Annotated in this window: 11 protein-coding genes and 1 pseudogene (1 of these 12 only partly in view); 8 read left to right on the top strand and 4 right to left on the bottom strand. The window is 74.7% G+C overall.

Going from position 1 to position 57671, the window contains the following annotated elements; translation table 11 throughout:
• The 6 genes and pseudogenes from ACIG36_RS06480 to ACIG36_RS06455 form a co-directional block, all read left to right on the top strand.
• Positions 1-1850: the 3' end of a type I polyketide synthase gene (locus ACIG36_RS06480; RefSeq protein ID WP_399922912.1), read on the top strand. It extends 21259 nt beyond the left edge of the window; the window shows 1850 of its 23109 coding nt (coding positions 21260-23109); its start codon lies off the left edge, out of view; the stop codon is at positions 1848-1850.
• A gap of 106 nt (positions 1851-1956) precedes the next feature.
• Positions 1957-12768 (top strand): SDR family NAD(P)-dependent oxidoreductase, encoded by a 10812-nt coding sequence (locus ACIG36_RS06475; RefSeq protein ID WP_399923976.1) that lies wholly within the window; start codon positions 1957-1959, stop codon positions 12766-12768.
• Positions 12769-12807: 39 nt separating this feature from the next.
• Positions 12808-27969 carry a type I polyketide synthase gene (locus ACIG36_RS06470; protein ID WP_399922910.1) on the top strand — a complete coding sequence of 5054 codons (15162 nt, stop codon included), beginning with the start codon at positions 12808-12810 and terminating at the stop codon, positions 27967-27969.
• Positions 27970-28007: 38 nt separating this feature from the next.
• Entirely contained in the window at positions 28008-39281 is an 11274-nt protein-coding gene (locus ACIG36_RS06465) for a type I polyketide synthase (RefSeq protein ID WP_399922907.1), read from the top strand.
• A gap of 102 nt (positions 39282-39383) precedes the next feature.
• Positions 39384-49385, top strand: a pseudogene (locus tag ACIG36_RS06460) (type I polyketide synthase); the annotation flags it as partial.
• An 81-nt stretch (positions 49386-49466) separates the two neighbouring features.
• Positions 49467-50219 carry a thioesterase II family protein gene (locus ACIG36_RS06455; RefSeq protein ID WP_399923973.1) on the top strand — a complete coding sequence of 251 codons (753 nt, stop codon included), beginning with the start codon at positions 49467-49469 and terminating at the stop codon, positions 50217-50219.
• Between the two features lie 73 nt (positions 50220-50292).
• On the opposite strand, the gene ACIG36_RS06450 is transcribed toward ACIG36_RS06455, so the two are convergent.
• Both ACIG36_RS06450 and ACIG36_RS06445 read right to left on the bottom strand, forming a co-directional pair.
• The gene (locus ACIG36_RS06450) at positions 50293-52464 is read right to left on the bottom strand and encodes a PIG-L family deacetylase (protein ID WP_399922904.1); all 2172 of its coding nucleotides are present in this window, start codon (positions 52462-52464) and stop codon (positions 50293-50295) included.
• 282 nt (positions 52465-52746) lie between these two features.
• The gene (locus tag ACIG36_RS06445) at positions 52747-53316 is read right to left on the bottom strand and encodes a GNAT family N-acetyltransferase (RefSeq protein ID WP_399922901.1); all 570 of its coding nucleotides are present in this window, start codon (positions 53314-53316) and stop codon (positions 52747-52749) included.
• Positions 53317-53418: 102 nt separating this feature from the next.
• Here ACIG36_RS06445 and ACIG36_RS06440 point away from each other — a divergent pair, with 102 nt between their 5' ends.
• Entirely contained in the window at positions 53419-54174 is a 756-nt protein-coding gene (locus ACIG36_RS06440; RefSeq protein WP_399922898.1) for an aspartate/glutamate racemase family protein, read from the top strand.
• Between the two features lie 133 nt (positions 54175-54307).
• Positions 54308-55462: an alpha/beta hydrolase gene (locus ACIG36_RS06435; RefSeq protein ID WP_399922895.1), complete on the top strand. Its 1155-nt coding sequence runs from the start codon at positions 54308-54310 to the stop codon at positions 55460-55462.
• 19 nt (positions 55463-55481) lie between these two features.
• Here the strand turns inward: ACIG36_RS06435 and ACIG36_RS06430 are convergent, their stop codons facing one another.
• Positions 55482-56537 (bottom strand): polyprenyl synthetase family protein, encoded by a 1056-nt coding sequence (locus ACIG36_RS06430; protein WP_399922892.1) that lies wholly within the window; start codon positions 56535-56537, stop codon positions 55482-55484.
• Positions 56534-57559 carry a tetratricopeptide repeat protein gene (locus ACIG36_RS06425; RefSeq protein ID WP_399922889.1) on the bottom strand — a complete coding sequence of 342 codons (1026 nt, stop codon included), beginning with the start codon at positions 57557-57559 and terminating at the stop codon, positions 56534-56536. The genes ACIG36_RS06430 and ACIG36_RS06425 overlap by 4 nt, the downstream gene beginning before the upstream one ends.
• Between the last annotated feature and the right edge of the window lie 112 nt (positions 57560-57671).

The following is a 57671-nucleotide window of genomic DNA, read 5'->3' as shown; positions in this document are numbered from 1 at the left end:
CGGGCGGCGTACCGCCCGTGGTCGTGCTCGCCACGGCGGGCATCCACCCGGACAGCGACCACCCCGTCCGGCATGTGCACGCGACCACGCACCGGATGCTGGAGCTGCTGCGGCAGTGGCTCGCCGACGATCGCGGTGCCGGCTCCCGGCTCGTGGTGCTGACCGGGAACGCCATGGTCACCGAGGCCGGGGACAAGGAGGTCGACCCCGCCCAGGCCGCGGTCTGGGGCCTGGCGCGCTCGGCGCAGTCCGAGAACCCGGGCAGGTTCGTCCTGGTCGACCTCGACCGTGACGCCGCGTCCGTCCGTGCGCTGCCCGCCGTGCTCGCCGCGGGGGAGGAGCAGTTCGCGGTGCGGGACGGCAAGGTGCTGGTACCCCGCCTCGTACGGGCGTCGGCCGCGGCCGGGCCCTCGGCGGACGGCGACGCCCCCGCCTTCCCGGCCGACGGCACGGTGCTGGTGACCGGAGCGTCGGGCACCCTGGGCCGACTGGTGGCCCGGCACCTGGTGGCCGAGCACGGCGTCCGGAGCCTGGTGCTGGTCAGCCGCGGTGGCGGCCGGAGCGCGGGCATGGCCGAGCTCGAGGCGGAACTCACGGCGCTCGGCGCCCGGGTGACCGTCGCGGCCTGCGACGTGGCCGACCGGGAGGCGCTGGCCGGCGTCCTGGCCGGGATACCGGACGGGCACCCCCTCGTCGCCGTGGTGCACGCGGCCGGCGTGGTGGACGACGGCGTGGTGGCGTCCCTGACGCCCGAGCGCGTCGACCGCGTCTTCGCTCCCAAGGTGGACGCGGCCGTGCACCTGGACGAGCTGACCCGTGACATGGAGCTGTCGGCGTTCGTGCTCTTCTCCTCCGCCGCCGGTGTGTTCGGCAGCGCGGGCCAGGGCAACTACGCGGCCGCGAACTCCTTCCTCGACGCCCTCGCCCACCAGCGGCGGACGGCCGGGCTGCCGGCACTGTCGCTGGCCTGGGGCCTGTGGGAGGAGAGCAGCGGGATCACCGGCGAGCTGAGCGGGGCCGACCGCCGCCGCATGGCCCGCAGCGGAGTCCTGCCGCTGCCCACGGAGGAGGGCCTCGCCCTCCTCGACACCGCGCTCGCCGGTGACGAGCCCGTCCTCGTGCCCGTCCGCCTGGACCGGCCCGGACTCCGCAACCAGGCGGCCTCCGACGGTTCGCTCCCCGCGCTCCTGCGGAGCCTGGTGCGCGTACCGGCCCGGCGCCCGGCACGGGCCGCCGCGAGCACCGAACCGGCGGTGGACGTCCCCTCGCCGGCGTCCCGGCTGTCCGGGCTCGGCGAGGCCGAGCAGCGCAAGGTGCTGCTGGACCTGGTGTGCGAGCACGTCGCGGCGGTCCTCGACCTCGCCTCGCCCAACGTGGTACGTCCCGGGCAGGCGCTCCGCGACCTCGGCTTCGACTCGCTGACGGCGGTGGAGCTGCGCAACCGGCTGGCCCAGGACACCGGGCTGCGGCTGCCTCCCACGCTGATCTTCGACTATCCGACGCCCGACGACCTGGTCGACTATCTGCGGGCCGAGACCGCCGTGGTCCCGGTCGGCGAGGACGTCACCGCGCTCCTGGCGGAACTCGACAGGATCGAGGCGGCCTTGCGCGCGGCCCACGCCGGCGCGGCGGCGGGCGACGGCCGGACGGCGATCGCGACGAGGCTGCGGGGGATGGCGGACCGGTGGACCGGACCGTCCGCCGGGGCGGAGCCGTCCGCCGCGTCACCCGAACCTCCCGCCTCGTCCGGCACGCAGTCGACGCCCGACACGCAGTCGGTGACCGACATGCAATCCGCGACCGACGACGAATTGTTCGACTTCATCGGCAAGGAATTCGGGATCTCCTGACCCGGGGAGTTGGCGGCCAACTCTCGTACCCCAAAACGAAACCGGCTTCGGCTCCGCTCCACGGGCGGCCTTCTGCAAGAGGTGACCTCAGGTGAACGACCCCCAGGTGAACAACGAGGAAAAGCTGCGCTATTTCCTCCGGCGAGTGACCGCGGACCTGCACGAGGCCCGCGAACAGCTCCAGGAGATCGACGCGCAGAAGCGGGAGCCCATCGCCATCGTCGCGATGAGCTGCCGCTACCCCGGCGGCGTGCGGTCCCCCGAGGACCTGTGGCAGCTGCTCGTGGACGGCCGGGACGCCATCACCGAATTCCCCACCGACCGCGGCTGGGACCTGGAGGGCCTCTACGACCCGGACCCCGACGCACGGGGCACCAGCCATGTGCGCGAGGGCGGATTCCTCGACGGCATCGACCGGTTCGACGCCGGGCTCTTCGAGATATCACCGCGCGAGGCACTGACCATGGACCCCCAGCAGCGGCTGCTGCTGGAGAGCGCCTGGGAGACGTTCGAGCGGGCGGGTATCGACCCCACGTCCCTGCGCGGCAGCCGGACCGGCGTGTTCGCCGGCGTCATGTACCACGACCACTCGTCCGTCCTCCAGCAGGCGGTGGAGGACGTCGAGGGCTACATCGGGACGGGCAGCGCGGCCAGCGTCGTCTCCGGACGAGTGGCCTACACCTTCGGGCTGGAGGGCCCGGCGGTGACGGTCGACACGGCGTGCTCGTCGTCGCTGGTGGCGCTGCACCTCGCCGTGCAGGCGCTGCGGCAGGGCGAATGCTCGCTGGCCCTCGCGGGCGGCGTCACCGCCATGTCGAACCCCACGGCGTTCGTGGACTTCAGCCGCCAGCGCGGCCTGGCCGCCGACGGCCGCTGCAAGCCGTTCGCGGCCGCCGCCGACGGCACCGGCTGGGCCGAGGGCGTGGGCATGCTGCTCGTCGAGCGGCTGTCCGACGCCCGGCGCAACGGCCACCCCGTCCTGGCCGTGATCCGCGGCTCCGCCGTCAACCAGGACGGTGCGTCGAACGGGCTGACGGCTCCCAACGGCCCGTCGCAGCAGCGGGTCATCCGGCAGGCGCTCGCGTCGGCCGGGCTGTCGGCCGCCGACGTGGACGTCGTCGAGGCGCACGGCACGGGCACGACGCTGGGCGACCCGATCGAGGCCCAGGCGCTGCTGGCCACGTACGGAAGGGGGCGCGCCGAGGACCGGCCGCTGTGGCTCGGCTCGCTGAAGTCGAACGTCGGGCACACGCAGGCCGCGGCCGGTGTCGGCGGCATCATCAAGATGGTGCAGGCCATGCGGCACGGCGTACTGCCCAAGACCCTGCACGTGGACGAGCCGACCCCGCACGTCGACTGGTCGGCGGGCGCCGTGCGGCTGCTGACCGAGCCGGTCCAGTGGGCGGCGGACGGCGGACCGCGCCGGGCCGGCGTCTCCTCCTTCGGCTTCAGTGGCACCAACGCCCACACGATCATCGAAGAGGCACCCGAGCAGGAACCCGCCGACGAGGAGCCCGCCACCGCACGGCCCCTGCCGACGCCCGTCCTGCTGTCGGCCAAGGACGCCGGCGGCCTGCCCGCCCAGGCCGAACGGCTGCTCGCCCATGTGACGGACCGGCCGCAGCACACCATCGCCGACCTCGGACTCTCCACGGCGACGTCACGGGCGGCGCTCGACCACCGCGCGGTGGTCGTGGCCTCCGACCGCGACGAACTGCTGCGCGGCCTCGAAGCACTGGCCCGCGGCGAGCAGCCGGCGCCCGGGGTGGTCGTGGGGGCGGCGGCGCCGCGGCAGACGGTGGCCATGCTGTTCTCGGGCCAGGGAAGCCAGCGGACGGGGATGGGACGCGAGCTGTACGCGTCGTTCCCGGCGTTCGCCAAGGCCCTCGACGCCGTGTGCGCCGAGCTGGACGTCCACCTCGACCGGTCGCTGCGCGACGTGATCCTGGGCGAGGACGACGACCGGCTGCTGGACCGGACGGAGTTCACTCAGCCCGCGTTGTTCGCCGTCGAGGTGGCGCTCTACCGGCTCGTCGAGTCGTGGGGTGTGCGGGCTGATTTCCTGGCCGGGCATTCGATTGGTGAGCTGGCTGCCGCGCATGTGGCGGGTGTGATGTCGCTGGCCGATGCGGCGGCGCTGGTCGCGGCCCGGGGGCGGTTGATGCAGGCGCTTCCCGCCGGTGGCGTGATGGTGGCGGTGCAGGCCTCGGAGGACGAGGTCCTTCCGCTGCTGGCCGGTTACGAGGACCGGGTCGGTGTCGCTGCGATCAACGGTCCGTCGTCCGTTGTCCTGTCGGGCGAGGAAGAGGCCGTCACGGCGATAGCCGGGCTGCTCGCCGAGCAGGGGCGTAAGACGAAGGCCCTGCCGGTCTCGCACGCGTTCCACTCGCCGCTGATGGAGCCCATGCTCACCGACTTCCGCGCGGTGGCGGAGCGCATGACGTTCACCCCGCCCGCGATCCCCGTCGTCTCGACCCTGACGGGCCGGCCGGCCGGCGCCGAGGAGCTGTGCGACCCGGAGTACTGGGTGCGCCACGTCCGCCGGGCCGTCCGCTTCGCGGACGCCGTCGGGACACTGGCCGCCGAAGGCGCGACCGCCTTCCTCGAGATCGGGCCCGGCGGGGTCCTCACCGCCCTCGCCCAGGACCTCCTCGGTGACGAGAGCGACATCGTGACCGTCCCGGCGCTGCGCGCCGACCGACGCGAGGACGTGGCGGTGACCACGGCAGTGGCCCGGCTCCACGTCCACGGCGTCGCCCTCGACTGGCCCGCCGTCTTCGCCGACCGCGGCGCCCACCGCGTCGACCTGCCCACCTACGCCTTCCAGCGCGAGCGCTACTGGCTCGAGACCCGGCCCGCGACCGGTGACCTCGACCACGTGGGCCTCGGGCCGGCCGACCACCCGCTGCTCGGCGCGGTCGTCACCCTCGCCGACGGGGAAGGCGTCCTGCTGACCGGACGACTGTCCACCGCGACGCACCCGTGGCTCGCCGACCACGTCGTCATGGACACCGTGCTGCTGCCCGGCACGGCACTCGTGGAACTGGCCATCAGAGCCGGCGACCAGGTCGGCTGCGACCACCTCGACGAACTGACGCTGGCAGCACCGCTCGTCCTGCCCGAACACGGCGGCGTCCGGATCCAGATCGTCGTGGACGCCGGCGACGCATCCGGCCGCCGCGCCCTGCGCCTCTACTCGCGCCCCGACGCCGCCACCGCCGACGACCCCTGGACGTGCCACGCGACGGGAACCGTCTCGGCGAGCCGGACCGCGCCGTTCGAGCCGTCCGGCGCATGGCCGCCGCCGGGCGGGGCCTCGGCCGACATCGATGCGCTGTACGAGGGCATGAGCGGTCTGGGGCTGGAGTACGGGCCGGTGTTCCGGGGCGTACGAGCCGGATGGCGGCTCGGCGACGAGGTCTTCGCGGAGATCGCGCTGCCGGAAGGCGTCACCGCCACGGGCTTCGGGGTGCACCCCGCGCTGCTGGACGCCGCGCTGCACGCCGTGGGCCTCGGCGACTTCACCGCGGACCACGACCGCGCCCGGATTCCCTTCGCGTGGAGCGGCGTGCGCCTGTACGCCACCGGCGCGACGGCCCTGCGGGTCCGCCTGGCACCGGCCGGCCAGGACGCGGTGTCCCTGCTCGCCACGGACGGCGCGGGTGCCCCCGTCCTCTCGGTCGAGTCGCTGATGCTGCGCCCGGTGAGCGCCGCGCAGCTCTCGGCGGCCCAGGGAGTCCAGCACGATTCGCTGTATCGGGTGGAGTGGGTGCCGGGTGCGGTGTCCGGTGCTTTTGACTCTGTTGACGCGGCTGGTGTGAGTGTTGTGGCGCCTGGTGGGGATGTGCGGCGGGCGTTGGGGCTGGTGCAGGAGTGGTTGGCTGACGATCGGTTTGCCGGGTCGCGTCTTGTGTTGGTGACGCGGGGTGCGGTGGGTGCGGTTGCCGGTGATGTTGTGGATGCGTGGCAGGCGGCTGTGTGGGGTCTGGTGCGGTCGGCGCAGTCGGAGAATCCGGGCCGGTTCGTGCTGGTGGACGTCGATGGTGATGACGACGAGAGTCGTGTGGTTGCCGCTGCCTTGAGTGCTGGTGAGTCGCAGGTTGCGGTGCGTGGGGGAGAGGTGCTTGTGCCTCGTCTCGTACGGGCCGACGTCCCCGAAGCGTCCGATGCCGCCGCTTTTGCCCCCGGCGGCACCGTCCTCGTGACCGGCGCCTCGGGCGTTCTCGGGCGGCTGGTCGCCCGCCACCTCGTCGTCGAGCACGGTGTCCGGCACCTGCTGCTCGTCAGCCGGAGCGGCCTCGGCACCGAGGGCATGCCCGACCTCGTCGACGAACTCTCCGAGCACGGTGCCCAGGTCACCGTCTTCGCGTGCGACGTCGCGGATCGCCCTGCGCTGGCCGAGGTGCTGGCCGCCGTCCCCGTCGAGCACCCGCTGACGGGTGTGGTGCACGCGGCGGGTGTGACGGACGACGGGATCGTGCCCGCCCTCACCCCCGACCGCATCGCCAAGGTCTTCGCGCCGAAGGCGACGGGCGCCCTCAATCTCCACGAGCTCACGCGCGAGATGGATCTGTCGGCGTTCGTGCTGTTCTCTTCCGCTGCCGGTGTGTTCGGCAGTGCGGGGCAGGGCAACTACGCGGCCGCGAACTCCTTCCTGGACGCTCTCGCCGTGCAGCGTCGTGCGGCCGGTCTTCCGGCCGTCTCGCTGGCCTGGGGACTGTGGTCCGAGACCAGCGCGCTGACCAGCGAACTCGGCGAAGCCGACCAGCGCCGCATCACCCGCTCGGGCATGCGGGCCCTGGACTCCGCCACCGGCCTCGCCCTGTTCGACCGCGCCCTCCGGCCGGCCGCCGACCCCGTTCTCGTACCCGTCCAGTGGGACATCCGCGCCCTGCGCGAGCAAGCGCGTTCCGGCTCGCTCCCGCCCCTGCTGTCGGCCCTGGCCCCCGCTTCCGTCCGCCGCGCCGAAGCCGCGGCCGGCACTCCTGGCGAGGGCGTACCTTCGATGCTGGCGCGGCAGCTGGACGAGCTGACGGCGGAGCGTCGGCACGAACTGCTGCTGGACCTGGTCCGCACTCACGCCGCCGCCGTCCTCGGCCACGGCCGCCCCGAGTCCGTCCAGCCCGCCCAGGCCTTCCGCGAGCTCGGCTTCGACTCGCTCACCGCCGTCGAGCTCCGCAACCGCCTCGGCTCCGCCACCGGCGTGCGGCTGTCGGCCGGCCTGGTCTTCGACTACCCCACCCCCGACGCCCTGGCCCGCCACCTGCTCGACGAACTCGCGGACAACCGGACCACCGACGCCGGCAGCGCCCCCGCACGCTCCGGCGCCCCGGCCCGCGCCGGCGACGAGCCCATTGCCATCGTCGCGATGAGCTGCCGCTACCCCGGCGGCGTACGCACCCCCGAGGACCTGTGGCAGCTGCTCGCCTCGGGGACCGACGCCATCTCCGACTTCCCCGCCGACCGCGGCTGGGACCTGGACCTGCTCGCCGACGGCACCCCCGACAAGGCCGGCACCAGCACCACCCGCAAGGGCGGCTTCCTCTACGACGCGGGCGACTTCGACCCCGCCTTCTTCGGCATCTCGCCACGCGAGGCCCTGGCCATGGACCCGCAGCAGCGGCTGCTGCTCGAGACCTCGTGGGAGGCCTTCGAACGCGCCGGAATCGACCCGGCGTCGCTGCGCGGCTCGCGGACCGGAGTGTTCGCGGGCGTGATGTACCACGACTACGCCTCCGCCCTGCAGACCGTCCCCGAGGGCGTCGAGGGCTTCCTCGGAACGGGCAACTCCGGCAGCGTCATCTCGGGCCGGCTGTCCTACACCTTCGGGCTCGAGGGCCCGGCGGTGACGGTCGACACGGCCTGCTCGTCGTCGCTGGTGGCGCTTCACCTCGCCGTGCAGGCCCTGCGGCAGGGCGAGTGCGAGCTGGCGCTGGCCGGCGGTGTGACGGTGATGGCCGGGCCCGGAGCCTTCGTGGAGTTCAGCCGCCAGCGCGGGCTCGCGGCGGACGGCCGCTGCAAGGCGTTCTCGGCCGACGCCGACGGCACGGGCTGGGCCGAGGGCGCCGGCATCCTCCTCGTGGAGCGGCTGTCGGACGCCGAGCGCAACGGTCACCCGGTACTGGCCGTGGTGCGTGGGAGCGCGGTCAACCAGGACGGCGCGTCCAACGGCCTGACCGCCCCCAACGGGCCGTCCCAGCAGCGCGTGATCCAGCAGGCGCTGGCCGGCGCGGGCCTGTCCCCTTCCGACATCGACGCGGTCGAGGCGCACGGCACGGGCACGACGCTCGGCGACCCGATCGAGGCCCAGGCCCTGCTGGCCACCTACGGGCACGAGCGGCCGGAGGGACGGCCGTTGTGGCTCGGCTCGCTGAAGTCCAACGTGGGGCACACGCAGGCCGCGGCCGGCGTCGGCGGCATCATCAAGATGGTCCAGGCGCTGCGCCACGGACTGCTGCCGAAGACCCTGCACGTGGACGAGCCCTCGCCGCACATCGACTGGTCGGCGGGCGGCGTGCGGCTGCTGGCCGAGCCCGTGGAGTGGGCGGAGAACGGACGTCCGCGCCGGGCCGGTGTCTCCTCCTTCGGCTTCAGCGGCACCAACGCGCACGTCATCATCGAGCAGGCACCGGCGGCGCGGCCGGACACCGGCGATCGCAACCGCACGGCCCCCTCGGGCACCGCCGCTGCCTGGGTGCTCTCCGCGAAGAGCCCCGAGGCCCTGCGCGACCAGGCCGCCCGGCTCCTCGCCCGAGCCCAGGCCGACGACGGCCTCGACGTGCGGGACGTCGCCTACTCGCTGGCCACGGGCCGCACCGCACTGGAACACCGGTCCGCCGCCGTGGCGGCCGACCGCGCCGGGATGCTCGAGGGCCTGCGCGCCCTGGCGAACGGCGAGCGCTCGACGGCAACCGTCACCCACGACGGGCCGGTTGCCGGGGGTGGCCGGACGGCGTTCCTGTTCTCGGGGCAGGGGAGTCAGCGGTTGGGGATGGGGCGGGAGTTGTATGCCGCGTTCCCGGTGTTTGCTGAGGTGTTTGACGCCGTGTGTGTGGAGTTGGATGCCCATCTCGAGCAGCCTTTGAGAGACGTGGTGTTCGGCGAGGACGCCGATCGGCTGAATCGGACCGGGTTCACTCAGCCTGCGTTGTTCGCGGTCGAGGTGGCGCTGTACCGGCTCGTCGAGTCGTGGGGTGTGCGGGCCGATTTCCTGGCCGGGCATTCGATCGGTGAGCTGGCTGCGGCGCATGTGGCGGGTGTGATGTCGCTGCCGGATGCCGCTGCGCTCGTTGTGGCTCGTGGCCGTTTGATGCAGGCGTTGCCGGTGGGTGGGTTGATGCTGGCGGTGGAGGCTTCGGAGGAGGAGGTGTTGCCGCTGCTGGTGGGTCGTGAGGAGTCCGTCGGTGTTGCCGCGGTCAATGGTCCTTCTGCTGTGGTGCTCTCGGGTGTTGAGGAGGCGGTGGTCGAGGTCGGTGGCCTGCTGGCTGCTGAGGGCCGTCGGACGAAGCGGTTGGCGGTCTCGCACGCTTTTCATTCGCCGTTGATGGATCCGATGCTGGCGGCGTTCCGCAAGGTCGCCGAGAGCATCACCTACTCCGTGCCGTCGACGCCGGTCGTTTCCACTCTCACCGGCCGTCTGGCTTCTGCCGAGGACCTGTGCGACCCGGAGTACTGGGTACGGCACGTGCGTCACACGGTCAGGTTCGCCGACGCCGTGCGGGCGCTCGTCTCGGAAGGCGCGGGCGTTCTCGTCGAGATCGGTCCCGGTGGGGTGCTGAGCGCCATGGCGCAGCAGACGCTGGACGACCTGGCGGACGCGGACGCCTCCGCTGTCGCCGTCCCCGCCCTGCGTGCCGACCGCTCCGAGGACCTGGCCGCCGTCACCGCCCTGGCCCGGCTCCACGTCCTGGGCGTCTCCCTCGACTGGCACGCCGTCTTCGCCGGCACCGACGCCCGGTTCGTCGACCTGCCCACCTATCCCTTCCAGCGCCGGCGCTACTGGCTGGAGAACGCACCTAGCGGCATCAGCAACGTGGCATCCGCCGGGCTGACGGCCGTCGGCCACCCGCTGCTGGGCGCGGCCGTCGCGCCGGCCGACGGCGAAGGCCTGCTCTTCACCGGACGACTGTCGACGGCCACGCACGCGTGGCTCGCCGACCACGTCGTCATGGGCAGCGCCCTGCTGCCCGGCACCGCCCTGGTGGACCTCGCGCTGCACGCGGGCGGCCAGGTCGGCTGTGACCGGCTGGACGAGCTGACGCTGGAGGCGCCGCTCGTGCTGCCCGAGGACACCGGCGTTCAGCTGCAGGTGCTCGTCGCTTCTCCCGACGACACCGGCCGTCGAACGGTGAGGCTGTTCTCCCGCGCCGAGGGCGCCGCGGCGGACGAACCGTGGACCGCGCACGCCACAGGCACGCTGTCCGCCGCATCCGGAGAAACGTTTGACCTCTCGCAGTGGCCCCCGGCCGGGGCGACGGAGCTGAACGCCGAAGCCGTGGACGAGCTCTACGAGCGCATGGCCGGGCTCGGCCTCGACTACGGGCCCCTCTTCCGGGGCGTCCGGGCGGCCTGGCGGCACGGTGACGAGCTCTTCGCCGAGGTGGCGTTGCCTGACGCCGACGTCACGGGCGCCACGGACGTGACCGGATTCGGCGTTCACCCCGCACTGCTCGACGCCGCACTGCACGCTGTTGCGCTCGGCGGTCTGCTGCCCGACACCGGTCAGGCCCGGGTGCCCTTCTCATGGAGCGGGGTGCGGGTCTACGCCACCGGCGCGTCGGCTCTGCGCGTGCGGCTGGCGGCCGGCGGGCAGGACGCGGTGTCGCTGCTGGTCGCGGATGTCGCAGGGCGGCCCGTCGCCTCGGTGGACTCGCTCGTCCTGCGCCCGGTCTCCGCCGAGCAGCTGGCTGCCGCGCGCGGCGACCGGCAGGACTCGCTCTACCGCGTCGACTGGACGCCCCTGCCTCTGCCTTCGGCTCCCGCCGGGCCCGTCACCGGCCAGTGGGCGTTCCTGGGCGACGGTGACGGCGGCGCCGACGTTGACGACATCGGCAACGACCAGGCCCTCGTCGACGCCCTGCGAGCCCGGGGCCTCGACCCGCGACCGCTGCCCGCCCCTGCCGTCCCCACCACCGGTCCCGCCGCGCGGCCGGTCGGCCGCGCTCTCGCGCTGCTGCAGGAGTGGCTGAAGGAGGCCGCCACCGCTACCGGCGACGACGCGTCACGCCTCGTCCTGGTGACCCGCAACGCCGTGGCGGCGGGCGTCACCGATGCCTCGGCCCTCGACCCCGAACAGGCCGCCGTGTGGGGCCTGGTGCGCTCGGCGCAGTCGGAGCACCCGGACCGGTTCGTACTGGTCGACCTCGGCACGGGCTCCGACGCTCCGGACTCCGACGCTCCGGACTCCGACGCTCCGGACTCCGGCCTCGCGACGGCCCTGCCCTCCGCCCTGGCCACAGGCGAGCCGCAGCTGGCCCTCCGCGGCGACCGCCTGTACGTTCCGCGGCTCGCCCGCGCGACCACCGGAACGACCACGACCACAGCCCCCCTCGCCCCGGAAGGCACCGTCCTGGTGACCGGCGCGACCGGTGCCCTGGGCCGGCTCGTCGCGCGGCACCTGGTCTCCGTCCACGGCGCCGGGCATCTGCTGCTCACCAGCAGGCGGGGGCCGGACGCCGAGGGCGCGGCCGAGTTCGCGGCGGAACTGGAGGCGCTGGGCGCGACGGTGACGACGGCGGCCTGCGACGCCGCCGACCGGGACGCGCTCGCCGCCCTCCTGGAAGCGGTGCCCGCCGAGCACCCGCTGACGGCGGTGGTGCACGCGGCCGGCGTGCTGGACGACGGGCTCCTCGACTCGCTGACGCCCGAACGGCTGGACCGGGTCTTCGCGCCCAAGGCCGACGCGGCCCGTCACCTGCACGAGCTCACCCGGGACGCGGACCTCTCCCTCTTCGTGCTGTTCTCCTCCCTCGCCGGCACCTTCGGCAACGCCGGCCAGGCCAACTACGCCTCCGCCAACGCCTACCTGGACGCCCTGGCGCAGCGCCGCCGGGCCGACGGACTGGCGGGCAGCTCGCTGGCCTGGGGCCCGTGGGCCGCCAGTGGCGGGGGGATGCTGGGCGAGGTGGACGCCGAGGCGCTGGCGCGGATGGCGCGCGGCGGGGTCTCCCCGCTGCCGGAGGACGAAGGGCTCGCGCTCTTCGACGCCGCGATCGCGGCGGACGGCGGCGTGTACGTCCCGGTCCGCCTCAACCTGCCCGCCCTGCGCGCCCGTGCCGCGACGGCACCCCTGCCCGCCCTGCTGCGGGGGCTGGTACGGGCCCCCGCCCGCCGGGCCGCCGAGGCCGCGTCCGCCGTGCCGCTGGCGCGGCAGCTGGCGGGCGCGTCCGGGGAGCAGCGCCGCAGGATCCTGCTGGCGACGGTACGGGGCGAGGTCGCGGCCGTGCTGGGGCACGCCTCGGCGGAGGCGGTCGGGGCCGGGCAGGCGTTCCGTGACCTCGGCTTCGACTCGCTCACCGCCGTCGAGCTGCGCAACCGCCTCGGTGCCGTCACCGGACTGCGGCTCCCGGCGGGCCTGTTGTTCGACTACCCCACGCCGACGGCCCTCGCCGACCACCTGAACGGCGAACTGCCGGCCGACGGCGACCAGGCGGGCGCCCCCTCCCTCCTCGCCGAGATCGACCGGCTCGAGGCCGCGCTCACCGAGGCGGCACACGGCAAGGGCGACAAGGGAACGCACGCCACGGTCACCATGCGCCTCGAAGTGCTGCTCGCGAAGTGGAACGACGCGCGCCACGACGACGGCGGCACCGGAACCGGCAGTGCGGCCGGGACGGCGGCGGACGCCGCCTCGGTCGAATCCGCCACCGACGACGAACTCTTCGAGCTCCTCGACAACGAGCTCGGCACCACCGACTGACCACCGATCGACAGCACGAATTCCCTTGGCATTGAGGCATTGAGGAACAGAATTCAGATGACCACTGACGCGAACAAGCTCCGGGACTACCTCAAGCGTGCCACTGTCGATCTGCGCCATGCGCGCCAGCGCCTGCGCGAGGTGGAGAGCAGGAACTACGAGCCCATCGCCGTCGTCGGCATGAGCTGCCGCTTCCCCGGCGGGGTGACCTCCCCCGAGGAGCTGTGGAACCTGCTCACGGAGGGCCGGGACGCGATCTCCGCGTTCCCCACCGACCGCGGCTGGGACCTCGAGGCGCTCTACGACCCCGACCCCGAGACCCCCGGCACCACCTACGCCCGGGAGGGCGGATTCCTGCACGACGCGGGAGACTTCGACGCCGGGTTCTTCGGCATCGGCCCGCGCGAGGCCCTGGCCATGGACCCCCAGCAGCGGCTGCTGCTGGAGACCTCGTGGGAAGCGGTCGAGCGCGCCGGGATCGACCCGGCGTCGCTGCGCGGCAGCCGCACCGGCGTGTTCGCGGGCGTGATGTACCACGACTACGTCTCCCGGCTCCCCGGGATACCCGAGGGCATCGAGGGATACGTCAGCACCGGCAATTCCGGCAGCGTCGTCTCCGGCCGCATCGCCTACACCCTGGGCCTGGAGGGCCCGGCGGTCACCATCGACACCGCCTGCTCGTCCTCCCTCGTCGCGCTGCACCTGGCGGTGCAGGCGCTGCGGCAGGGCGAGTGCGAGCTGGCGCTGGCCGGCGGCGTCACCGTGATGGCCGGGCCGACGACGTTCGTCGAGTTCAGCCGCCAGCGCGGCCTGTCGCCCGACGGCCGCTGCCGGGCGTTCTCCTCCTCGGCGGACGGCACCGGCTGGTCCGAGGGCGTGGGCGTGCTCCTCGTCGAGCGGCTGTCGGACGCCCGCCGGAACGGTCACCAGGTGCTGGCGGTCGTCCGCGGCTCCGCCGTCAACCAGGACGGCGCCTCCAACGGCCTCACCGCTCCCAACGGGCCGTCGCAGCAGCGCGTCATCCACCAGGCCCTGGCCAACGCCCGGCTGTCGCCGTCCGACATCGACGCCGTCGAGGCGCACGGCACCGGCACCAACCTCGGCGACCCGATCGAGGCCGACGCGCTGCTGGCCACCTACGGGCAGGACCGCCCCGCCGACCGCCCGCTGCGGCTCGGCTCCATCAAGTCGAACATCGGCCACACCCAGGCCGCCGCCGGTGTCGCCGGCGTCATCAAAATGGTCCAGGCGCTGCGCCACGGCGTGCTGCCCCGCACGCTCCACGTCGACGAGCCGACGCCCCATGTCGACTGGTCGGCCGGGGCGGTGTCCCTGCTGACGGAGCCGGCCGACTGGCCCGGGACCGGGCAGCCCCGGCGCGCGGGCGTGTCCGCCTTCGGCGTCAGCGGCACCAACGCGCACGTCCTCCTCGAGGAGGCCGTGGCGGAGGAGGCCGCAGTGGCGGAGGAGGCCGTCGGGCAGCCGACGGAGGGGCACAACGCCGGTGGCGAGACCGCCGCCACCGCGCCCGCCACCGGAACCGCCCTCCCCCTCGTCCCCTGGGTCCTGTCCGGCAAGGACGAGGCCGCCCTCACCGCCCAGGCCGCGCGCCTGAGCGCCCACCTCGCCGCACACCCGGAGCCCGGCGCCGCCGACATCGCCCTCTCGCTCGCCACCTCCCGCACCGCCTTCGAACACCGCGCCGTGCTCCTGGCCGCCGACCGGCCCGCCCTCGAGACGGCCCTGGCCTCGCTCGCCGCCGGCGAGCCCGACCCGGCCGGCCTCGTGCGCGGCACCGCGGAGCACGCCCGCCAGGTCGCCTTCGTCTTCCCCGGCCAGGGCTCCCAGTGGCCCGGCATGGCCCTCGAACTCCTCGACGCCTCGCCCGCCTTCCGCGACCGCATGCGCGAGTGCGCGCGGGCCCTCGCACCGCACGTCGACTGGTCGCTGGAGGACGTCCTGCGCGGCGCCCCCGGCGCCCCCGGCCTCGACCGGGTCGACGTCGTCCAGCCCGTGCTGTTCGCCGTGATGGTCTCCCTGGCCGAGCTGTGGCGCTCCTACGGCGTGCGGCCGGCCGCCGTCGTAGGCCACTCCCAGGGCGAGATCGCGGCCGCCTGCGTGGTGGGCGCCCTCTCGCTCGAGGACGCGGCGAAGGTCGTCGCGCTGCGCAGCCAGGCCCTGACCGCGCTGTCCGGCCGCGGCGGCATGATGTCCGTCGCCCTGCCGCTCGACCGGCTCGCCCCGCGCATGGAGCCCTGGGGCGAGCGGCTGTCCGTGGCCGCCGTCAACAGCCCGTCCTCCATCGTCCTGTCCGGCGACCCCGACGCCCTCGTCGAGCTGCGCGACGCCCTCGCCGCCGACGACATCCGGGCCCGCATCGTCGCCGTCGACTACGCCTCCCACTCCGCCCAGGTCGAGTCGGTCCGCGAGCGGGTGCTCGACGCCCTCGCCGGCATCGCCCCGCGCTCGTCCGACGTGCCGTTCTACTCCACCGTCACCGGACGGCTCCTCGACACCGCCGGGCTCGACGCCGACTACTGGTACCGCAGCCTGCGGCAGACCGTGGAGTTCGACCAGGCCACCCGCTCCCTCGTCGCCGACGGCCACAGCGCCCTCATCGAGGTCAGCGCCCATCCCGTGCTCACGATCGGCATGCAGGAGACCCTCGAGGACATGGGCAGCGCCGCCGTCGCCCTCGGCACCCTGCGCCGCGACGAGGGCGGCCTCGACCGCGCGCTGCGCGCCGCCGCCGAGGCCCACGCCCACGGCGTCGCCCTCGACTGGCGGGCCGTGTTCGACGGCACCGCCGCCCGTACCGTCGACCTGCCCACCTACGCCTTCCAGCACCGCCGTTACTGGCTGGACGCCCCCCACTCCACCGGCGACGCCACCGGCCTCGGCCTGGGCCCGGCCGATCACCCCCTGCTGGGCGCCGTCGTCACCCTCGCCGACTCCGACGGCCTGCTGCTCACCGGCCGGCTGTCCGCCCACACCCACCCCTGGCTCGCCGACCACGTCGTGATGGGCACCGTCCTGCTGCCCGGCTCGGCCTTCGTCGAGCTCGCCGTGCGCGCCGGTGACCACGTCGGCTGCGACCGGCTGGACGACCTCACCCTCCAGGCCCCCCTCCTCTTCCCCGAACACGGCGGCGGCGTGGTCGTACAGGTCTCCGTCGGCCGGCCCGACGACGCGGGCCGCCGCACCTTCGGCATCTACTCCCGGCCCGACGACGCCACAGCCGACGACAGCTGGACCTGCCACGGCACCGGTGCGCTGAGCAGCACGGGCAGCACGGGCAGCTCGGGCACCGAGAGTGGCGCGAGCGGCGCACCGGCGACGCCCGGCCCCGAGGAGCTCACCGCCTGGCCGCCCGCCGACGCGGCCACTACCGCCGTCGACCTCGACGGCTTCTACGACCGGCTCGCCGAACGGTCCTTCGGCTACGGGCCCGCCTTCCAGGGCCTGCGGGCCGCCTGGCGGCGCGGCGACGAGGTCTTCGCCGAGGTCGCCCTGCCGGCCGATGCCCAGGCCGACGCCGGCCGCTTCGGCCTCCACCCGGCGCTGCTGGACGCGGCGCTGCACGCCGTCGGGTTCGGCCCGCTGGAGAGCATGGGCGGCGGCCGCCTCGCCTTCGCCTGGGAGGACGTGCGCCTGCACGCCACCGGCGCCTCCCAGCTGCGCGTCCGCATCCGCCCGGCCGGCACCGATGCCGTGTCCGTCACCCTCGCCGACGGCACGGGCCGTCCGGTGGCCTCCGTGGGCACCCTGAGCTTCCGCGCCGTGGGCGAGGAACAGCTGCGCGCGACGGGCACCGGCCACCACGACGCGCTCTACCGCGTCGACTGGACGCCCCTGCCCGTCACCGCGGGGGCCACCGCCGGTGCCTCTGCTGAACGGTGGGCGGTCATCGGCGAGACCGTCCCGGACGCACTGCGCGCGCTCAAGCCCGCCCACCACCCCGCCCTGTCGGCACTGCCCGACGCACCCGCCCCCGACGTGGTCCTGGCCGCCGTGCCGGCCGCCGACGGCAGCAACCCCGAAGCCGTACGGGCGACCGCCCGCGACACCCTCGCCCTCGTCCAGGCCTGGCTCGCCGACGAACGGTTCGCCGGCTCGCGGCTGGTACTGCTCACCCAGGGCGCCGTTGCCGCCCGCGACGGGGACACCGTCGCCGGGCTCGCCCACGCGCCCGTGTGGGGCCTGGTCCGCTCGGCACAGTCCGAGAACGCCGGCCGGCTCGTCCTGGCCGACCTCGACGGCCATCCCGGCTCGTACGCCCTGCTGCCCGCCGCCCTCGCCACCGGCGAACCCCAGTTCGCGGTGCGCGGCGGCGAGATGTCCGTACCCCGGCTCGCCCGCGTCCCCGCCGACGACGCGGCCCAGGACACCGCGCCCGCCCTCGACCCGGCCGGCACCGCGCTGATCACCGGCGGCACCGGCGCCCTCGGCCGGCTCGTCGCCGAACACCTCGTCACCGCACACGGCATCCGCCACATCGTGCTCACCAGCCGCCGCGGACCCGACACCGAAGGCGCCGCCGCACTGCGCGACCACCTGGCCGGGCTCGGCGCCGAGACCGTCACCATCGCCGCCTGCGACGCCGCCGACCGCGAGGCCCTGGCGGAGCTGCTGGCGGGCATCCCCGCGGAGCGGCCGCTCACCGCCGTCCTCCACGCGGCGGCCGTCGTCGCCGGAGGCCTCGTCGACTCCCTCACCCCCGGCGAACTCGACCACGTCCTGCGCCCCAAGACCGACGCCGCGCTCAACCTCCACGAGCTGACGCGCGACATGGACCACCTCGCCGCGTTCGTCCTCTTCTCCTCCTTCGCCGGCACCCTCGGCGGCGCCGGACAGGGCGCCTACGCGGCGGGCAACGCCTACCTCGACGCGCTCGCCGCGCACCGCAAGGCACACGGCCTGCCCGCCTCCTCACTGGCATGGGGCGTCTGGGCCGAACGAGGCGAGCAGACCCGCCTCGAGACCGGCGACCTGCAGCGCATGACCCGTGCCGGGCTCGTGCCGCTGACCGCCGACGAGGGCCTGCGCCTCCTCGACCTCGCGCACACCCTCGACGAGGCCGTGCTCGCGCCCGTACGCCTGGACCTGGCGGCCATGCGCCGGCAGGCGGCGACGGCGGGCACCGTGCCCGCCCTCCTCAGGGGCCTCGTCAGGACGCCGCTGCGACGCGCCGCCGACGCACAGGAGAGCGCCGGGACACCGGCGGAGGCCCGCCGCCTGGCCGCGCTGCCCCCGGCCGAACGCCGCGACGCCCTCCTCAAGCTCGTCCGCACCCAGGTCGCCGCCGTGCTCGGCCACGCCGAACCGTCGGCCGTCGATCCCCAACGCGCCTTCCGCGAACTGGGCTTCGACTCACTGGCGGCCATGGAGCTGCGCAACCGCCTCGGCACGGCCGTGGGCCTGCGACTCCCCGCGACCGTCGTCTTCGACCACCCCACCCCCGCCGCCCTGGCCGGCCACCTGGCCGACCAGGTCACGGGCGGCACCCTGGTCACGCAGGTCGCGGAGGTCACGGCCGAAGAGGCCGGGCGAGCGGGCGCAGGCATTGCGGGAACCGACGAGCCCATTGCGATCGTCGGCATGAGCTGCCGCTTCCCCGGCGACGTCCGCAGCCCCGAGGGACTGTGGGACCTGGTGGCCTCCGGCGGCGACGCCATCACCGGCTTCCCCGAGGGCCGCGGCTGGGACCTCGACGCCCTCTACGACGCCGACCCCGACACCCCGGGCAGCGTCTACACCCGCGAAGGCGGATTCCTGCACGACGCGGGCGACTTCGACCCCGCCTTCTTCGGCATCTCCCCGCGCGAGGCCCTGGCCATGGACCCGCAGCAGCGGCTGCTGCTCGAGGTCACCTGGGAGACCTTCGAACGGGCGGGCATCGACCCGGCCGCCCTGCGCGGCTCCCGGACCGGCGTGTTCGCAGGCACCAACGGCCAGGACTACGCCGTGGGCCTGGCCCAGCACCCCGCCGAGGGCATGGAAGGCCACCTGCTCACGGCGAACTCCGCCTCGGTCGTCTCGGGCCGGGTGGCGTACACGTTCGGGCTGGAGGGCCCGGCGGTGACGGTGGACACGGCGTGCTCGTCGTCGCTGGTCGCCCTGCACCTGGCGGTGCAGGCCCTGCGGCAGGGCGAGTGCACGATGGCCCTCGCCGGCGGCGTGACCGTCATGTCCACCCCGGGCGCCCTCATCGGCTTCAGCCGGCAGCGCGGCCTGTCCCAGGACGGCCGCTGCCGCGCCTTCTCGGCGACGGCGGACGGCACGGGTCTGGCCGAGGGCGTGGGCATGCTGCTCGTCGAGCGGCTGTCGGACGCGCGCCGCAACGGACACAAGGTGCTGGCGGTGGTGCGGGGTTCGGCCGTCAACCAGGACGGCGCGTCGAACGGCCTGACGGCTCCGAACGGTCCCGCGCAGCAGCGGGTCATCCGGCAGGCGCTGGCATCGGCCGGGTTGTCGGCCGGTGACGTGGACGTGGTCGAGGCGCACGGCACGGGCACGACGCTCGGCGACCCGATCGAGGCCCAGGCGCTGCTCGCCACGTACGGGCAGGGACGCTCGGAGGACCGGCCGCTGTGGCTGGGGACGGTCAAGTCGAACATCGGGCACACGCAGGCGGCAGCCGGCGTGGCCGGTGTCATCAAGATGGTGCAGGCCATGCGGCACGGCGTGCTGCCCAAGACGCTGCACGCGGACGAGCCGTCGCCGCACGTCGACTGGTCCGAGGGCGGAGTGCGCCTGCTGACCGAGCCGGTCGAGTGGGCTGCGGACGACGCCCCGCGCCGTGCCGGAGTCTCCTCGTTCGGCGTGAGCGGGACGAACGCCCACGTCGTGCTGGAGCAGGTGCCCGACACCGACACCGACATTGTCGAGGTGGGAGACGGGGACGGTGATGGTGCGGCCGCCGGCGTGGTTCCGTGGGTGATGTCCGGCAAGGACGCCGGGGCACTGCGGGGGCAGGCCGAGAAGCTGCTGTCGTTCGTGCGGGGCAATGCGGAGGTCAGCGCGACCGACGTGGCGTTCTCGCTGGCCACGACGCGGGGTGCGCTGCCGTACCGCGGGTTCGTGGTGGGCGCCGACCGTGAGGAGCTGGTGCGGGGCCTGGAGGCCCTGGTCCGGGGTGAGGCCGGCGGCGTCAGCGCTGCGGACGGCCGGACGGCGCTCCTGTTCTCGGGGCAGGGGAGCCAGCGGTTGGGGATGGGGCGGGAGTTGCATGTCGCGTTCCCTGTGTTTGCTGAGGCGTTTGATGCGGTGTGCGCGGAGCTGGATTCCCATCTCGAGCAGTCTTTGAGAGACGTGGTGTTCGGTGAGGATGCCGGGCTGTTGGATCGGACCGGGTTCACTCAGCCTGCGTTGTTCGCCGTTGAGGTGGCGCTCTACCGGCTCGTCGAGTCGTGGGGTGTGCGGGCTGATTTCCTGGCCGGGCATTCGATCGGTGAGCTGGCTGCGGCCCATGTGGCGGGTGTGATGTCGCTGGCCGATGCGGCGGCGCTGGTGGCCGCTCGGGGTCGGCTGATGCAGGCGCTGCCCGCGGGCGGTGTGATGGTCGCCGTACAGGCCTCGGAGGATGAGGTCCTTCCGCTGCTGGCCGGTCACGAGGACCGGGTCGGTGTCGCGGCGGTCAACGGTCCGTCGTCCGTCGTTCTGTCGGGCGAGGAAGAGGCCGTCACGGAGATCGCGGGGCGGCTCGCCGCGCAGGGTCGTAAGACGAAGGCCCTGTCGGTCTCGCACGCGTTCCACTCGCCGCTGATGGAGCCCATGCTGGCGGACTTCCGGGCGGTGGCGGAGGGTGTTGCCTTCTCCGCTCCTGCCATACCGATCGTCTCGACGCTCACCGGCCGTCCGGTCTCGTCGGACGAGCTGTGCGACCCGGAGTACTGGGTGCGCCACGTCCGTCAGCCGGTCCGCTTCGCGGACGCCGTCGGCACGTTGGCCGCCGAAGGCGTGACCTCCTTCCTCGAGATCGGCCCCGGTGGGGTCCTGACCGCCATGGCCCAGGACACCCTCGACACCGAGCGGACCACCGCCGTCCCCGCCCTGCGCACCGACCGTGCCGAGGACACGGCTGTCGTCACCGCCCTCGCCCAGCTCCACGCCCACGGAACGACCGTCGACTGGACCGCGTTCTTCGCCGGCCGAGCGCCCCGGGCCGTCGACCTGCCCACCTACTCCTTCCAGCACCAGTCCTACTGGCTCCTCCCGTCGCCCGCAGCCCCCGGCAGCAGCACGGCCACGGCCACCATGGACCCCTCCGAGGCGGGCTTCTGGGAATCCGTGGAGCGCCAGGACCTGGCCTCCCTGACCGAGGAACTGGCCGTCGACGAAGGAGCGCCGCTCAGCTCCGTGCTGCCGGCGCTGTCCGACTGGCGTCGCCGGCAGCGCAGCCAGTCCGTCGTCGACAGCTGGCGCTACCGCGTGACGTGGAAGCCGCTGGCCGCCGCCTCCCTCCAGGACACGGCCCGCCCCACCGGCACCTGGCTGCTCGTCACGCCGGCCGCCGCCGACCACGACGCCTCCGAGGCATCCGTCGCGGTCGAGCGTGCCCTCGTCGCCCACGGCGCCGAGGTCACCCGGCTGACCGTACGAGCCGACGACGACCGCTCCGCCCTGGCCGACCGCATCCGCGCGGCAGCGCCGGGCGGCGGCGTCCTGTCGCTGCTCGGTCTCGCCGAGGACCCGCACCCCCGGCATGCGGCCCTGCCGCTGGGCCTTGCCCTGACCACCGTGCTCGTCCAGGCCCTGGGCGACGCGGAGGTGGACGTCCCGCTGTGGTGTGCCACGCGCGGGGCCGTGGGGGTCGGGCGTTCGGAGGGCTCGCGGAGCCCGTACCAGGGCATGGTCTGGGGCCTGGGCCGGGCGGTGGCGCTGGAGTACGCGCAGCGCTGGGGCGGCCTCGTCGACCTCCCCGAGGTCCTGGACGAGCGCTCGGCACGCCGCCTCGCCGCCGTCCTGGCCGGTGGGGCGGCAGACGAGGACCAGCTCGCCGTCCGCTCGTCCGGCGTGTTCGTCCGCCGACTGGCCCGCGCCCCCTTCGGTGCGGCGGCCGCGGACCGGAGGCCCCGGCCGCGCGGCACCGTTCTCATCACCGGTGGCACGGGCGCCCTGGGCGCCCAGGTGGCCCGTCACCTCGCGCGCGGCGGCGCCGAGCACATCGTGCTCACCAGCCGCCGCGGCCTCGAGGCGCCGGGCGCCGCCGAACTGGCCGCCGGGATCGAGGAGCTCGGCGCCCGGGTGACCGTCGTGGCCTGCGACGTGGCCGACCGGGAAGCCGTGGCCGCTCTGCTCGGCACGCTGGAGGAGGACGAGCAGCCGCTGACGGCAGTGGTGCACGCGGCCGGTATGCCGCAGTTCTCGCCACTGGACGGAACGAGCCTCGCCGACCTCGCCGAGGTGGTGTCGGCGAAGGTCGCGGGCGCGGCACACCTCGACGAACTGCTGGGCGACCGGCAGCTGGACGCCTTCGTCCTCTTCTCCTCCGTCGCCGGTATCTGGGGCAGCGGCAACCAGGCCGCATACTCCGCCGCCAACGCCTACCTGGACGGCCTCGCCGAGCACCGGCGCGCCCGGGGGCTGACGGCCACGGCCGTGGCCTGGGGGCCGTGGGCCGACGGGGGAATGGCCGGGGACGAGGAGGCACAGGCCCATCTGCGCCGCCGCGGCCTGCCCGCCATGTCCCCGGAGACCGCGACGGCCGCCCTCCAGCGGGCGCTGGACCACGACGAGACCGCCGTCGTGGTGGCCGACGTCCTGTGGGAGCGCTTCGCCCCCGCCTTCACCATCGCCCGTCCCAGCCCGCTCTTCGGCGACCTTCCCGAGGTGCGGCAGGCCCTGGCCGCCGCGACCCCCGCGGACGCGACGGCCGTCGCCGGCCCCGGCGGGAAGCTGGCCGGCCTCCCGCGCGCCGAGCGCGATCGCGCGGTGCTGGAGCTGGTCCGTACCGAGGTCGCCAAGGCGCTCGGCCACGCGGGCCCCGGGGCGGTGGAGCCGGAACGGGCGTTCAAGGACCTGGGCTTCGACTCGCTCACCGGCGTCGAACTGCGCAACCAGCTGAACGCGGCCACCGGGCTGCGCCTGCCGACGACCCTGGTCTTCGACCACCCCAACGCCGCCGACCTGGCCGCCCACCTGTCGGCCGAACTGTCCGGTGTGCAGGACATGGACGACGCCGCGGCAGCCCCAGCAGACGTCACCGCCGCCTCCGCCGCCTCCGACGACGATCCCATCGCGATCGTCGCGATGAGCTGCCGCTTCCCCGGCGGCGTGCGGTCACCGGAAGAGCTGTGGCAGCTGCTGGCCGACGGCGTGGACGCCGTGTCGGAGTTCCCTGCCGACCGTGGCTGGGACCTGGCGGGCCTGTACGACCCGGACCCCGAGCGGGCCGGCACCACGTACGTCAACGAGGGCGGATTCCTGCACGACGCGGGGCACTTCGACCCGAAGTTCTTCGGCATCTCGCCCCGCGAGGCCCTGGCCATGGACCCGCAGCAGCGGCTGCTGCTCGAGACCGCCTGGGAGGCCCTGGAGCGGGCCCGCCTCGCCCCGGCGGCCGTCAAGGGCTCGCGGACGGGCGTGTTCATCGGCTCCGGCTACCAGGGCTACGGCGCTGGTCTCGGCGAACTGCCCGAAGGCGTCGAGGGCCACCTGCTCACCGGCAGCTCCACCAGCGTCATGTCCGGCCGCATCGCCTACTCGCTCGGCCTCGAGGGCCCGGCGGTGACGGTCGACACGGCATGCTCGTCGTCGCTGGTGGCACTGCACCTGGCGGCGCAGGCGCTGCGGCAGGGCGAGTGCTCGATGGCGCTCGTCGGCGGTGCCACGGTGATGGCCAGCCCCAACGCCTTCATCGAGTTCAGCCGTCAGCGCGGGCTGGCGGCCGACGGCCGCTGCAAGCCGTTCGCGGCCGCCGCGGACGGCACCGGCTGGGGCGAGGGCGTGGGCATGCTGCTCGTGGAGCGGCTGTCGGACGCGCGGCGCAACGGTCACCCCGTGCTGGCGGTGGTGAAGGGCAGCGCGGTCAACCAGGACGGCGCGTCCAACGGCCTGACCGCCCCCAACGGCCCCGCTCAGCAGCGCGTCATCCGTCAGGCCCTCGCCAACGCCGGCCTGGCCGCCACCGACATCGACGCGGTCGAGGCCCACGGCACCGGTACCGCGCTGGGCGACCCGATCGAAGCCCAGGCGCTGCTGGCCACTTACGGGCGGGAACGCACGGAGGACCGCCCGCTCTGGCTCGGCTCGATGAAGTCCAACATCGGCCACACGCAGGCGGCCTCCGGTGTCGCCAGTGTGATCAAGACCGTGCTGGCGCTGCGCCACGGGCTGCTGCCGAAGACCCTGCACGTGGACGAGCCGACGCCGCACGTCGACTGGTCGGAGGGCGGCGTACGGCTACTGACCGAGCCCGTCGAGTGGGCGCGCAACGGCCACCCGCGCCGGGCGGCGGTCTCGTCCTTCGGCGTGAGCGGCACCAACGCCCACACCATCATCGAGGAGGCACCGGCCGAGGAGCCCGCGGCGGCGGAGCCGGCGACGGCGGCCTCTCCGGCGGGCGACGAGGACGGGGAGCGGTACGCCGCCTGGGTCGTGTCCGCCAAGGACGAGACCGCCCTGCGCGAGCAGGCACGCAACCTGCTGCCGTACGTGAGGGACCGGCGCCCGCAGGACGTCGCCCTCTCCCTCGCCGTCAGCCGTACAGGTATGGAACACCGGGCCGCGATTGTCGGCCGCGACAGCGCCGAACTCGTGGCGGGGCTGTCCGCTTTGGGCCGTGGCGAGCTGTCGACGGCCGAGGTCGTGCGAGGGATCGCCGGTTCGTCGGCGGCCCGGACGGCGTTCCTGTTCTCGGGGCAGGGGAGTCAGCGGTTGGGGATGGGGCGGGAGTTGTATGCCGCGTTCCCGGTGTTCGCCGAGGCGTTCGATGCGGTGTGTGCGCATGTGGATGTGGAGCTCGAGCGGCCGTTGCGGGATGTGCTGTTCGGTGAGGATGCCGGGCTGTTGGATCGGACCGGGTTCACTCAGCCTGCGCTCTTCGCTGTTGAGGTGGCGTTGTTCCGGCTGCTCGAGTCGTGGGGTGTGCGGCCGGAGTTCCTGGCCGGGCATTCGATCGGTGAGCTGGCTGCCGCGCATGTGGCGGGGGTGTTGTCCCTGGCTGATGCGGCGGTCTTGGTGGCTGCTCGTGGTCGTTTGATGCAGGCGTTGCCGGTGGGTGGGTTGATGCTGGCGGTGGAGGCTTCGGAGGAGGAGGTGTTGCCGCTGCTGGTGGGTCGTGAGGAGTCCGTCGGTGTTGCCGCGGTGAACGGTCCTTCTGCTGTGGTGCTCTCGGGTGTCGAGGAGGCGGTGATCGAGGTCGGTGGCCTGCTGGCTGCTGAGGGCCGTCGGACGAAGCGGTTGGCGGTCTCGCACGCTTTCCATTCGCCGTTGATGGATCCGATGCTGGCGGCGTTCCGCAAGGTCGCCGAGAGCATCACCTACTCCTCGCCGTCGACGCCGGTCGTTTCCACTCTCACCGGCCGTCTGGCTTCTGCCGAGGACCTGTGCGACCCGGAGTACTGGGTACGGCACGTGCGTCAGTCGGTGCGATTCGCCGACGCGATCCGCACGCTGGCGGACGACGGCGTTTCCGTCTTCGTCGAGATCGGGCCCGGCGGCGTACTGACCGCCATGACCCAGGGCACCCTCGACGACGAGCGGATCGCCGCCGTCCCCGCCCTGCGCGCCGACCGTCCCGAGCAGCAGGCGCTGACGACCGCCCTGGCCCGGCTCCACGTCCTGGGCGTCTCCCCTGACTGGCACGCCGTGCTCACCGGCACCGGCGCCCGGCTCGTCGACCTGCCCACCTACCCCTTCCAGCGGAACCGCTACTGGCTGGAGAACGCCCCCGCCAAGGCGGCGAAGGCCGCTCCGGCGGCCGCGCCGGGCGTCGACGCCGTGGAGGCGGAGTTCTGGGAGAGCGTGGAGAACGGGCAGCACGGGGCGCTCGCGGAGCGCCTCGGTGTGACGGCCGGGGCCACCGCCGACTCCGTCTTCGCCGCGCTGTCCACCTGGCGGCGCGAGAGCCGCACCCAGTCCACGCTGGACAGCTGGCGCTACCGGACCGTCTGGAAGCCGCTGACCGACCAGGCTGCCGGCGCCCCGCTGTCGGGCACTTGGCTCCTCGTGACACCGGACGTGCCGAACGCACCGGAAGCATCGGACGCACCGAACGCGCCGGCCGACGGTATCGCCGAGAGGCTTGCCCGTACCCTGCGCGACCGCGGTGCCGACGTCCTTCCGCCCGTGGCCGTCACCGACCCGGGCAGCGACCGCGAGGCGCTGGCGAAGCTGCTGCGCGACGCGGTGCCGGACGGTACGTCCGTGGCCGGAGTGCTCTCCCTGCTGGCCCTCGCCGAAGGGGCGCACCCCGAGCACGGCGGGCTGCCCACGGGCCTGACCGCGACCATGGCCCTGGTGCAGGCGCTGGGAGACCTCGAGGTGGACGCCCCCCTGTGGTGCGTCACCCGTGGTGCCGTGTCGACCGGCCGTGCCCACCCCGTCGAGGACCCGCTGCAGGGACTCGTCTGGGGCATGGGCCGGGCGGCCGCCCTGGAGATCCCGCAGCGCTGGGGCGGACTGATCGACCTGCCCGAGGTGCTCGACGAGCGGGCGTCGGGCCGCGTGGCCGACGTCCTCGGCGGCACCGGCACCGAGGACCAGCTCGCGGTGCGTGGCTCGGGTGTGCTCGTACGGCGGCTGGCGCGCGCCGCCCGGGGCGGAGCGACCGTCGAGGGCAGCGAATGGCGGCCGCGCGGCACCGTCCTGATCACCGGCGGCACCGGCTCGCTCGGTGGTCACGCCGCCCGGTGGCTGGCCCGTAACGGCGCCGAACACCTCGTCCTGACCAGCCGGCGCGGCGAGTCCGCCGCCGGGGCGGCGGAGCTGCGCGCCGAGCTCGAGGGACTGGGGGCGAAGGTCACCGTCGCCGCGTGCGACGTGACCGACCGGAGCGCGCTCGAGGGTCTGCTCGCCTCGCTCGAGGCCGACGGCTCCCGGCTCACCGCCGTCGTGCACGCGGCGGGACTCCCGCAGTTCGCGACCATCATGGACACAAGCCTGGCGGAGCTGTCCGCCGTGGTGTCGGCCAAGGTCGCGGGCGCGGTGCACCTGGACGAGCTGCTGGGCGACCGGCAGCTGGACGCCTTCGTCCTCTTCTCGTCCGTGTCCGGCGTGTGGGGCAGCGGCAGCCAGGCGGCGTACTCGGCCGCCAACGCCTTCCTCGACGCCCTCGCGCAGCGGCGCCGGGCCCGGGGCCTGGCCGCGACCGCCGTCGCCTGGGGCCCGTGGGCCGAGGGCGGCATGGCGGCCGACGGCGGGGCCGAGGAGCACCTGCGCCGCCGCGGCCTCCCCTCGCTCCGGCCGGAACTGGCCGTCGCCGCGCTGCAGAACGCGATGGACCGCGAGGACACGGCCGTGGTGGTGGCGGACGTCGACTGGTCGCGGTTCGCGCCCTCGTTCACGATCGGCCGCCCGAGCCCGCTGCTCGGCGACCTGCCCGAGGTGGCCGCGGCGCTCGCCGCCTCGGGAACCGGCAGCAACGAGGCGCTGGACGACGGCGCGGGCGTCGCGGAGCTGACGCGGCGGCTGGCCGGGCTCACGCGGGAGGAGCGGCGGGACGTGCTGCTGGACGTCGTGCAGACGGAGGCCGCGGCCGTGCTCGGCTATGCCGGGGCCGGCGCGATCGAGCCCGACAGGGCGTTCCGGGAGCTCGGGTTCGACTCGCTCACGGCGGTCGAACTGCGCAACAGGCTCGGCACGGTCACGGGCCTGAAGCTCCCGATGACCATGGTCTTCGACCACCCCACGCCCCTCGCGCTCACCGACCACCTGCTGACCGGACTCGTGCCGGACGGCGCGTCGGACGGCGAGCCCGCCGACGGCCACGCCGCCCCCGGTGCCGGTGCCGGTGCCGGTTCCGGTGAGGACGAGGCGCGGTTGCGGCACGCGCTCGCCTCCGTCCCGCTGGCACGCATCAGGGAGGCCGGCCTGCTGGACGCCCTGCTGCGGCTGGCGAAGCCCGGTGACGCCCGGGGCGGCGACGCCACGGACGGCGGGGCGGGGACACCGTCCATCGAGACGATGGACGTCGACAACCTCATCGAACTGGCGCTGGGCGACAGCGAATTCGACGGCACATCCGACAGCGAATTCTGAACGATTCCTCAACGGCCTGAGTTAGTACGGAGCACACGATGACCACGTCGAACGAGAAGATCGTTCAGGCACTGCGGGCCTCCCTCCAGGAGACCGAACGGCTGCGCCGGCAGAACCGGAAGCTGGTGGCGGACGCCCGGGAACCCATCGCTATCGTCGCGATGAGCTGCCGCTTCCCCGGCGGCGTCACCTCGCCCGAGGAGCTGTGGAAGCTGGTCGAGGAGGGCGGCGACGCCGTCTCCGGCTTCCCCGCCGACCGGGGCTGGGACCTGGACGCCCTCTACGACCCCGACCCCGACAACGCGGGCACCTGCTACGTCCGCGAGGGCGGATTCCTCGACGACGTCGGCGAATTCGACGCCGCCTTCTTCGGCATATCGCCGCGCGAGGCCCTGATGATGGACCCGCAGCAGCGGCTGCTCCTGGAGACCGCCTGGGAGGCCTTCGAACGGGCCGGCATCGACCCCGCCTCCGTACGCGGCAGCCGCACCGGCGTCTTCGCCGGGACCAACGGCCAGGACTACGCCCGCCTGTCCACCTCCCCGGAGGACTTCGACGGCTACCTGGGCACGGGCAACGCCGCCGCGGTCGTCTCCGGCCGCCTGGCCTACACGTTCGGGCTCGAGGGCCCGGCCGTGACGGTGGACACGGCGTGCTCGTCGTCGCTGGTGGCCCTGCACCTGGCCGCGCAGTCGCTGCGCAAGGGGGAGTGCTCGCTCGCTCTCGTCAGCGGCGTGACAGTGATGTCCACGCCGGGCGCGTTCATGGAGTTCAGCCGGCAGCGCGGCCTGGCCGCCGACGGCCGCTGCAAGCCGTTCGCGGCCGCAGCCGACGGCACCGGCTGGGCGGAAGGCGTGGGGATGCTGCTCGTCGAGCGGCTGTCGGACGCCGAGCGCAACGGACACCGCGTGCTGGCGGTCCTGCGCGGCAGCGCCGTCAACCAGGACGGCGCGTCCAACGGCCTGACCGCCCCGAGCGGCCCCGCCCAGCAGCGCGTGATCCGTCAGGCGCTGGCCGACGCAGGCCTGGACGCCTCGGACGTCGACGCCGTCGAGGCGCACGGCACGGGCACCGCGCTCGGCGACCCCATCGAGGCCCAGGCGCTGCTCGCGACGTACGGGCAGGGGCGGCCGGAGGACCGTCCGCTGCTGCTCGGGGCGCTGAAGTCCAATATCGGCCACACGCAGGCCGCCGCCGGCGTGGCGGGCGTCATCAAGACGGTACTGGCCATGCGGCACGGTGTGCTGCCCAAGACGCTGCACGTGGACGAGCCGACCCCGCACGTCGACTGGTCGGCGGGCGCCGTGCGGCTGCTGACCGAGTCCGTCCCGTGGCCGGACGCGGAACCGGGCCGGGTGCGGCGAGCGGGCGTGTCGTCGTTCGGCGTCAGCGGCACCAACGCCCACGTCATCCTCGAGCAGGCCCCGGAACCGGCCGGCGTGACGGCCGGCGAAGGCATAACGGCCGGCGGACGGGCGCTGCCGTGGGTGATCTCCGCCAAGGACTCGGCCGCACTGCGCGAGCAGGCACAGCGGCTGCTGACCTACGCACAGGAACACCCGGACGTCACTCCCGGCGACATCGGCCACTCCCTGCTCACCACACGCGCCGCCCTGCCCCACCGTGCCGCCGTGGTCGGCAGCGACCGCGACGAGCTGCTGAGCGGGCTCGCCGCTGTGGCCCGCGACGAGACGGCCGCCAACGCCGTGCGGGGAGTCGCCGCACGGAAGAGCAAGGTCGCGTTCCTGTTCTCGGGGCAGGGGAGTCAGCGGTTGGGGATGGGGCGGGAGTTGTATGCCGCGTTCCCGGTGTTCGCCGAGGCGTTCGACGCGGTGTGCGCGCACCTCGACACCGAACTCGAGCGGCCGTTGCGGGATGTGGTGTTCGGTGAGGACGCCGATCTGCTGAACCGGACCGAGTTCACTCAGCCCGCGTTGTTCGCGGTCGAGGTGGCGCTCTACCGGCTTGTCGAGTCGTGGGGTGTGCGGGCGGACTTCCTGGCCGGGCACTCGATCGGTGAGCTGGCCGCGGCGCATGTGGCGGGTGTGCTGTCGCTGGCCGATGCCGCCGCTCTCGTAGCGGCCCGCGGCCGGCTGATGCAAGCGCTGCCCGTCGGTGGCGTGATGGTCGCCGTCCAGGCCTCGGAGGACGAAGTCCTTCCCCTGCTGGCCGGTCACGAGGACCGGGCCGGTATCGCCGCGATCAACGGACCCTCGTCCGTCGTGCTCTCGGGCGAGGAGGACGCGGTCTCGGAGATCGCTGCCCGTCTCACCGAGCAGGGGCGAAGGACCAAGGCCCTCAGCGTCTCGCACGCCTTCCACTCGCCGCTGATGGACCCGATGCTGGCCGGGTTCCGCAAGGTCGCCGAAGGCGTGACCTTAGCGGCCCCCACCCTTCCGATCGTCTCCGCGCTGACCGGAAAGCCGGTGTCGGCCGAGGAGTTGACCGACCCCGAGTACTGGGTGCGTCACATCCGTCAGCCCGTCCGCTTCGCGGACGCCGTGACGGCCCTGGCCGCCGAGGGCATCACCGCCTTCCTCGAGATCGGGCCGGGCGGGGTTCTCACCGCCCTCGCCCGGGACGTCCTCGGTGACGAGACCGAGCGCACTGTCGTGGCCGTCCCGGCCCTGCGCACCGACCGCCCCGAGGAGCCGTCCCTCACCACGGCCCTCGCCCAGCTGCACGTCCACGGCACGACCGTCGACTGGACGACCCGGCTCTTCGCCGGTCACGACGGCCGGCAGCTCGACCTGCCGACGTACGCCTTCCAGCGCCGCCGCTACTGGCTGGAGTCCGCCGCGTTCGGCCCCGGCCGCACAGCCGTCGCCGACGAGGCCACGGACCCCGCCGAGGCGGGCTTCTGGGAAGCCGTCGAGAGCGAGGACCTGGCGGCCTTCGCCGACCGGATCGACGTCGAGGGCGACGCCCCCCTGAGTTCGGTGCTGCCCGCCCTCTCCTCCTGGCGACGCAGGAACCGCGAGCAGACGACCGTCGACAGCCGGCGCTACCGCGTCACCTGGAAGCCCGCCACCGAGCTCAAGTCCCCGGCCCTGTCCGGCACCTGGCTCGTCGTGCTGCCCGCTGCCTACGCCAACAACGCCTGGGCTTCCGCCACCGTCCAGGCACTGCGCGACCACGGAGCCGACGTGCACCCGGTCGTCGTCGAAACCGGAGCCGGGGCAGAAGCCGGCGACGACCGCGCCGCGCTCGCCGCGCGGCTGCGGACGGAGGCCGCCGGGCTCCCGGCAGCGGGCGTCCTGTCGCTGCTCGCCCTCGCCGAGCAGCCGCACCCCGCCCACCCGGCCATGAGCGAAGGCCTGGCCGCGACCGTGGCCCTCGTCCAGGCGCTGGGCGACGCGGAAATCGACGCCCCGCTGTGGTGCCTCACCCGTGGTGCCGTCTCCACCGGCTCCTCCGACCCGCTGCGCAGCGCGGTCCAGGCGCAGGTGGCGGCGCTGGGCCGGACCGTCGCCCTGGAGCATCCGGCACGCTGGGGCGGTTCCGTCGACCTCCCCGACGCACTCGACCACCGTGCCGCCCGCCGCCTGGCGGCCGTCCTCGCCGGCCACGCCGACGGTGGCACGGAGGACCAGTTGGCGGTGCGCGGTTCGGGTGTGTTCGTGCGCCGCCTGGCGCGGGCGCCGCAGGGGGCCGTCACGGCGAAGGCGGCGTGGCAGCCGCACGGGACCGTGCTGATCACCGGTGGTACCGGCGCGCTCGGCGGCCACGTGGCCCGCTGGCTGGCCGGGGCGGGGGCCGAGCACCTGCTGCTGGCCGGCCGTCGCGGTGCCGCGGCCGAGGGCGCGGACGCGCTGCGGGCCGAACTGGAAGAGCTCGGCGCTCGGGTGACGATCGCCGCGTGCGACGTGGCCGACCGGGACGCGGTGGCCGGACTGCTCGCCGGGATACCGCGGGAGTTTCCGCTGACCGCCGTGTTCCACGCGGCCGGTGTGGGCACGCCCGCGATGCTCGACGAGACGACGCCCGAGCGGTTCGCGGACGTCCTGGCGGCGAAGGCCGCCGGCGCCGTCCACCTCGACGAACTCCTGGACGAACACCCGGGCGGCCGCGAGCTGGACGCCTTCGTCCTCTTCTCCTCCATCTCCGGCGTCTGGGGCGCCGGCGGCCAGGCGGCCTACGCCGTCGCGAACGCCGCGCTCGACGCCCTGGCCGAACGCCGCAGGGCGCGCGGCCTGGCCGGGACGGCGGTGGCCTGGGGGCCCTGGGCCGACGGCGGCATGGTCGAGGACGGCGACGCCGAGGACCGGCTGCGCAAGCGCGGCCTGCCCGCGCTCGCGCCCCGCGCGGCGATCGCCGCGCTGCGCGGAGTCCTCGACCGCGACGAGACGACCGTCACCGTCGCCGACGTGGCCTGGGACCGCTTCGCGCCGTCGTTCACCCTGATGCGGCCCAGCCCCCTCCTGGGCGACCTGCCGGAGGTGAGGGCCGCGCTGGCTGTTGCCGCAGGCGACGCCGGCACGGACGACTCCTCGGTTCCCGAGTTCGCGCGGCGCGTGGCGGCGATGACCGGGACCGAGCGGCGCCGGGCGCTGCTCGACCTCGTACGGACCGAGGCCGCGGCCGTCCTCGGCCACACCGGCACCGAGGCCGTCGCCTCCGACCGGGCGTTCCGGGAACTCGGCTTCGACTCGCTGACCGCCGTCGAACTGCGCAACCGGCTGACCAGCGCCACCGGCGTCCGGCTGCCCGCCACCCTCGTCTTCGACCACCCGTCACCCGCCGTCCTCGCCGCCCACCTGGGGACCGAACTCGGCACGCACACCGTCGTCCCGGCGACGACGCAGGGCCCGGCCGGGCACGTGGGCGTCGCCTCCGACGACGAGCCGATCGCCATCGTCGCGATGAGCTGCCGCTACCCGGGCGACGTCCGCACGCCCGAGGACCTGTGGCGGCTGGTGGCCGAGGGCAGGGACGCGGTCGGCGGCTTCCCGGACGACCGCGGCTGGGACATCGACTCCCTCTACGACCCCGACCCCGACCGCCCCGGCTCCACCTACGCCAAGGACGGCGGCTTCCTCTACGACGTCGCCGACTTCGACCCGCTGTTCTTCGGCATCTCGCCCCGCGAGGCCCTGGCCATGGACCCGCAGCAGCGGCTGCTGCTGGAGATCGCCTGGGAGGCGTTCGAGCGGGCGGGCCTCGACCCCACGTCCGTGCGCGGCAGCCGGACCGGCGTGTTCATCGGCTCCGGCTACCAGGACTACGCGGCACGACTGCTGAGCGTTCCGCAGGACCTCGAGGGCTACATCGGCACCGGAAGCTCCGGCAGCGTCGTATCGGGCCGCATCGCCTACTCGTTCGGGCTCGAGGGCCCGACACTGACCGTGGACACGGCCTGCTCGTCGTCGCTGGTCGCCCTGCACCTCGCGGCGCAGGCCCTGCGGCGTGGCGAGTGCTCGATGGCGCTCGCCGGCGGTGTGACCGTCATGTCCAGCCCCAACGCCTTCATCGAGTTCAGCCGCCAGCGCGGGCTGGCCGCCGACGGCCGCTGCAAGCCGTTCGCGGCCGCCGCCGACGGCACCGGCTGGGGCGAGGGCGCCGGCATGCTGCTCGTCGAGCGGCTGTCGGACGCGCGCCGCAACGGGCACAAGGTGCTCGCGGTCCTGCGGGCCAGCGCCGTCAACCAGGACGGTGCGTCGAACGGTCTGACGGCACCGAACGGTCCCGCGCAGCAGCGCGTGATCCGGCAGGCGCTGGCATCGGCCGGGCTGTCGGCCGCCGACGTGGACGTCGTCGAGGCGCACGGCACCGGTACGACCCTGGGCGACCCGATCGAGGCGCAGGCGGTGCTGGCGACGTACGGTCAGGAGCGGCCGGAGGGCCGGCCGCTCTGGTTGGGGTCGCTGAAGTCCAACATCGGGCACACACAGGCCGCGGCGGGTGTCGGCGGCATCATCAAGATGGTGCAGGCCATGCGGCACGGCGTACTGCCCAAGACCCTGCACGTGGACGAGCCGACCCCGCACGTGGACTGGTCGGCGGGCGCCGTGGAGCTGCTGACGGAGCCGGTGGAGTGGACGGCGGACGGCGCCCCGCGCCGGGCCGGTGTCTCGTCCTTCGGCGTGAGCGGCACCAACGCCCACGTCATCATCGAGCAGGCACCCGAAACGACGGACGAGCCCGCACGCCCCTCCGCGGCCACCGCCCCCGCCGCCCCGGCACGGATCGTGCCCTGGGTGCTCTCCGGAAGCGGCGCCGAGGCCCTGCGTGAGCAGGCCGAACGGCTGCTGGCCCACCTGACGGCACGGCCGGAGCTCGGACTCGCCGAGGTCGGACTGTCGCTGGCCACCACGCGCGCGGCGCTCGAGCACCGCGCGGCGGTGGTCGCCACCGAGCGGGCGGAAGCGCTCGAGGGTCTGCGGGCCCTGGCGGCCGGTGAGACCACGAGCCCGGTGACCCGTGCCGTCGCCGCGGCCGACAGCAAGCTCGCGTTCCTCTTCTCGGGCCAGGGCAGCCAGCGGCTCGGCATGGGACGGGAGCTGTACAAGTCGTTCCCCGCGTTCGCCGACGCCTTCGACGAGGCGTGCGCGCACCTGGACGCGCATCTCGAGCGGCCGTTGCGGGACGTGGTGTTCGGTGACGACGCCGATGCGCTGGACCGGACCGCGATCACGCAGCCTGCGTTGTTCGCGGTCGAGGTGGCGTTGTTCCGGCTGGTGGAGTCGTGGGGTGTGCGGCCGGAGTTCCTGGCCGGGCACTCGATCGGTGAGCTGGCTGCGGCGCATGTGGCGGGTGTGATGTCGCTGCCGGATGCCGCCGCGCTCGTAGCGGCCCGGGGCCGGTTGATGCAGGCGCTGCCCGCGGGTGGCGTGATGGTGGCGGTCCAGGCCTCGGAGGACGAGGTCCTTCCGTTGCTGGCCGGTCACGAGGACCGGGCCGGTATCGCCGCGGTCAACGGGCCGACGTCCGTCGTGCTCTCGGGCGAGGCGGAGGCGGTATCGCAGATCGCTGCCCGCCTCGCCGAACAAGGGCGCAGGACCAAGGCCCTCAGCGTCTCCCACGCCTTCCACTCGCCGCTCATGGACCCGGTGCTCGACGACTTCCGCAAGGTCGCCGAGAGCGTCACCCTCACGGCTCCCGCCCTGACCGTCGTCTCCACGCTCACCGGAAAGCCGGTGTCGGCCGAGGAGCTGACCGACCCCGAGTACTGGGTGCGTCACGTCCGTCAGGCCGTCCGCTTCTCCGACGCCGTGACGGCCCTGGCAGCCGAAGGCGTCACCGCCTTCCTCGAGATCGGGCCCGGCGGGGTCCTCACCGCCCTCGCCCAGGACCTCGTCGGTGACGGGAGCAACATCACGACCGTCCCGGCGCTGCGCACCGACCGCCCCGAGGAGCTGTCCCTCACCACCGCCCTCGCCCGGCTCCACGTCCACGGCACGACCCCCGACTGGGCCGCCTTCTTCGCCGGGCGCGACGACGCCCGGGTCGTCGACCTGCCGACCTACGCCTTCCAGCGCCGCCGCTACTGGCTCGACACCGGGCCCGTGGCCGGTGACCTCACCGGTGCCGGGCTCCGGTCCGCCGAACACGCCCTGCTGGGCGCGGCCGTCGCGCTCGCCGACGGTGAGGGCGCGCTGCTGACCGGGCGGCTCTCGCTCAAGGACCGGCCGTGGCTGGCGGAGCACTCCGTCATGGGCACCGTCCTGCTGCCCGGCACCGCCCTCGTCGACCTCGCCCTGCGCGCGGCGGACGAGGCCGGCTGCGACCACCTGGAGGAGCTGACCCTGCGGGCACCGCTCGCGCTGCCCGCCAAGGACGGCCTCCAGCTGCAGGTCACCGTCGGCGGCCCCGACGACTCCGGCCGCCGCCCCCTCCACGTCCACTCACGGCCGGACGACGCCGACTCCGACACCCCCTGGACCTCGCACGCCACCGGCGTCCTGACCCCGGACGCCCCGGCGGCCACGGAAGCCGGCGACCTGTCGCAGTGGCCGCCGGCCGGCGCCACCGCTGTCCCCACCGACGGCTACTACGAGCGGCTGGCGGAGCTCGGTTTCGGCTACGGGCCGGTGTTCCAGGGGCTGCGTGGTCTGTGGCGTGGTGGTGAGGGTGAGGTGTTCGCCGAGGTGGCGCTGCCGGAGGGTACGGAGGTCGCCGGTTTCGGTGTGCATCCGGCTCTGCTGGACGCGGCGTTGCACGCTGTGGGTCTGGGTGGTCTGCTGCCCGACACCGGACAGGGCCGTATCCCCTTCTCCTGGACCGGCGTGAGCCTGCACGCCACCGGCGCGGCCGCCCTGCGCGTCCGGCTGACCCCGGCCGGCGGGGACGCGGTGTCCCTCCTGGCCGCCGACGGCACCGGCCGCCCCGTCGCGTCCGTCGAGTCCCTGGTCCTGCGCCCCGTGACGGCCGACCAGCTCGGCGCCGCCACCGCCGGCCGCATCGAGCACCAGGACTCGCTCTACCGCCTCGCCTGGCCCACCCTGCCCCTGCCCGAATCCGCCCCGCCGGTCGACGCACGGCTGCTCGGCCCCGCCGAGACGGCCCTCACCGACATCTTCCCGAGCCACCCCGACCTGGCGTCCCTGGCCACCGATGCCCCGGACACCGTCCTCGTACGGGCCGCCGTCCCGGGCGGCGGGACCGCCGAGGACGTCCGTACGGCCACCGGGTACGTCCTCGGGCTGCTGCGGGCGTGGCTGACGGAGGACCGGTTCGCCGGTGCGCGGCTGGTGCTGCTCACCCGCGGCGCCGTCGCCCCCGCGCCCGGCGGGACCGTCACCGACCCGGCGCAGGCCGCCGTCTGGGGGCTCGTACGGTCGGCGCAGTCCGAGAACCCGGACCGCTTCGTCCTGCTCGACCTCGACGACGACCCCGCCTCCGCCCGCGCCCTGCCCGCCGCCCTCGCCACCGGCGAACCCCAGCTGGCCCTGCGCCAGGGCGTCGCCCACGTCCCCAGGCTCACCCGCCGCACGGCCGCCGACGCCCTGCGGCCCGCCACCGGCGCCACCGGCTGGCGGCTGACGACCAGCGGCACCGGCACCCTGGACGACCTGGCGCTCACCGAGAACCCCGCCGCCACCGCGCCCCTGGGCGAGGGGCAGGTACGGATCGCCGTGCGCGCCGCCGGCGTCAACTTCCGGGACGCGCTCATCGCCCTGGGCATGTACCCCGGTGACGCGACGCTCGGCAGCGAGGCCGCCGGTGTCGTCACCGAGACCGGGCCCGGCGTCACCGGACTCGCGCCCGGCGACCGGGTGCTGGGCATGATCCCCGAATCCTTCGGCCCGCTGGCCGTCGCCGACCACCGCATGGTGGCCCGGATGCCCGAGGGCTGGACGTTCGCGCAGGCCGCGTCCGTCCCCATCGTGTTCCTCACCGCCTACTACGCCCTGGTCGACCTGGCCCGGCTGCGCCCCGGCCAGTCGCTGCTCGTGCACTCGGCGGCCGGCGGCGTCGGCATGGCCGCCACCCAGCTCGCCCGGCACCTCGGCGCCGAGGTCTACGGCACGGCGAGCCCCGGCAAGTGGGGCGCCCTGCGGGCGGACGGGTTCGACGAGGCGCACCTCGCCTCCTCGCGGACCCTGGAGTTCGAGCACGCCTTCCTGGCGGCCACCGGCGGCCGGGGCGTGGACGTCGTCCTCAACTCGCTCGCCGGCGAGTACGTCGACGCCTCGCTGCGCGTCCTGGCCGACGGCGGGCGCTTCCTGGAGATGGGCAAGACCGACGTCCGCGACGCCGAGGGGATCGCCGCCGGGCGCCCCGGCACCTCCTACCGGGCGTTCGACACCATCGAGGCCGGACCGGACCGCATCGGCGCCATGCTGCGCACCCTCGTGGAACTGTTCGAGAGCGGCGCACTGCGTCCGCTGCCCCTCACCTGCTGGGACGTGCGCCAGGCCCCCGAGGCGCTGCGCCACCTCAGCCAGGCCCGGCACACCGGCAAGCTCGTCCTGACCGTCCCCGCCCCCCTCGACACCCGGGGCACCGTGCTCGTCACGGGCGGCACCGGAGCCCTCGGCGGCACGGTCGCCCGCCACCTGGTGACCCGGCACGGCATGCGCCACCTGCTGCTCGCCGGCAGGCGCGGCCCGGCCGCCGAGGGCGCGGCCGCACTCCGCGACGAACTCCTCGCGCTCGGCGCCGAGACGGTGACCGTGGCGGCCTGCGACACGGCGGACCGCGACGCTGTCGCCGGGCTGCTGGCGGGCGTCCCCGCCGCGCATCCGCTGACCGCAGTCGTCCACGCGGCGGGCGTACTGGACGACGGGCTGGTCGCCTCGCTCACCCCCGAGCGGCTGGAGGCGGTGCTGCGCCCGAAGACGGACGCGGCGCTCCATCTGCACGAGCTCACGCGGGACGCGGACCTGTCGGCCTTCGTGCTGTTCTCCTCCGTCGCCGCCACCCTCGGCAGCGCCGGCCAGGGCAACTACGCCGCCGCCAACGCCTTCCTGGACGCCCTCGCCCAGCGGCGGCACGCGGCCGGACTGCCCGCCACCTCCATGGCCTGGGGCCCGTGGGCCGACGGCGGCATGGCCGCCGGCCTGGACGAGGCGGGACAGGACCGCATGGCCCGTTCCGGACTGGTCCCCTTCCACGCCGCCGAAGGCCTCGAGCTGTTCGACGCGGCGCGGTCCGGTGAGCACGCCGTGGCCGTACCGGTGCGCTTCGCCGCCCCGGCCGGGCGGGGCCCGGACGCTGCGGACGTCCCGGCGATCCTGCGCGCCCTGGTCCGTACGCCCGCGCGGCGCACGGCCGAGGCCGCAGGCCCGGTGGGCGCGGCAGGCGGTGCGGACGCGCTGCGGCGGCGCCTGGAGGGGCTGCCGGAGGCGGAGCGGAGCAGCGTCCTGCTGGATCTCGTCCGCACCCAGGTCGCGGCGGTCCTCGGCATCGGCGGCCCCCAGGACGTCGAGCGGAACCGCGAGTTCAAGGCGCTCGGCTTCGACTCGCTGACCTCCGTGGAGCTCCGCAACCGCCTCAACGCCGCCACCGGGCTCCGGCTGCCCGCCACCCTGGTGTTCGACTGCCCCACGCCCGTCGCCCTCGCCGAGCGGATCCGCGCCGACCTGGCACCCCAGCAGGCCGACCCCGCCCTCGCGGCGCTGTCGGTGTTCGGGGAACTCGACAGGCTGGACGCGGCCCTGGCCGCCGTCGGCTCCGACGACGAGCTCGTACGGTCCCGGATCCGCACCCGCCTGCAGAGCGCGCTCGCCAGGATCAGCGAGACGCCCGCGGCGACCGGGGCGGCGGGAACGGACGAGCGCCAGGAGGACGACGCGTCCGACGAGCGCCTGCAGACGGCCACCATCGACGACATCTTCGCGCTCATCGACCAGGAGCTCGACGGCTCCTGACCGGCCCGGCGGACAGCCCTGCCGCACCACGAAACGCGCACGACCCACGAACTCCTCATGGCGGGTGAACCAGACATGCAGAACGAGCAGAACGAGCAGAAGCTGCTCGACTACCTCAAGCGTGTGACGGCCGATCTCAAGCAGACCCGGCGCCGGTTGCACGAGGTGGAGGCGAAGGACCAGGAGCCGATCGCCATCGTGGCGATGAGCTGCCGCTACCCCGGGCAGGTCGACAGCCCCGAGGCCCTGTGGCGGCTGGTCGAGGACGGCGCCGACGCCGTCTCCGGCTTTCCCGCCGACCGCGGCTGGGACCTGGACGGCCTCTACGACCCCGACCCGGGCACCCCGGGCAAGTGCTACACGCGCCACGGCGGATTCCTGCACGACGCGGGCGACTTCGACCCCGCCTTCTTCGGCATCTCCCCGCGCGAGGCCCTGGCCACCGATCCGCAGCAGCGGCTGCTGCTCGAGGTGGCCTGGGAGACCTTCGAACGGGCCGGCATCGACCCCTCCTCCGTCAAGGGCTCGCGCACCGGCGTGTTCGTCGGCCTCGCCTACCAGGGCTACGCGGGCGCCGGCGACACCCTCGAGGAACTCGAGGGCTTTCTGCTGACCGGCACCGCCCCCAGCGTCGCCTCGGGTCGGCTGTCCTACACCTTCGGGCTCGAGGGCCCGGCGCTGACCGTGGACACGGCCTGCTCGTCGTCGCTGGTGGCGCTGCACCTGGCGGTGCAGGCGCTGCGGCAGGGCGAGTGCTCGCTGGCCCTGGCCGGCGGCGCGGCCGTCATGGCGAGCACGGGCATGTTCACCGAGTTCAGCCGGCAGCGCGGCCTGGCGGTCGACGGCCGCTGCAAGTCCTTCTCCGCCGACGCCGACGGCACCGGCTGGGGCGAGGGCGTGGGCATGCTGCTCGTCGAGCGGCTCTCGGACGCCCAGCGCAACGGCCACCCGGTGCTGGCGGTGGTGCGCGGCAGCGCGGTCAACCAGGACGGCGCGTCCAACGGCCTGACCGCGCCGAACGGTCCGGCGCAGCAGCGCGTCATCCAGCAGGCGCTGGCGGGCGCGGGCCTGTCCCCGGCGGACGTCGACGCGGTGGAGGCGCACGGTACGGGCACCACGCTGGGCGACCCGATCGAGGCACAGGCGCTGCTGGCCACCTACGGGCAGGGGCGGTCGCCGGAACAGCCGCTGTGGCTGGGGTCGCTGAAGTCGAACATCGGGCACACGCAGGCCGCGGCCGGTGTGGGCGGCATCATCAAGATGGTCGAGGCGATACGGCACGGAGTGCTGCCCAGGACCCTCCACGCCGACGAGCCCTCGCCGCACGTCGACTGGTCGGCGGGCACCGTGCGGCTGCTGACCGAGCCCGTCCCCTGGCCCGAGACCGGGCACCCGCGCCGGGCGGCGGTCTCGTCGTTCGGCGTGAGCGGCACCAACGCCCACACCATCATCGAACAGGCCCCCGCTCCCGCCCCCGTGGGCGAGCGCGAGCGTGCCGGGGCGGCGGCGGTACCGGTGCCCTGGGTCGTCTCGGCCCGCAGTGCCGCCGCCCTGCGCGAGCAGGCGGAGCGACTGCTGTCGCACGTCCTGGGCATCGGTGACATCGACGCCGTCGACGTCGCCCACTCGCTGGCGACGACCCGGGCCGCACTGGAACACCGCGCGGTGGTCATCGGCAGCAACATCGCCGAACTCACCGCGGGGCTGCGGGCGGTGGCCGACGGTGAGTCCGCCGCGAACGTGGTGGACGGGGTGACCGGTAAGGAAGGCAGCACGGCCTTTCTGTTCTCGGGGCAAGGCAGCCAGCGGCCGGGCATGGGACGGGAGCTCTACGCCGCGTTCCCGGTGTTCGCCGAAGCCTTCGACGCGGTGTGCGCGGAGATCGACGCGCATCTCGAGCGGCCGTTGCGGGATGTGGTGTTCGGTGACGACGCCGATGTGCTGAACCGGACCGCGTTCACGCAGCCTGCGTTGTTCGCGGTCGAGGTGGCGTTGTTCCGGCTGGTGGAGTCGTGGGGTGTGCGGCCGGAGTTCCTGGCCGGGCATTCGATCGGTGAGCTGGCTGCGGCGTATGTGGCGGGTGTGATGTCGCTGCCGGATGCCGCCGCGCTCGTAGCGGCCCGGGGCCGGTTGATGCAGGCGCTGCCCGCGGGTGGTGTGATGGTGGCGGTGCAGGCCTCGGAGGACGAGGTCCTTCCGTTGCTGGCCGGTCACGAGGACCGGGCCGGTATCGCCGCGGTCAACGGGCCGACGTCCGTCGTGCTCTCGGGCGAGGAGGAGGCCGTCTCGCAGATCGCCGCACGCCTCGCCGAACAAGGGCGCAGGACCAAGGCCCTCAGCGTCTCCCACGCCTTCCACTCGCCGCTGATGGACCCGATGCTCGACGACTTCCGGGCCGTGGCGGAACGCGTCACCTTCTCCGCTCCCACGATCCCCGTCGTCTCCACGCTCACCGGAAAGCCGGTGTCAGCCGAGGAGCTGACCGACCCCGAGTACTGGGTGCGCCACGTCCGTCGGCCGGTCCGCTTCTCCGACGCCGTCGCGGCCCTGGCCGCCGAAGGCGTGACCGCGTTCGCCGAGATCGGCCCCGGCGGCGTCCTCACCGCCCTCGCCCAGGACCTGCTCACCGACGGCCCGGCCGCCGCCGTTCCCACCCTGCGCGCCGACCGCCCCGAGGCGCTGTCCCTCACCACCGCCCTCGCCCGGCTCCACGCCCACGGCGTCGCGGTCGACTGGCGCGCGGTCCTCGCCCCGTACGAGCCCCGGCGCGTCGACCTCCCCACCTACGCCTTCCAGCACGGGAATTACTGGCTGGCGTCCTCCACCGCCCGGCCCGCTCCCGGCGCCGGGCAGTACGCGATCACCTGGCGGGCCCTGTCCGACCCCGCCCCGGAGGCAGCAGCCACGTCCACTGACGGGCCGTGGCTGCTGCTGACGCCGCCCGCCCCCGGCGTCGCACAGGTCGGCACCTCCCTCCAGGAGGAGCTGACCAGGCGCGGCGCCCACACCATCTGCCTGACCGTCGACCCCTCCGAGGACCGGCACGCCCTGGCGGCCAGGCTGCGTGCGGCAGCCGGACGCGACGCCGACGGCGACGGGGGCGTCCCCCCGCGCGGCGTGGTCTCCTTCCTCGCCCTCGGCGGCGAACCCCCGGTCCGCGCCACGCTCACCCTGGTGCAGGCCCTCGGCGACGCGGGCGTCGACGCCCCGCTGTGGTGCCTGACCCGCGGCGCCGTCGCCACAGGCGCGTCCGATCCGCTCGTCACCCCCGCACAGGCCCAGGTCTGGGGCCTGGGCCGGGTGGCCGCGCTGGAGCACCCGGGACGCTGGGGCGGCCTCGTCGACCTCCCCGAGGCCACCGACGCTCCCGCCCTGTCCCGCGTGGCCGGCATCCTCATGGGCGGCCACGGCGACGAGGACCAGCTGGCCGTCCGCCCCACCGGCGTCCTCGCCCGCCGCCTCGCCCACGCCGACGCCTCCGCCCCTTCCGCCCCGTTCACCCCGCGCGGAACCGTCCTCATCACCGGCGGCACGGGAGCCCTCGGCGGGCACGTGGCACGCTGGCTGGCCGCGGGCGGTGCCGGACACCTCGTCCTGACGAGCCGCCGCGGGCCCGCCGCCGAGGGCGCCGACGCGCTGCGCGCCGAACTCGAGAACCTGGGCGCCCGGGTGACGATCGCCGCGTGCGACGTGTCGGACCCGGACGCGCTGGCGGGCCTGCTGGACGAGCTGCCCGAGCTCCACGCCGTCTTCCACACCGCGGGCGTCGACACCCCGGGCATGCTCTCCGACACGGGCGCCGACGACTTCGCCGCCGTCGTGGCGGCCAAGGCCGACGGCGCCACACATCTGGACCGGCTGCTGGGCGACCGTCCGCTGGACGCGTTCGTGCTCTTCTCCTCCATCGCCGGCGTCTGGGGCGCGGGCGGCCAGGCCGCCTACTCCGCGGCCAACGCCCACCTCGACGCCCTCGCCGCCGCCCGCCGCTCCCGCGGGCTCGCGGCGACCGCCGTGGCCTGGGGGCCGTGGGCCGAGGGCGGCATGGCGGGCGCCGCCGACATCGCCGACAGCCTGCGGCGCCGGGGCCTCGACCCGCTGGCCCCGGCGGCCGCGATCTCCGCGCTCGCCCAGGTACTGGGCCGCGACGAGACCGCCGTGACGGTCGCCGACGTGGCCTGGGAGCGCTTCGCGCCCACCTTCACCATCGGCCGCCCCAGCCCGCTGCTCGCCGAACTCCCCGAGGTGCGCGCCGCCTTCGAACCCGCCGCCGGGTCGAAGGGCGAGGCGGCCGACGACGCCTCCGCCGCCCTGCGCCGCACGCTCGCCGCCGTCGGCCCCGCCGAACGCGACCGCACCCTCGTCGAGCTCGTACGCACCGAGGCCGCCGCCGTCCTGGGCCACAGCGGGCCGGAGGCGGTCGAGCCCGGACGGGCGTTCCGCGAGCTGGGCTTCGACTCGCTGACGGCCGTCGAGCTGCGCGACCGGCTCACCCGGGTCACCGGCCTGTCCCTGCCCACCACCGTCGTCTTCGACTACCCCTCCGCCATCGACCTGGCCGGCCTGCTCCTCGTCGAACTCCTCGGCGCCGACGCGCCGGAGGCAGCCGTCGCCGGCACCCGCGCGGCGGCGGACGAGCCGATCGCGATCGTCGGCATGAGCTGCCGCTACCCCGGCGGCGTCACCTCGCCCGAGGAGCTGTGGCGGCTCGTCGAGGAGGGCGCCGACGCGATGACGCCCTTCCCCGGCAACCGCGGCTGGGACCTGGAGGCGCTCTACCACCCCGACCCCGACCACCCCGGCACCACCTACGCGCGGGCGGGCGGGTTCCTGCACGACCTCCCCGACTTCGACGCCGCGTTCTTCGGCATCTCCCCGCGCGAGGCGACGGCCATGGACCCGCAGCAGCGGCTGCTGCTGGAGACCTCGTGGGAGGTGTTCGAGCGCGCCGGCATCGACCCGACGAGCGTGCGGTCCACCCCGGTCGGGGTGTTCGTCGGCTCCGGCTACCAGGACTACATCCGGCGCAACCTCCAGGTCCCCGACGGCGTCGAGGGCTACCTCGGCACCGGCAACGCCGCCAGCGTCGTCTCCGGGCGCATCGCCTACACCCTCGGCCTCGAGGGCCCGGCGGTGACGGTCGACACGGCCTGCTCCTCGTCGCTGGTGGCCCTCCACATGGCGGCACAGGCGCTGCGCCAGGGCGAGTGCGAGATGGCGCTGGCCGGCGGCGTGACGGTCATGTCGAGCTCCGGCGCTTTCGTCGAGTTCAGCCGCCAGCGCGGGCTCGCCCCCGACGGGCGGTGCAAGGCGTTCTCCGCCGACGCCGACGGCACCGGCTGGGGCGAGGGCGTGGGCATGCTGCTCGTCGAGCGGCTGTCGGACGCCCGGCGCAAGGGCCACCAGGTGCTGGCGGTCGTCCGCGGCAGCGCCATCAACCAGGACGGCGCGTCCAACGGTCTGACCGCCCCCAACGGCCCCGCCCAGCAGCGCGTCATCCGCCAGGCCCTCGCCAACGCCGGACTCGCCGCCACCGACATCGACGCGGTCGAGGCCCACGGCACCGGCACCACTCTGGGCGACCCCATCGAGGCCACCGCGCTGCTGGCCACCTACGGGCAGGAGCGCCCCGAGGGCCGCCCGCTGTGGCTCGGCTCGCTGAAGTCGAACATCGGCCACACCCAGGCCGCCGCGGGCGCGGGCGGCATCATCAAGATGGTGCAGGCCCTGCGGCACGGACTGCTGCCCAGGACCCTGCACGCCGACGAGCCGACCCCGCACGTCGACTGGGCCTCGGGCGAGGTCCGGCTGCTCACCGAGCCCGTCGCGTGGGAGAGCGGGGACCGGCCCCGCCGCGCCGGTGTGTCGTCCTTCGGCATGAGCGGCACCAACGCCCACGTCATCATCGAAGAGGCCCCCCAGCCCCCGGTGGCGGCCGAAGTGCCCGCCGAGGAGCCGCTGTTCGACCAGGTGGCCGTGCCGCTGCTCGTATCGGCCCGGACCCCCGCGGCGCTCGAGGAGCAGGCGGGCCGGCTCGCGGCACTGCTGCGCGACGAGGCCGGCGCGCGGCCGCAGGACCTGGGCCACGCGCTGGCCACCGCCCGCACCGCGTTCGACGAACGGGCGGTCGTCGTGGGCGACCTGACGCCCGGCACCGGACGGGAGCGGCTGGCCGGCGCGCTCGAGGCCCTGGCCGCCGGCGGATCGCACGAGAACCTGGTCCGCGGCACCGCCGCCGGCACGCCGCGACCGGTGTTCGTCTTCCCCGGGCAGGGCTCGCAGTGGGCCGGTATGGCCGTGGAACTGCTGGACTCCTCGCCGGTCTTCCGGCGGTGGCTGACCGCCTGCGGCGAGGCGCTGTCCCGGTACGTGGACTGGTCGTTGGAGGACGTGCTGCGCGGCGCCCCGGGCGCGCCCGACCTGCAGCGGGTCGACGTGGTCCAGCCGGCGCTGTGGGCGGTCATGGTGTCGCTGGCCGAGCTGTGGCGGGCGTGCGGAGTGCGTCCGGCGGCCGTGGTCGGCCACTCGCAGGGCGAGATCGCGGCCGCCTGCGTCGCGGGCGCCCTGTCCCTCGAGGACGCGGCCCGCGTCGTGGCCCGGCGCAGTGGCCTGCTGCCCCGGCTCTCGGGCCTGGGCGGCATGGTCTCCCTGCCGGAGCCCGAGGAGGCCGCCGCCCGCCGCCTGGAGCGGTGGGACGGGCGGCTGAGCGTGGCCGCCGTCAACGGGCCCCGCGGCGTGGTCGTCTCGGGCGACCTCGACGCGCTGGAGGAACTGCTCGCCGAGTGCGAGGCGCAGGGCGTGAACGCCAAGCGGATCAAGGTGGACTACTCCTCCCACTGCGCCCAGGTCGAGCGGGTCCGGGACGAGCTCGCCGACAGGCTGGGTGCCCTCGCGCCCGTCGCGCCGGAGATCCCGTTCTACTCCACGGTGACCGGCGGCCCGGCGGACGTGCCGCTGGACGCGGCGTACTGGTACCGCAATCTGCGGCAGACCGTGCGCTTCGAGCAGGCGACCCGGCGGTTGCTGGCCGACGGCCACCGGGTCTTCGTCGAGATGAGCCCGCACCCCGTGCTGGTCTACGGCCTGCAGGACACCCTCGACGCCGTCCTCGAGGACACCCCCGGCACCCCCGGGGCCGTCGTGCCGACGCTGCGGCGCGGCGACGGCGGCACCCGCCGGTTCCTCACCTCGCTGGGCGAGGCCCACGCGCACGGCGTCCCCGTCGACTGGCGGGCGGTGTCCGCCGGCTGGGACGTCCGGCCGGCGGACGTGCCGACCTATCCCTTCCAGCGGCAGCGCTACTGGCTGGACGCCCCGGAATCGGAAGCTCCGGCCGCCGTGCCGTCCGTCGTGGACGCCGGGTTCTGGGAGGCGGTCGAGCGCGAGGACCTGCCGGCGCTGGCCGAGGACCTGCGCGTGGACGAGGACGTCACCCTGCGCTCGGCGCTTCCCGCGCTGTCCGCCTGGCACCGGCGCCGCCGGGAGGAGTCGGCGGCGGACGGCCGGCGCTACCGGATCACATGGAAGCCCCTGCCCGAGGACGGGCGGCCCGCGCTGTCCGGCACCTGGCTGGCGGTGGTCCCGGCGGAGCGGGCCGGTGACCCGGCCGCCGAGCTCGCGCTCAACTCCCTGGCCGCGCACGGCGCACACGTCGTGCGGCTCGTGACCGACGGGTCGAAGGACCGGGCCGCGCTCACCGCCCTGGTGCGCCAGGCGTGCGACGCCCCGGCCGGTGTGCTGTCCCTGCTCGCGCTGGACGACCGCCCGCACCCGGAGCACCCCGCCCTGGCACGCGGGCTCGCCCAGACGCTGCTGCTGGTCCAGGCGCTCGGCGACGCGGGCGTGGACGCGCCGCTGTGGTGCGTCACCCGGGGCGCGGTGTCCACCGGCGTCGCCGGTGACCGGACGGTCGCCCTCGGCCAGGCACCGGTGTGGGCGCTGGGACGCGTGGCGGCCCTGGAGCACCCGGGACGCTGGGGCGGGCTCGTCGACCTGCCCGAGGGCGTCGAGGCCACGGACGGGCGCGCCGCGCGGCGGCTGGCTGCCGTGCTCGGCGGCGCGCCGGGAGAGGACCAGGTCGCGGTGCGTGCGGCGGGTACGTACGCCCGGCGCATGGTGCGGGCCTCGGGCGGGACCGCCGACGGGCGGCCGTGGCGGCCGCGCGGCACCGTCCTGGTCACCGGCGGCACCGGCCACATCGGCGGGCACGTCGCCCGCTGGCTGGCGGGCGGCGGCGCCGAGCACGTGGTGCTGGCCGGGCGCCGCGGCCCGGACGCCGAGGGCGCGGCGGAACTGCGGGACGAACTGCGGGCGCTGGGCGCGCAGGTGACGGTCGCCGCGTGCGACCTGGCCGACCGCGACGCGGTCGCCGCGCTCCTGGCCTCCCTCCGCGACCGGCCGCCGCTGACCGCCGTGGTGCACGCCGCCGGGATCGGCACCCCCGCCATGATCGACGACACCACCGTCGAGGAGTTCGCGGCCGTGCTGGGCGCCAAGGCCACCGGCGCCGCGCACCTGGACGAACTGCTCGGTGACCACCCCCTGGACGCCTTCGTGCTCTTCTCCTCCGGGGCCGCGGCCTGGGGCAGCGGAGCACAGTCCGCCTACGCGGCCGCGAACGCCTTCGCCGACGCGCTGGCCGAACACCGCAGGGCCCGTGGACTGACCGCCACCGCCATCGCCTGGGGCGCCTGGGGCGGTGGCGGCATGGTCGACTCCGCCGCCGGGGAACGCCTGCGGCTGCGCGGGCTCGACCCCATGGACCCCGAGGCCGCCGTGCTCGCCATGCGGCGCGCGGTCGAGCGCGACGAGACCACGGCGGTCGTCGCCGACGTGGACTGGGCGCGCTTCGTGCCCGGCTTCACCATGGCCCGCCCCAGCCCGCTGCTCGGCGACCTGCCCGAGGTGGCCCGCCTCACCGCCGCCGACACCGAGGAGCCGGCCGCAGGCGGCGAACCGCCGCTGGTGCGACGGCTGTCCGCGTTGCCGCCCGCCGAACACACCGCCGCGGTCGTGGAGTTCGTGCGGGCCGAGGCGGCCGCCGTTCTCGGCCACCCGGACAAGGGCGCGGTGGGTGAGCGGCACGTCTTCCTCGAGCTGGGCTTCGACTCGCTGACCGCCGTCCAGCTCGGCAAGCGCATCGGCCGGGCCACCGGCCTGAAGCTGCCGAGCACCCTGGTCTTCGACCACGCGACCCCGGCGGCCGTGGCCGCGTACCTGCTCCCGTTGCTGGACGGGCGGCCGCGGGCCGGGCAGCCGGCCGCGGCCCCGGCGGCGGAGGACGACATCATCGTCACGCTCTACCGGCGGGCCGCCGGACTCGGCAGGCTCAGCGAGGCAATCGACATGGTCCGCAGCGCCGCTCGGCTGCGGCCGGTCTTCGGCGCGGCGGACGCCGCGGCGCACCTGCCCACGCCGGTGCGGCTCGCCCATGGCGACGAGGGCCCGCACCTGGTCTGCTTCGGCCCCTACATGGCGCCGTCCGGCGTGCACCAGTACGCCAGGTTCGCGGCCGCGTTCGGGGGGCGGCGCAGCATCTGGGCCCTGCCCGAGCCGGGCTTCGCGCCGGGCGAGTCGCTGCCGCAGGACGTGGACGCCCTGCTCGAGGTGCACGTCGCCGCCATCGAGCGCAGCGTGGGCGAGGAGCCGGTGGTGCTCGTCGGCTACTCCTCCGGCGGCTGGGTCGCCCACGCGGTGGCCTGCCGGCTGGAGCGGCTGGGCCGGCCGGTCCGGGGCGTGGTGATGCTGGACAGCTTCACTCGCAGGGAGGGCATGGGCGACCGTTTCCAGTCGGCGGTGGCGCAGGAGCAGTCCGAGCGCTTCGACTTCGTCTCCTCGCCGGGCACCCAGCTGACCGCCATGGGCGGCTACCTCTCCGTCTTCGAGGACTGGCAGGCGCCAAGGGCCGCCGCGCCGACGCTCGTGGTCAGGGCGGGGGAGTGGATGGCCGGCGGCACGGCGAGCCCGGACGACCGCCCGGCCGCGCCCGAGCATGCCGATACGGTGACCGAAGTGCCCGGTGACCACTACACGCTGATGGAGCGTTACGCGGACTCGACCGCGGCGGCCGTCGACGAGTGGGTGACGAAGCTGGGCACCGCGTCCTGAAGGGACGGAGACCGTGTTGGCAAGCGTGTTGGCAAGTTTTGTGCCGGCAAGACTGTGTTGGGAAGGAACGACCCCATCGTGATCGACAACCCCTCCGGTGACGACAACGGCCTGTGGATCCGCAGGTTCCACCCGCGCCCGGACAGCGAGGTGCGGCTGGTGTGCCTGCCGCACGCCGGCGGCGCCGCGAGCTACTTCTTCCCGGTGTCCAAGGCGATGCCGGCGTTCGCCGACGTCCTGTGCGTGCAGTACCCCGGCCGCCAGGACCGCCGCACCGAACCGCTCATCGACAACATCCCCGACCTCGCCGACCGGGTGTTCGCCGCGCTCCTGCCCTGGGCGGACAAGCCGCTGGCGTTCCTGGGCCACAGCATGGGCGCCTCGGTCGCCTTCGAGGTGGCCCGCCGGTTCGAGCGGGAGAAGGGCGTGGTCGCGGCCGGCCTGTTCGCCTCCGGCCGCCGGGCGCCCTCCGCCCACCGCGACGAGAGGATGCACCTGCTCGACGACCGCGGCCTGGTGGCCGAGGTCGACAGCCTCAGCGGCACCGTCTCCGGCCTCCTCGACGACGAGGAGGTGCTGCGGATGGTCCTGCCGGCCATCCGCTCGGACTACCGGGCCGCCGAGACCTACGTCTACGAGCCGGGCGAGTCGCTGCGCTGCCCGGTGCTCGCGCTGATCGGCGACAACGACCCGAAGGTGACGGAGGAGGAGGCGCGGGCCTGGGCCCGGCACACCGAGGGCTCCTTCGAGCTGAAGGTCTTCCCCGGCGGCCACTTCTTCCTGGCCGACCACCAGCAAGCGGTGATCGGGGAGATAGCCGCCTGGCTGCGGTAGGCACGACGACGACGGCCGCTCTCCCGTCCGGCTCCGGCCGGACGGGAGAGCGGCCGTCGTGCTGTGTCGCCGGCTACGACTCCTGGAGGTCGCTCTGGACCTTGCCCTCGTGCGAGACCCAGTCGCCGAAGGCCGCCTTGCCGGCCCCCTTGCCGCGGGTGCTGCTGAGTCGCCCGTCCATGCCGAGCACGACCGCGACGTTGCGGCCCTGGGAGTCCTGGACGACGCCGGCGGTGCCGCGGTGCGGCACGCCCTGCTCCTGCCAGGGCCCCGGGCGCCCGGAGCCCGCGGACATCCGCACCCGGCCCTTGGCGTCCCGGGCGGCGAGCACGGTGTCGTTGCCCGCCTGGGCGAGCGCCACCCGGCCGTAGCCGCCGATCGGCTCGCACTGCGCGGTCACCCGCCAGCCACCGTTGTCCGCCTGCCGGTCGGCGATCATCACGCGGGACGTGGCGGGCTGGCGCATCGCCAGGCGCAGGCCGCCGCCGGAGAGCGGGGCCAGGGACAGCGGGCCGGTGGTGGCCGGCAGCCGCGTCGGCCCGGTCATGGTCAGGGGCCCGCCGGAGCCGTCGGTCATCCAGTGGTGGACGGTCTTGACGTCGGCGGCCACCACATGGACGCGGCCCTTGGCATCGAGGACGGCGTCGAGGCCGTCCTCGATCTTCAGCGGCCGGTCCGTGGAGGTGGTCAGCTGCTCCCACTCGGAGAAGCCCCGGCCGCCGGCGGCCGAGCAGGAGCTGACGCCGCCGGCCCAGTTCTTGACGAAGACGTGGACCGTGCCGTCCTTGTCGGCCACCGCGACGGGGTAGCCGACCTCGATCGAGCGCATGGGGTCCTCCTCCGGCGAGCGCAGGGACTCCCAGGGGCCGAACGCCGGAGTGCCGCCGTTGGATATCCGGCCGGTCTGCAGGGCGGTGACGATCTCGCGCCGGTGCGGCTGGTCCGCCGTGGGCAGCACGGTCCGCACGGAGAACAGCTGCAGCGTGCCGTCGGCGTGGCGCAGCGCCTGCACCTGGCCCTCCAGCATCCCGCCGCCCACCGCGGCCGGCTTGGACCAGATGCCGCTGCCGGCCCGGGTCTCGGTCCAGCAGTGCGCCTGCCCGTCCAGCAGCGCGAAGGCGGCGAGCCGGCCGTCGGGCAGCGGCTGCACCCAGCGCTGGGTGCCGGTGGCCCGGTGGCGGAGGTTGTTGGACCAGCGGGTGTCCTTCGACCGGTTGCCGACCTTGCGGTCGCCGCAGCCGGCCGGGTCGCCGCAGTCCTTGCCGTCCGCCCAGCCGTAGATGTCGAGGATCTTGACCTTGTGGCGGGTGGTGGCCGCGTCCAGGCTGTTGGGGAGGGTGGAGACCTCGTAGCCGACGTAGCTGTCGACGGCCGTGGGACGGGAGTGCTTGCGCCCCCAGTACTGGGCCAGGGCGGCCTGCGCGAAGTAGGCGGAGCTGGTGTGGTCCTGGTGGTCGTACTTGGCTATGCCCTTCAGGACGGGCGGGGTGTTGGGGTAGTGCGGTTCCTTGGGCAGGTGCGTGGGGTTGGGGTCCAGGGTCCGCACGACGGTCGGCTGGTAGCGCTCCAGGACGGCCGTCAGGGAGTCGATCACCTGCTGGCGGGTGTAGTGGTAGGTGCGCCGGACCGGGCTCGCGACCGGCAGCAGCGTGGTGAGCTTGGGGGTGGCCCCGAGCCACAGGCCGCGCAGGCTCTCCTGGCGGGGGGCCTTGATGAACCGGGCCTCGATCAGCTCCATGAAGATCAGCTGGACCTGGGGGGCCGCCTTGAGGGTCTGCAGCTCCACCTGGAAGCCGGGCAGGAGCGACAGCGACTCCACGGTCCACGGGCTGAGCCAGTCGCCGGTGGCCATCTGGGCGGTCGCCTCGCGCAGGCCGTTCATCCGGGCCCGGACGAACTCGGCGCGCTTCTCCGGCAGTTTGGCGTAGCCGGGGCTGCGGGCGAGCGCGTTGCGGCCGTCGGACTCGCCGCCCGTCATGCAGACGGTGACGGTCGGCGCGCCGCTGCGTATGGACTGCTCGAGCTCGGGGTTCATGAAGTACAGGGAGTCGTCGGCGTGCGCCATGATGTGCACGAACGACTCGTTGGTGACGGCCTTCGCGGGGCGCGCGGGGAACTCCCCGGGCCGGCGGCCCTTCGCGGAGTCGGGAGCCAGCCACTGCCAGGCACCCACCGCGCCCGTTCCGACGACCAGGCCTCCACCCGCGACCTGGAGGACGCGACGACGCGGTATTCGCCCTGGCACAGGGGCTCTCCTTATCTCCTGCGCCAAGTGAGCGCGGTAGTGAGCGGAAAGCGGGCGATTGGAACTAATCGCCCGCTGATCATGAGTTCGATCCTATGATCCGCAACCCCCTGTTTCCCTGCTGTTGTGTAACAGCCATGCCACGGCGAGCCATAGATTCCGATGCGATTGGGAAACGCGGAACGCGCCCGCCGAAGCGGTCACCGACCGTCCCCGGACGACTGCGCGACGTGCCGGAAAAGCCGCCTTCCGGCCCCTCGGCCGGCCTGGCCGCGGCCCGCCTCAGGTGGCCGGGCCCCGGTCGTTGAGGATCTTGTGGAAGAGGACGTGGTCGCGCCACGCCCCGTTGATGTGCAGGTAGTTCCGCGCGGTGCCGATCAGCTCGAAGCCGCACTTGACCAGCACCCGCCGGGAAGCGGCGTTGGCCACGACGGTGCCCGCCTCGATGCGGTGCAGCCGCAGCCGCTCCCCGGCGTCCCGGCACGCCGCCGTCACGGCCGCGGTGGCCAGGCCCCGGCCCGCGTGGTCGGCCGCCACCCAGTAGCCGAGATTGGTGCTGCGCCAGGCGCCGTGGACGATGTTGGCGAGGTTCACCACCCCGACGATCTCGCCCCGGCCGCCGTCCCCGGCCAGCACCCAGGGCATCATCCGCCCCTCCGCCCGCAGCGCGGTCAGGTCCGCCAGGCGGGCCGCCTGGCCCTCCTCGGTGAAGAACGCCTCGGCACGTTCGGGTTCCCACGGCCGCAGGTGCTCGCGGTTGCGCCGGTAGGCACGGGCGAGGGCCGCCGCGTCGTGCGGGGTCACCGGGCGCAGCAGGATGTCCGGTGTGATGGCATGGGAGTCCTTGATCATGTGCCTACCGTAGGGCGGTCAGGGCCTGTCGCGGTGGCGCGGATTTCCCGCGAAGATGTGGCGAAGGTCCACGTGCCCCCGGCCGGGCCGGGAAGCGAGGGGATGGACGCCGCACCCGTGGGAGCCCATGTGAAGCACCTCGGAATTCTCGCGCACAGCGCCGAAGGCGCCGCCCTGTGCTTCCGGACCTTCTGCCAGGAAGGATTCGCGCGACTGGGACCTCATGACCACCCCGACGTCACCATGGACCTCATCGCCATGGCGCGCTCCATGCCCGCCTGGGACGAGGGCGACCACGCCACCGTCCGCCGGACGCTGGCACTGAGCGCGCACCGGCTCGCCCGCGCCGGGGCGGACTTCTTCGTCTGCCCGGACAACACCGCGCACATGGCACTGGAACTGCCCGGCGCCGACCTGCCCCTGCCGGGCCTGCACATCGCCGGCGTCGTCGCCGACCGGGCCGAGCACGAGGGATACCGGCGCGTCGGCCTGCTCGGCACCCGGTACCTCATGGACGGGCCCCTCTACCCCCGGACGTTCGCCTCCCGCGGCATCACGGCCGAACTGCCGGACGCCGACGACCGCCGCACCGTCGACCGCGTCATCTTCGGCGAACTCGTCAACGGCCGGTTCACCGACGCCGCACGGGCACACTGCACACGCGTCATCGAGCGGCTGGCGCGGCGCGGCTGCGACGCGGTCGCCCTCGTCTGCACCGAGCTCCCGCTCCTGGTGACACCCGGCGACTCCCCGCTGCCCACCCTGGACTCCACCCGCCTGCTCGCCCGCGCCGCCTTCGACGTCGCCGTGGGCCGCAGAGCCCTGCCGTCCTGGCGCGGAGGCCCGATACGGACCTGACGGCACACCCCGGGCCCACCCCACCCCTGTCATACCCCGGTATCACCCACCGGTTGGCTCCATGGGGTGACGCCGCGTCATCCACCTCCTTTCTACGTTCCCCCTCGTCACCGCACACGAGGGAGATGCACTCATGCGCCGCTTCAAGCGCACTCTGGTCGCCGCCGCCGTCACGACGACCGTCATGGCCGGCACGGCGGGCTGGGCCGTCGGCGGCGAGCAGACCGCGGTGACCGGCCCGCCGGCCGGCACCGCCGCCTGGCGCGCCGACCACAGCCTGCACCGCACCCTCCCCGACCCCGCCACCGCCGCTCCCCGTGAGATCGCCCGCTTCTTCGCCGGCGTCCCCGCCGACGAGCAGCGCGAACTGGCTGCCCGCCACCCGCTCGTCGTCGGCAACCTCGACGGGGCGCCGGTGACCCTGCGCTACGAGGCCAACCGCCGCGCCATCACCGCCGAACGCGACCGCGAACGCGCTCGCGCCGCCGACACCTCCAGCACCGCCCCCGAGCGGCGGCGCGCCGCCGACCTCGCCGACCGCTACACGCGGCTCCTCGAGCCGGGACGACAGATCCTCGCCTTCGACCCCCGCGGACGCGGCCAGATCGCCGAGGTCTACGGCGACTTGGCCACCGCCCACCGCACGGCCGTCGTCGTCCCCGGCTCCGACATCGACCTCGCCTCCTTCGACCGCACCCACGACCAGTACGGCGCCCCCGCCGGAATGGCCCGCTCCCTGAAGGCCGAACTCGCCCGGCAGGCCCCCGGCACCCCCACCGCCGTGATCGCCTGGGCCGGCTACACCACCCCGGTCGGCATCGGCCTCGACGCCGCCACCGGCCGCCTCGCGGAAGCGGGCGCCCCGCGCCTGGAACGCCTCCTCGCCGGCCTGGCCGCCCCCGGCACCGCCGCCGCGCCGCCGGCCGTCTTCTGCCACAGCTACGGCTCGGTCGTCTGCGGCCTGGCCGCACCCGCCATCGACGGCACCGAGGCCGCCGACCTCGTCGTCCTCGGCAGCCCCGGCGTGCGCGCCGACTCCGCCGCCGCCCTGCGCACCGGGGCCCGCGTCTGGGCGACCCACCGCAACAGCGCCGACTGGATCGGCCGCATCCCGAACGTCCGCGTCCTCGGCCTGGGCCACGGCGCCGACCCGACGTCGGCGTCCTTCGGCGCCCGCCCGATACCCTCCGACGGCGCGCACGGCCACAGCGCCTACTTCGCCCCGGGCACCCGCTCACTGACCCATTTCGCGCAGATCACCCTCGGCCGGTACACGGCCGTCCACTAGGGCATCCCCGCGCGCCCCGTCACAGCGTCCGCTCCAGCAGGAAGTCGACAAGCGCCACGAGCTCGCCCATCGCGCCCGGCGCGAACGGCGCGCCGGCCAGGCAGCGTTGCGCGGCCTCGGCGTGGCGACGGGCCTCGGCGGCGGTGGCCTCCCGCCCGCCCGCCTCCTCGACGAGAGCGGCCGCCCGCCGCGCGGCCGCCGCGTCCAGCGGGGCGCCGGAGCCGAGCAGGGCGGCGAGGGAGCGCGCGGCCGGGCCCGGCGCGGCCAGCGCCGCGAGGACCGGCAGCGTCTTCTTGCCGCGGAGCAGGTCGCCGTGGACGGGCTTGCCGGTGGCGGCCGGGTCGCCCCACACGCCCAGCAGGTCGTCCACGGCCTGGAAGGCCGTCCCCAGATGCCGGCCCGCCTCGGCCAGCGCGTCCACCCGCAGCGGGGAGGCACCCGCCAGCACCGGCCCCAGGGCCAGGGCGCAGGCCAGCAGCGAGCCCGTCTTGCCGGCCGCCATCGACTCGTACTCGGCGACCCGCACCGCCTCGGGCCCCGTCCACGGCCGGGACTCGAAGAGCAGGTCGTCGGCCTGGCCCCGCACCAGCTCCCGCAGCGCGGCGGTCAGATGGCGCACGGCAGCCGCGCCGTGCGCGCCGTCCGCCCCGGCCAGCGTCTCCACGGCGAGCGCGAACAGCGCGTCTCCCGCGAGGACCGCGGGGCCGGTGCCGAAGGCCTTCCAGGTGCTGTCCCGGTGCCGCCGCCGCTCGTCGCCGTCCATCACGTCGTCGTGCACCAGGGAGAAGGTGTGCACCAGTTCCACGGACACCGCCGCCGCCACGGCGGCCTCCTCCGGCGCGCCCACGGCCTCCGCGCCGAGCACGGCCAGGGCCCGGCGGATGCCCTTGCCGCCGTCGGCCGCGGTCGGGGTGCCGTCGGCGGCGCACCAGCCGAGCGAGAAGGAGGCCATGCGTCGCGGCCAGGGGTGCAGGGTCCGCACGGCCGCCCGCAGGGCCGGCTCGGTCAGCTCCCGGCAGCGCTCGAGCACCAGCGGCGGCGGGCTCGTCACCCGCAGGCCCGGCCGCGCGCTCACGCGGAGACCCCGAGCTCTGCGCGGGCCTTGCCGACCATCTCCTGGGCGTGCCGCAGGCCGAGCGCGCCGAGCGTGCGGTCCAGCGCGTCGAGGTCGGCGGCGGTCTCCGCCGCGTCCCGGCCCAGCCGCGCGCGGGCCTTGACCAGGCCGAGCGTGGCCAGGGCGGTGCCCCGCGGCTCGTCCATGGCCCGGAACTCCTCCAGGGCCCCGCTGTAGGTGGCGCGGGCCTCCTCGTAACGGCCCGCGCGGAAGAGGACGTTGCCCCGCATCTTGTGGTTGTAGGCCAGCGCGCTCGCCAGGCGCATCCGGCGGCACGCGTCCTCGGCCCGCGTCAGCAGCTCCAGCGCCCTGCCGGTCTCGCCCCGCAGGGACAGCACGTCGGCGATGCCGCGCAGCGCCCACGCATGGCCGCGCGCGTCGTCGGCCTTCTCCGCTATCGCAGCCGCCTCCTCGAACATCTCCAGGGCCGTGTCGTAGGAGCCGGTGTTGCGGTGCATCTGCGCGATGCCCTCCAGCGCCCACACCGTGTGCCGGGCCTCGCCCCGCCGCCTGGCCTCGGCCAGCAGCTTCTCGTGCAGCTCGCCGACGGCCTGGTAGTCGCCCTGGATGCGACCGGTCTCGGCCAGTCCTGCCAGCGAGTAGCCGCGGGCGACGACGTCCCCGCCGCGCTCGGCCAGTTCGGCGGCGACGGCGAGCCAACGCCGGGCCAGGGCCAGCTCACCGCGCTGCCGGGCGAGCGTGCCGCCGCTCCACACGGCCCACGCCATCGCGCCCTGGTCCCCGGCCCGCCGGGCGGCCCGGTAGCTGTCCTTCCAGGCCCGCTCGGCCTCCTCGACGCGGCCCAGCCGCCGGCTCGCCTCGGCGACGGCGAGCCCGGCGTGCGCCGACTCCAGGGCGGAACCCGCCAGTTCGGCCCGCCGGCGCTGCTCCACCGCCCTGTCCAGCACCTCCTCGAGGGAGGAGTTCACCGAGAGCTCGCCGAGCGCGCCGCGGTATTCGGGGGCGAATGCCTTGCCGTACATGTGACCCTCTCTTCGTGACAGTGATCACGAAGCTATGGCCAAGGCGTATCGGGGGGCATCCATCCGGGAGGCGGTCCTCCGTACCTCTGAGGACGGGTGGCCGAACCGCGTG

The organism is Streptomyces sp. NPDC053048 (assembly GCF_044547045.1).
In the GTDB taxonomy this organism is placed as follows: Bacteria; Actinomycetota; Actinomycetes; order Streptomycetales; family Streptomycetaceae; genus Streptomyces.
This window is presented reverse-complemented; position numbering and strand designations above follow the sequence as displayed.

Coding starts and splice junctions, on each gene's coding strand:
- ACIG36_RS06445 (WP_399922901.1), bottom strand. CDS start 53,316: ATGATCAAGGACTCCCATGCCATCACACCGGACATCCTGCTGCGCCCG.
- ACIG36_RS06465 (WP_399922907.1), top strand. CDS start 28,008: ATGACCACGTCGAACGAGAAGATCGTTCAGGCACTGCGGGCCTCCCTC.
- ACIG36_RS06425 (WP_399922889.1), bottom strand. CDS start 57,559: ATGTACGGCAAGGCATTCGCCCCCGAATACCGCGGCGCGCTCGGCGAG.
- ACIG36_RS06435 (WP_399922895.1), top strand. CDS start 54,308: ATGCGCCGCTTCAAGCGCACTCTGGTCGCCGCCGCCGTCACGACGACC.
- ACIG36_RS06440 (WP_399922898.1), top strand. CDS start 53,419: ATGGACGCCGCACCCGTGGGAGCCCATGTGAAGCACCTCGGAATTCTC.